General features: G+C 66.5%; 53 protein-coding genes (2 of these 53 only partly in view). 25 read left to right on the top strand and 28 right to left on the bottom strand.

Annotation, left to right across the window (positions count from 1 at the left end; translation table 11 throughout):
- From QO207_RS06060 to arfA, 3 genes are all read right to left on the bottom strand, one after another.
- Window positions 1–691, bottom strand: partial view of a lytic murein transglycosylase gene (locus QO207_RS06060; protein WP_301531605.1) — the 5' portion only. It extends 572 nt beyond the left edge of the window; 691 of the gene's 1,263 nt are visible here — the first part of the coding sequence; the start codon lies at window positions 689–691; its stop codon lies beyond the left edge, outside the window.
- A gap of 252 nt (window positions 692–943) precedes the next feature.
- On the bottom strand, window positions 944–1,243 hold the full coding sequence (locus QO207_RS06065) for a hypothetical protein (protein WP_301531606.1): 300 nt from the start codon (window positions 1,241–1,243) through the stop codon (window positions 944–946).
- Window positions 1,244–1,314: 71 nt separating this feature from the next.
- Complete coding sequence (arfA, locus tag QO207_RS06070) at window positions 1,315–1,467, bottom strand: alternative ribosome rescue factor ArfA (RefSeq protein ID WP_301531607.1); 153 nt, start codon at window positions 1,465–1,467, stop codon at window positions 1,315–1,317.
- A gap of 182 nt (window positions 1,468–1,649) precedes the next feature.
- Here arfA and QO207_RS06075 point away from each other — a divergent pair, with 182 nt between their 5' ends.
- Window positions 1,650–2,000 carry a YciI family protein gene (locus QO207_RS06075; protein WP_301531608.1) on the top strand — a complete coding sequence of 117 codons (351 nt, stop codon included), beginning with the start codon at window positions 1,650–1,652 and terminating at the stop codon, window positions 1,998–2,000.
- A gap of 294 nt (window positions 2,001–2,294) precedes the next feature.
- Window positions 2,295–3,527, top strand: a complete 1,233-nt coding sequence (locus QO207_RS06080) for an MFS transporter (protein ID WP_301531609.1) — start codon at window positions 2,295–2,297, stop codon at window positions 3,525–3,527.
- Between the two features lie 162 nt (window positions 3,528–3,689).
- On the opposite strand, the gene holA is transcribed toward QO207_RS06080, so the two are convergent.
- The 3 genes from holA to leuS form a co-directional block, all read right to left on the bottom strand.
- On the bottom strand, window positions 3,690–4,727 hold the full coding sequence (holA, locus tag QO207_RS06085) for a DNA polymerase III subunit delta (protein ID WP_301531610.1): 1,038 nt from the start codon (window positions 4,725–4,727) through the stop codon (window positions 3,690–3,692).
- A gap of 36 nt (window positions 4,728–4,763) precedes the next feature.
- Complete coding sequence (lptE, locus tag QO207_RS06090; RefSeq protein ID WP_301531611.1) at window positions 4,764–5,378, bottom strand: LPS assembly lipoprotein LptE; 615 nt, start codon at window positions 5,376–5,378, stop codon at window positions 4,764–4,766.
- Window positions 5,379–5,458: 80 nt separating this feature from the next.
- Window positions 5,459–8,080, bottom strand: a complete 2,622-nt coding sequence (gene leuS / locus QO207_RS06095; protein WP_301531612.1) for a leucine--tRNA ligase — start codon at window positions 8,078–8,080, stop codon at window positions 5,459–5,461.
- 235 nt (window positions 8,081–8,315) lie between these two features.
- Here leuS and QO207_RS06100 point away from each other — a divergent pair, with 235 nt between their 5' ends.
- Together QO207_RS06100 and QO207_RS06105 are read left to right on the top strand one after the other, a co-directional pair.
- The gene (locus QO207_RS06100; protein ID WP_301531613.1) at window positions 8,316–8,747 is read left to right on the top strand and encodes a hypothetical protein; all 432 of its coding nucleotides are present in this window, start codon (window positions 8,316–8,318) and stop codon (window positions 8,745–8,747) included.
- A 45-nt stretch (window positions 8,748–8,792) separates the two neighbouring features.
- Complete coding sequence (locus tag QO207_RS06105) at window positions 8,793–9,554, top strand: YdcF family protein (protein WP_301531614.1); 762 nt, start codon at window positions 8,793–8,795, stop codon at window positions 9,552–9,554.
- Window positions 9,555–9,692: 138 nt separating this feature from the next.
- Here the strand turns inward: QO207_RS06105 and lnt are convergent, their stop codons facing one another.
- The 5 genes from lnt to miaB form a co-directional block, all read right to left on the bottom strand.
- Window positions 9,693–11,225 (bottom strand): apolipoprotein N-acyltransferase, encoded by a 1,533-nt coding sequence (gene lnt / locus QO207_RS06110; RefSeq protein WP_301531615.1) that lies wholly within the window; start codon window positions 11,223–11,225, stop codon window positions 9,693–9,695.
- Between the two features lie 421 nt (window positions 11,226–11,646).
- Window positions 11,647–12,486 carry an HlyC/CorC family transporter gene (locus QO207_RS06115; RefSeq protein WP_301531616.1) on the bottom strand — a complete coding sequence of 280 codons (840 nt, stop codon included), beginning with the start codon at window positions 12,484–12,486 and terminating at the stop codon, window positions 11,647–11,649.
- Between the two features lie 20 nt (window positions 12,487–12,506).
- On the bottom strand, window positions 12,507–12,968 hold the full coding sequence (gene ybeY, locus QO207_RS06120) for an rRNA maturation RNase YbeY (RefSeq protein ID WP_301531617.1): 462 nt from the start codon (window positions 12,966–12,968) through the stop codon (window positions 12,507–12,509).
- Entirely contained in the window at window positions 12,961–13,965 is a 1,005-nt protein-coding gene (locus tag QO207_RS06125) for a PhoH family protein (RefSeq protein ID WP_301531618.1), read from the bottom strand. Before QO207_RS06125 ends, ybeY begins: the two co-directional genes overlap by 8 nt.
- A 125-nt stretch (window positions 13,966–14,090) precedes the next feature.
- Window positions 14,091–15,428, bottom strand: a complete 1,338-nt coding sequence (gene miaB, locus QO207_RS06130) for a tRNA (N6-isopentenyl adenosine(37)-C2)-methylthiotransferase MiaB (protein ID WP_301531619.1) — start codon at window positions 15,426–15,428, stop codon at window positions 14,091–14,093.
- Window positions 15,429–15,564: 136 nt separating this feature from the next.
- On the opposite strand from miaB, the gene QO207_RS06135 reads away from it, so the two are divergent.
- Entirely contained in the window at window positions 15,565–15,897 is a 333-nt protein-coding gene (locus tag QO207_RS06135; RefSeq protein WP_301531620.1) for a DUF1820 family protein, read from the top strand.
- An 88-nt stretch (window positions 15,898–15,985) separates the two neighbouring features.
- Here QO207_RS06135 and QO207_RS06140 read toward each other — a convergent pair whose 3' ends face one another.
- The 4 genes from QO207_RS06140 to QO207_RS06155 form a co-directional block, all read right to left on the bottom strand.
- Window positions 15,986–16,528, bottom strand: a complete 543-nt coding sequence (locus QO207_RS06140; RefSeq protein WP_301531621.1) for a tetratricopeptide repeat protein — start codon at window positions 16,526–16,528, stop codon at window positions 15,986–15,988.
- Window positions 16,529–16,768: 240 nt separating this feature from the next.
- On the bottom strand, window positions 16,769–18,055 hold the full coding sequence (hemL, locus tag QO207_RS06145; protein WP_301531622.1) for a glutamate-1-semialdehyde 2,1-aminomutase: 1,287 nt from the start codon (window positions 18,053–18,055) through the stop codon (window positions 16,769–16,771).
- Between the two features lie 41 nt (window positions 18,056–18,096).
- Window positions 18,097–18,726 (bottom strand): thiamine phosphate synthase, encoded by a 630-nt coding sequence (gene thiE, locus QO207_RS06150; protein WP_301531623.1) that lies wholly within the window; start codon window positions 18,724–18,726, stop codon window positions 18,097–18,099.
- A 45-nt stretch (window positions 18,727–18,771) separates the two neighbouring features.
- Window positions 18,772–19,569 (bottom strand): hydroxymethylpyrimidine/phosphomethylpyrimidine kinase, encoded by a 798-nt coding sequence (locus QO207_RS06155; protein ID WP_301531624.1) that lies wholly within the window; start codon window positions 19,567–19,569, stop codon window positions 18,772–18,774.
- A gap of 208 nt (window positions 19,570–19,777) precedes the next feature.
- On the opposite strand from QO207_RS06155, the gene QO207_RS06160 reads away from it, so the two are divergent.
- Window positions 19,778–22,168: a hybrid sensor histidine kinase/response regulator gene (locus tag QO207_RS06160; protein ID WP_301531625.1), complete on the top strand. Its 2,391-nt coding sequence runs from the start codon at window positions 19,778–19,780 to the stop codon at window positions 22,166–22,168.
- Window positions 22,169–22,408: 240 nt separating this feature from the next.
- Here the strand turns inward: QO207_RS06160 and QO207_RS06165 are convergent, their stop codons facing one another.
- Both QO207_RS06165 and QO207_RS06170 read right to left on the bottom strand, forming a co-directional pair.
- On the bottom strand, window positions 22,409–23,428 hold the full coding sequence (locus tag QO207_RS06165) for a branched-chain amino acid aminotransferase (protein ID WP_301531626.1): 1,020 nt from the start codon (window positions 23,426–23,428) through the stop codon (window positions 22,409–22,411).
- A 389-nt stretch (window positions 23,429–23,817) separates the two neighbouring features.
- A complete protein-coding gene (locus QO207_RS06170; protein WP_301531627.1) occupies window positions 23,818–24,633 on the bottom strand; it encodes an IclR family transcriptional regulator in 816 nt (271 codons plus the stop codon).
- A 141-nt stretch (window positions 24,634–24,774) separates the two neighbouring features.
- Here QO207_RS06170 and QO207_RS06175 point away from each other — a divergent pair, with 141 nt between their 5' ends.
- The 14 genes from QO207_RS06175 (at window position 24,775) to QO207_RS06240 (ending at window position 40,423) form a co-directional block, all read left to right on the top strand.
- The gene (locus tag QO207_RS06175; protein ID WP_301531628.1) at window positions 24,775–25,161 is read left to right on the top strand and encodes a Zn-ribbon domain-containing OB-fold protein; all 387 of its coding nucleotides are present in this window, start codon (window positions 24,775–24,777) and stop codon (window positions 25,159–25,161) included.
- The gene (locus tag QO207_RS06180) at window positions 25,158–26,309 is read left to right on the top strand and encodes a thiolase (RefSeq protein ID WP_301531629.1); all 1,152 of its coding nucleotides are present in this window, start codon (window positions 25,158–25,160) and stop codon (window positions 26,307–26,309) included. Before QO207_RS06175 ends, QO207_RS06180 begins: the two co-directional genes overlap by 4 nt.
- 112 nt (window positions 26,310–26,421) lie before the next feature.
- Window positions 26,422–28,557, top strand: a complete 2,136-nt coding sequence (locus QO207_RS06185; protein WP_301531630.1) for an acetate--CoA ligase family protein — start codon at window positions 26,422–26,424, stop codon at window positions 28,555–28,557.
- Entirely contained in the window at window positions 28,541–29,422 is an 882-nt protein-coding gene (locus tag QO207_RS06190; protein WP_301531631.1) for a MaoC/PaaZ C-terminal domain-containing protein, read from the top strand. Before QO207_RS06185 ends, QO207_RS06190 begins: the two co-directional genes overlap by 17 nt.
- Before the next feature lie 39 nt (window positions 29,423–29,461).
- On the top strand, window positions 29,462–30,820 hold the full coding sequence (locus QO207_RS06195) for an MFS transporter (protein ID WP_301531632.1): 1,359 nt from the start codon (window positions 29,462–29,464) through the stop codon (window positions 30,818–30,820).
- 50 nt (window positions 30,821–30,870) lie between these two features.
- Window positions 30,871–31,275, top strand: a complete 405-nt coding sequence (locus tag QO207_RS06200) for a PaaI family thioesterase (protein WP_301531814.1) — start codon at window positions 30,871–30,873, stop codon at window positions 31,273–31,275.
- A 4-nt stretch (window positions 31,276–31,279) separates the two neighbouring features.
- A complete protein-coding gene (locus QO207_RS06205) occupies window positions 31,280–32,338 on the top strand; it encodes an acyl-CoA dehydrogenase family protein (RefSeq protein ID WP_301531633.1) in 1,059 nt (352 codons plus the stop codon).
- 8 nt (window positions 32,339–32,346) lie between these two features.
- Entirely contained in the window at window positions 32,347–33,102 is a 756-nt protein-coding gene (locus QO207_RS06210) for an enoyl-CoA hydratase/isomerase family protein (RefSeq protein WP_301531815.1), read from the top strand.
- 16 nt (window positions 33,103–33,118) lie between these two features.
- Window positions 33,119–34,264: an acyl-CoA dehydrogenase family protein gene (locus QO207_RS06215; protein WP_301531634.1), complete on the top strand. Its 1,146-nt coding sequence runs from the start codon at window positions 33,119–33,121 to the stop codon at window positions 34,262–34,264.
- Window positions 34,265–34,313: 49 nt separating this feature from the next.
- Complete coding sequence (locus QO207_RS06220) at window positions 34,314–35,231, top strand: SDR family NAD(P)-dependent oxidoreductase (RefSeq protein ID WP_015475457.1); 918 nt, start codon at window positions 34,314–34,316, stop codon at window positions 35,229–35,231.
- Between the two features lie 19 nt (window positions 35,232–35,250).
- Complete coding sequence (locus tag QO207_RS06225) at window positions 35,251–36,228, top strand: NADH:ubiquinone reductase (protein WP_192290446.1); 978 nt, start codon at window positions 35,251–35,253, stop codon at window positions 36,226–36,228.
- Window positions 36,229–36,473: 245 nt separating this feature from the next.
- Window positions 36,474–37,724 (top strand): OprD family porin, encoded by a 1,251-nt coding sequence (locus QO207_RS06230; protein ID WP_301531635.1) that lies wholly within the window; start codon window positions 36,474–36,476, stop codon window positions 37,722–37,724.
- A 384-nt stretch (window positions 37,725–38,108) separates the two neighbouring features.
- Entirely contained in the window at window positions 38,109–38,777 is a 669-nt protein-coding gene (locus QO207_RS06235) for a TetR/AcrR family transcriptional regulator (RefSeq protein WP_301531636.1), read from the top strand.
- Window positions 38,774–40,423 (top strand): acyl-CoA dehydrogenase family protein, encoded by a 1,650-nt coding sequence (locus QO207_RS06240; RefSeq protein ID WP_301531637.1) that lies wholly within the window; start codon window positions 38,774–38,776, stop codon window positions 40,421–40,423. Before QO207_RS06235 ends, QO207_RS06240 begins: the two co-directional genes overlap by 4 nt.
- A gap of 26 nt (window positions 40,424–40,449) precedes the next feature.
- On the opposite strand, the gene QO207_RS06245 is transcribed toward QO207_RS06240, so the two are convergent.
- The 3 genes from QO207_RS06245 to QO207_RS06255 form a co-directional block, all read right to left on the bottom strand.
- Entirely contained in the window at window positions 40,450–40,749 is a 300-nt protein-coding gene (locus tag QO207_RS06245) for a HigA family addiction module antitoxin (RefSeq protein WP_301531638.1), read from the bottom strand.
- 12 nt (window positions 40,750–40,761) lie between these two features.
- Window positions 40,762–41,040: a type II toxin-antitoxin system RelE/ParE family toxin gene (locus QO207_RS06250; RefSeq protein ID WP_301531639.1), complete on the bottom strand. Its 279-nt coding sequence runs from the start codon at window positions 41,038–41,040 to the stop codon at window positions 40,762–40,764.
- A gap of 193 nt (window positions 41,041–41,233) precedes the next feature.
- Entirely contained in the window at window positions 41,234–41,743 is a 510-nt protein-coding gene (locus QO207_RS06255; protein ID WP_301531640.1) for a Bro-N domain-containing protein, read from the bottom strand.
- A 525-nt stretch (window positions 41,744–42,268) separates the two neighbouring features.
- Here QO207_RS06255 and amn point away from each other — a divergent pair.
- Together amn and deoC are read left to right on the top strand one after the other, a co-directional pair.
- Entirely contained in the window at window positions 42,269–43,744 is a 1,476-nt protein-coding gene (gene amn, locus QO207_RS06260; protein WP_301531641.1) for an AMP nucleosidase, read from the top strand.
- Between the two features lie 82 nt (window positions 43,745–43,826).
- On the top strand, window positions 43,827–44,573 hold the full coding sequence (deoC, locus tag QO207_RS06265; RefSeq protein WP_301531642.1) for a deoxyribose-phosphate aldolase: 747 nt from the start codon (window positions 43,827–43,829) through the stop codon (window positions 44,571–44,573).
- Between the two features lie 117 nt (window positions 44,574–44,690).
- Here deoC and QO207_RS06270 read toward each other — a convergent pair whose 3' ends face one another.
- Window positions 44,691–45,743 (bottom strand): MBL fold metallo-hydrolase, encoded by a 1,053-nt coding sequence (locus QO207_RS06270; RefSeq protein ID WP_301531643.1) that lies wholly within the window; start codon window positions 45,741–45,743, stop codon window positions 44,691–44,693.
- 149 nt (window positions 45,744–45,892) lie between these two features.
- Here QO207_RS06270 and QO207_RS06275 point away from each other — a divergent pair, with 149 nt between their 5' ends.
- Window positions 45,893–46,459: a pseudouridine synthase gene (locus QO207_RS06275; RefSeq protein ID WP_301531816.1), complete on the top strand. Its 567-nt coding sequence runs from the start codon at window positions 45,893–45,895 to the stop codon at window positions 46,457–46,459.
- Between the two features lie 23 nt (window positions 46,460–46,482).
- Here QO207_RS06275 and QO207_RS06280 read toward each other — a convergent pair whose 3' ends face one another.
- The gene (locus QO207_RS06280) at window positions 46,483–46,686 is read right to left on the bottom strand and encodes a DUF2788 domain-containing protein (protein WP_015475469.1); all 204 of its coding nucleotides are present in this window, start codon (window positions 46,684–46,686) and stop codon (window positions 46,483–46,485) included.
- 864 nt (window positions 46,687–47,550) lie between these two features.
- Window positions 47,551–48,030 (bottom strand): Lrp/AsnC family transcriptional regulator, encoded by a 480-nt coding sequence (locus QO207_RS06285; RefSeq protein ID WP_017521771.1) that lies wholly within the window; start codon window positions 48,028–48,030, stop codon window positions 47,551–47,553.
- 440 nt (window positions 48,031–48,470) lie between these two features.
- Between QO207_RS06285 and QO207_RS06290 the strand changes: the two genes are divergently transcribed.
- Window positions 48,471–49,616, top strand: coding sequence for a DUF6515 family protein (locus QO207_RS06290; protein WP_301531644.1), 1,146 nt, complete (start codon window positions 48,471–48,473; stop codon window positions 49,614–49,616).
- Window positions 49,617–49,622: 6 nt separating this feature from the next.
- Here the strand turns inward: QO207_RS06290 and QO207_RS06295 are convergent, their stop codons facing one another.
- From QO207_RS06295 to QO207_RS06315, 5 genes are all read right to left on the bottom strand, one after another.
- Window positions 49,623–50,519, bottom strand: coding sequence for a cation diffusion facilitator family transporter (locus QO207_RS06295; protein WP_301531645.1), 897 nt, complete (start codon window positions 50,517–50,519; stop codon window positions 49,623–49,625).
- Window positions 50,519–51,031, bottom strand: a complete 513-nt coding sequence (locus tag QO207_RS06300) for a DinB family protein (RefSeq protein ID WP_301531646.1) — start codon at window positions 51,029–51,031, stop codon at window positions 50,519–50,521. Before QO207_RS06300 ends, QO207_RS06295 begins: the two co-directional genes overlap by 1 nt.
- Window position 51,032: 1 nt before the next feature.
- On the bottom strand, window positions 51,033–51,449 hold the full coding sequence (locus QO207_RS06305) for a polyribonucleotide nucleotidyltransferase (RefSeq protein ID WP_301531647.1): 417 nt from the start codon (window positions 51,447–51,449) through the stop codon (window positions 51,033–51,035).
- 196 nt (window positions 51,450–51,645) lie between these two features.
- Window positions 51,646–53,088 carry a TIGR01777 family oxidoreductase gene (locus tag QO207_RS06310; RefSeq protein ID WP_301531648.1) on the bottom strand — a complete coding sequence of 481 codons (1,443 nt, stop codon included), beginning with the start codon at window positions 53,086–53,088 and terminating at the stop codon, window positions 51,646–51,648.
- Window positions 53,085–53,552 carry a cell division protein gene (locus tag QO207_RS06315; RefSeq protein ID WP_301531649.1) on the bottom strand — a complete coding sequence of 156 codons (468 nt, stop codon included), beginning with the start codon at window positions 53,550–53,552 and terminating at the stop codon, window positions 53,085–53,087. The genes QO207_RS06310 and QO207_RS06315 overlap by 4 nt, the downstream gene beginning before the upstream one ends.
- A gap of 189 nt (window positions 53,553–53,741) precedes the next feature.
- On the opposite strand from QO207_RS06315, the gene hrpB reads away from it, so the two are divergent.
- On the top strand, window positions 53,742–55,386 hold the 5' portion of the coding sequence (hrpB, locus tag QO207_RS06320) for an ATP-dependent helicase HrpB (protein WP_301531650.1). It continues 887 nt past the right edge of the window; 1,645 of the gene's 2,532 nt are visible here — the first part of the coding sequence; the start codon lies at window positions 53,742–53,744; its stop codon lies off the right edge, out of view.

Raw genomic sequence — 55,386 nt, forward strand, 5'->3', positions numbered from 1 at the left:
AGCCCCAGATATCGCGCCGGCCGTCGCCGTCGAAGTCCACGGCGTAGCGGTTGTAGGTGGTCGGGATGAACTGGGTCTGGCCCATGGCGCCGGCCCAGGAGCCGATCATGTTGGCCGGCGGTACATCGCCGTGCTGGATGATCTGCAGCGCGGCGATCAACTGGTCGCGGCCGAAGTCAGGGCGACGGCCCTCGTAGGCCAGGGTTGCCAGGGAGCGGATGACGTTCTTGCTGCCCATCTGCTGGCCGAAGTTGCTTTCCATGCCCCAGATCGCCACCACGGCCTCGCGCTCGACGCCATAGGTGCTGTCGATGCGTTGCAGGACCTCGGCGTTCTGCAGCAAACGATCCTGGCCGTTGCGTACTCGCGCGGGGGAGACGGCGCTTTCCAGGTACTGCCAGACCGGGCGGGTGAACTCGGGCTGGCTGCGGTCGGCGGTGACGACCGAATCGTCAGGTTCGATGCCGGAGAAGGCAGCGTCAAAGACTTCGGCACGGATACCGGCGGCCAGTGCCTGGGCGCGGAAGCCATCGCGCCATTGGGCGAAGCTTTGCGTCGGCTGCACGTGCTCTGCCGCGGCGCCCTTGGGCGGCGGCTCGGTGCAGGAAGTCAGCAGGCCGAACGAGATCAGGGACAGGGTGACGGCGAGCAGGCAGCGTTGGCCGACAACAGATGAAACAGGCTTGCGCATTGCTCTCCTCGGGAACTGGCAGGGGAGGGGCCACCATACCATGGCCACTGTGACGCGTCTGCGTTGAGGGCGGACGAAGGGTTTGCAGATTCGATGGCGCTGGCTGGGGAAAATTCCCGGTGTAGAGAGGCGCCCGTCGAGTGGTTCACTGATGGGAGCGGATTTATCCGCGATCCGTCGGACACCCGAGGCACGCCTGGGCCATCGCGGACGAAGTCCGCTCCTACGCAGAGGGTGGCGTCGCGCGCCGGTTCACTGCTTCGGCTTCGCGCCGGTTTCCTGGTCGACCTTGGGCGCGCTCTGGTTCAGTTCCTTGAGCATGTCGTCATAGGCGGCGCAGTCGTCGGGGCGCTGTTCGCTGGAGCGGGACTTGTTCATCTCGGCGAGCTTCTGGTTGAGCTTCTGTGCGCGCTGGGGATCGCTGCGGGTGACTTCGGTGACCTTGGCGGCGACCTGCTTGCCCTTGGCTTCGGCTTCCTGGTCGGAGCAGAACGCATGGGCGGAAAGGCTGAAGGGTAGGGCGAGGATGGCGACTAGCAGGGGCGCTTTCATGGTGGACCTCCAGGGCTTGGCTGTCCGGTTGAAAACGAAAGGGCGGGGGTGGTTCAGGTTTTCTGAGGTTTTCAGGCCGCCAGAAGCGAAGAAGCCTCCCAATTTCGGGAGGCTTCGCGGCGGTAGCTGCCTTTGCCTTTGAGCGGCTGTTCCTGGCGGGTGCGGAACAGTGGTTGCGCGACCAGGGACTTGGCCTTGTTCGGCCGTTTGGATTTCTTCGCCATCTGTCTTTACCTCGTCTGGCTTGCCTCGTGGCTACCGGCCCAGTGCCGGCGCGCGCATCTTCCGCCTATCTGGCACGCTTGTCCATGCCACTGGTCTACCGGCGGGCGGGCCAGGGCCGGCGTGCCGCTTTCGGGGCTACGCTGGGTCGACGGAGCTTTCTGACGGAGCGAGGACAAGGGTGATGAAGTTTCTTTGCATGATCTACTTCGACGAGCGCAAGGCGGCGGAACTGCCGGAGGCCGAGCTGCGCGGCATAGTCGATGAGTGCATGACCTACAGCGAGCAGTTGCGCCGCAGCGGCAACTACATTGCCGCCAATGCGCTGCTGCCGACGGCTACCGGGCGGACGCTGCGCGGGCAGGGCGACAAGTTGGCGGCGACCGACGGGCCGTTTGCCGAAACCCGCGAGCAACTGGGCGGCTTCTACCTGATCGAGGCGCAGAGCCTGGAGGAGGCCGAGCGCATCGCCGCGAAGATTCCGCCGGGGCGGCTGGGGTGTGTGGAGGTACGCCAGGTGCGCGATTGGGAGTGAACCGGCTGCGGCGGTGCCGTGCGATTCGTTTGCAAGCTCGCTCCTACAGATACCGGGAACACTGGCTCTTCGTAGGAGCGAGCTTGCTCGCGAAGCGGGCCATGGGGTTGGCCGGCGTATACCCATTCCGGGTCATACGCCCTACGGGCCGCCTGCGACGCTTTGTCGCAAATTTTGTAACAGACCTTTTCAGTTCCACGGCTGTGGCGCGTACTGGAGCTCGGCTAGCTTAATAGCTGGCTAACTATCGCTCCGGCGTGCAGGGACCGCGGCGCCGCTGGCTGGAGATACGTCATGCAGCAATGGTCCCCGACTCAGCGCAACGTGGTGATCGCTTCGGTGCTCGCCTGGACGCTGGATGCTTTCGACTTCTTCCTCCTGGTCTTCGTCCTTACCGATATCGCCCAGACTTTTCACGTCGATCTGCCACAGGTGTCGTTGGCGATTCTGCTGACCCTGGCGGTGCGGCCCATCGGTGCGCTGCTGTTCGGCCGCGCGGCCGAACGCTATGGGCGGCGGCCGGTGCTGATGATCAATATCCTGATCTATTCGCTGCTGGAGCTGGCTTCGGCGTTTTCGCCGAACCTGACGACCTTCCTGATCCTGCGGGTGGTCTACGGCGTGGCCATGGGCGGCATCTGGGGCGTGGCTTCGTCGCTGGCGATGGAGACCATCCCGGAGCGCTCGCGCGGCATGGTCTCCGGGCTGTTCCAGGCCGGCTACCCGGCGGGCTACCTGATCGCTTCGATCATCTACGGGCTGTTCTTCGAGGTGCTGGGCTGGCGCGGGATGTTCATTGTCGGTTGCCTGCCGGTGGTGCTGGTGGCGTTCATCTGGTTCAAGGTGCCGGAGTCGCCGATCTGGCTGGCGGCACGCGAGCGCAAGGACTCGACGCCGCTGTGGCCGGTGATCCGCAGCCAGTGGCAGCTGTGCCTGTATGCGGTGCTGCTGATGGCCTGCTTCAACTTCTTCAGCCATGGCACGCAGGACCTCTACCCGACCTTCCTGAAGGTGCAGCATGGCTTCGATCCGCACACGGTGAGCCTGATCGCGGTGGCCTACAACATTGCGGCGATCCTCGGCGGCATCCTGTTCGGCAGTCTGTCCGAGCGCATCGGGCGTAAGAAGGCGATCATCGCCGGCTCTCTGCTGGCGCTGCCGGTGCTGCCGCTGTGGGCTTTCAGCCATGGGGCGGTGGCGCTGGGCGTCGGCGCATTTCTCATGCAGTTCATGGTGCAGGGCGCGTGGGGCGTGATTCCGGCTTACCTCAACGAACTGGCGCCGGTGGGCACCCGCGCGGTGTTGCCGGGGTTCGTCTATCAGTTGGGCAACCTGATCGCTTCGGTGAACGCGCCGCTGCAGGCGGAGATTGCCAAGAGCTACAGCTATGGCACGGCGATGGCGATTGTCGCCGGCACCGTGGCGGTGCTCATTTGCGTGCTGATCAGTACGGGGCGGGATACTCGCGGGGTGGCGCTGGATCGGGCCGAAGGGCAGACGCGTCGGGCGGCGCCGATGCGCTCGTGAGGGGGAGTGACGCGGGTTCGCGAGCAAGCTCGCTCCTACAGGGAGCTCCGCCCATGTGCCCGCTGATTCGTAGGGCGTATAACGCGCCAGCGTTATACGCCGGGAGAGTTGTCGGCGGATAACCTGTTCCAGGTTATCCGCCCTACGGGGGCAGCGTAGGCGTCAGGCAGCGGGCAGGTTGATGCGCTGGCCGGCGACCAGCAGGGCGAGGCGGGCGAGGCTGGCCCAGACGTTGCCGGCGGCCTGGCCCTTGATCTGTGCGTCGATCAGTTGGGCGTCCTGGAGCATCTGGTTCCAGCGCGGCGCGGTGTGGCGTTGCAGGGCCTTGCTCATCAGCGGGCGGCGCTTGTCCCAGATCGGTGGGCGGGCCTGGCTGAAGGCCTTGTCCAGTGGCACACCCTGGCTGAACTGCTGGGCGAGGCTGGCGAGCACGCGGATTTCCCGGGCCAGGGCCCAGAGGATCACCGGTGGTTCGACGCCTTCGCCGCGCAGGCCTTCAAGCATGCGCAGGCAGTGGGCGGCTTCGCCATTCAAGGCGGCATCGATCAGGCCGAACACGTCAAAGCGCGCGCTGTCGGCAACGGCTGCCTGCACGGTGTCGACGTCAATCTGCTGGCCTTCGGCGAGCAGCTTGAGCTTTTCGATTTCCTGGGCGGCGGCCAGCAGGTTGCCTTCGACGCGCGCGGCGATCAGGTCAACCGCTTCCTGGCTGGCGGCGAGGCCGGCCTGGGACAGGCGCTGGCGAATCCACTGCGGCAACTGGTGGGCGTCGATGGGCCAGATCTGGATGAACTGGGCGACGTCGCCGTCGATCAGGGCCTTGGCCCACTTGGTCTTCTGCGTGCTGCCGTCGAGCTTGGGCAGGCTGACCAGCAGGACGGTGTCTTCCGGCGGGCGCTTGAGGTATTCCTGAAGAATGGCGCCACCCTTGTCGCCGGGCTTGCCCGAGGGCAGGCGTAGCTCGATCAGGCGCTTTTCAGCGAACAGCGAGAGGCTGGCGCCGGCTTCGAGCAGCTGGCCCCAGTCGAAGTTGGCTTCGGCGTTGAACACCTGGCGTTCGCCGAAATCGCGCTGGCGACAGGCCGCGCGAATGGCGTCGCAGGCTTCCTGGCAGAGCAGCGGCTCGTCGCCGCTGACTACGTAGACGGAAGCCAGGTTGCCTTGCAGGTGCTTGGCGAGTTGTCCGGGATTGAGCTTCATGATGAAGAAGGGGCCGGTTTTGCCGGCCCCTGTCTCTTATTGCGCTTTCGGGAATTCGATCGGCGACTGCTGCGGCTCGGCCTTGCGGGCCTCGTCGGCGGCCTTCGCCGCGTCGGCCTCAGCCTTGGCCTTGGCTTCTGCCTTGGCTTGCAGGTCATCCAGCTGGGCCGGAGTGATGATCTGCAGGCGCATGGCCATCTGCTGGACCAGGTCGCGGCGCATCTCGTTGCGGATCTGCTCGGCTTCCTGGTCGGAACCGATCAGGTTGTTCTCGTCCTGGACGTAGACCTTGCGCACCTGCACCTGGCCATTCATCAGCAGCAGGTTGTCGCTGCCGCGGATTTCGTAATCCAGGGTGTTGGTCAGCTGGTTTTCCGCACTACGCGCCGAACTGGTGTAGCTGACGGTCCGCTGGGTCACGTTCTCGCTGGCGAGAATGACGTGGTACGGCGCACGGGAAACGACCTTCACGCCGCTGCCTTCGAGCACCTGCTGGAGCTGCTTGACGGTGTCGCCATAGGCGTTGCGCGCCGTCAGGTCGATTTCCTTGAGCGCAAAGTTCGTATCGCCCATGCCGCGCAGGTGGAAGCCGCAGGCGGTCAGCACGCTGGCCAGGCCGATCAGCGCGAGGCTGGTCAGGATACGTTTCATCAAGCTTCCCTCACTCCTGTTGATCCAATATGCCCGTGGCGAAGGTGCCACGGGCGAATAGGTCTTTTCCAGCGTTGTTTTCAGTTGGCGACGATGTTGACCAGCTTGCCCGGTACCACGATCACCTTGCGGATGGTCAGGCCGTCGGTGAAGCGCAGCACGTTCTCGTTGGCGCGGGCGGCGGCTTCAACCTCTTCGCGGCTGGCGCTGGCGGGCATGTCGATGTGGCCGCGCAGCTTGCCGTTGACCTGTACCACCAGTTGCAGGCTGTCCTGCACCAGGGCAGCTTCGTCGACTTGTGGCCAGCTGGCGTCGATGACGGCGCCGTCCTTGCCCAGCTCCTGCCAGACCACGTGGCAGATGTGCGGGGTGATCGGGGCGAGCAGCAGGGTGACGGTCTCCAGGCCTTCCTGCAGCAGGGCGCGGTCGGCGGCGGAGTCGGTCGGGGCCTTTTCCAGCACGTTCATCAGGGTCATCACGGCAGCGATGGCGGTGTTGAACTTGTGGTGCTGGCCGACGTCCTGGCTGGCCTGGCGGATGGCCAGGTGGATGGCGCGGTGAATGGCCTTCTGCGCGTCGTCCAGGGCGGACTTGTCCACGGCACCGGCCGGGCCTGCGTTGACGTGGGCCTGGGCCAGGCGCCAGACGCGGCGCAGGAAGCGGTTGGCGCCTTCGATGCCGGAGTCGGACCATTCGCAGCTCATGTCCGGCGGCGAGGCGAACATCATGAACAGGCGGCAGGTGTCGGCGCCGTAGGCGTCGATCATGGCCTGCGGGTCCACGCCGTTGTTCTTGGACTTGGACATCTTCTCGGTGCCGCCGATTTCCACCGGCAGGCCGTCGGTCTTCAGGCGCGCGCCGATGACCTTGGCCTTGGCATCACGCTCGACTTCGACGTCGGCGGGGTTGAACCACTCTTTGCCGCCGTTCGCGGCGACGCGGTAGTAGGTCTCGGCGACCACCATGCCCTGGGTCAGCAGGTTCTTGAACGGCTCGTCGGAGTCGATCAGGCCTTCGTCGCGCATCAGCTTGTGGAAGAAGCGCGCGTAGAGCAGGTGGAGGATGGCGTGCTCGATGCCGCCGATGTACTGGTCGACCGGCAGCCAGTAGTTGGCAGCCTTCTTGTCCAGCATGCCTTCCTCGAACTGCGGGCAGGCGTAGCGGGCGAAGTACCAGGACGACTCGACGAAGGTGTCCATGGTGTCGGTTTCGCGCTTGGCCGGCTGGCCGCATTTCGGGCAGCTGCATTCGTAGAACGACGGCAGCTTGGCCAGGGGCGAGCCGGCGCCGTCCGGCACCACGTCTTCGGGCAGGACTACCGGCAGCTGGTCGGCCGGGACCGGCACGTCGCCGCAGGTATCGCAATGGATGATCGGGATCGGGCAGCCCCAGTAGCGCTGGCGGCTGATGCCCCAGTCGCGCAGGCGGAACTGCGTGCGCTGCTGGCCGAGGCTCTTGGCGGCGAGGTCGGCGCCGATGGCGTCGAATGCAGCCTGGTAGCCGAGGCCGTCGTACTTGCCGGAGTTGACGGTGATGACGCTCTCGTCCTTCAGGCCGTACCACTCTTTCCAGGTGCCGGCTTCGAAGTCGTTGTCGCCTTCTGCCTTGGCGATGACCTGGACGATCGGCAGGCCGTACTTGTTGGAGAACTCGAAATCGCGCTCGTCGTGACCCGGCACGGCCATCACGGCGCCTTCGCCGTAGGTCATCAGGACGTAGTTGGCGATCCACACCGGCAGCTTGTCGCCGGTCAGCGGGTGCTCGACGAACAGGGAAGTGGCGACGCCTTTCTTCTCCTGGGTGGCGATGTCGGCTTCGGCAACGCCGCCGCGCTTGCACTCGTCGATGAACGCCTGCAGCGACGGATCGCGCTCGGCGGCCAGGGTGGCCAGCGGATGCTCGGCGGCCACGGCGACGTAGGTAGCGCCCATCAGGGTGTCCGGGCGGGTGGTGAAGACCTTCAGCTGGCCGGCTTCACCAATGGAAGCCTGGTCATAGGGGAAGGCGATCTCCATGCCTCGGGACTTGCCGATCCAGTTGCGCTGCATGGTCTTGACCTGTTCCGGCCAGCCCGGCAGGTCGTCGAGGCTGGACAGCAGCTCTTCGGCGTAGGCGGTGATCTTGAAGTAGTACATCGGGATTTCGCGCTTTTCGATCAGCGCGCCCGAACGCCAGCCACGGCCGTCGATGACCTGCTCGTTGGCCAGTACGGTCTGGTCGGCCGGGTCCCAGTTCACGGTACCGTTCTTGCGGTAGATCACGCCTTTTTCGAACAGGCGGGTGAACAGCCACTGTTCCCAGCGGTAGTAGTCCGGCTTGCAGGTGGTGACTTCGCGGGACCAGTCGATCGCCAGGCCCAGGCTGTTGAGCTGGGACTTCATGTAGGCGATGTTGTCGTAGGTCCAGGCCGCCGGGGCGACGTTGTTCTTCATGGCGGCGTTTTCCGCCGGCATGCCGAAGGCGTCCCAGCCCATCGGCTGCAGGACGTTCTTGCCCTGCATGCGGTGGTAGCGGCTGATCACGTCACCGATGGTGTAGTTGCGCACGTGCCCCATGTGTAGCTTGCCGCTCGGATACGGGAACATCGACAGGCAGTAGAACTTCTCCTTGCCGGCGACTTCGTCGACGCGGAAGGAGTTGTGTTCGTTCCAGAAGTTCTGGGCCTGGGATTCGATCTCGAGAGGCTGGTATTGCTCGTGCATGGCGCGATTTGAACCTGTACGGAAGATAATTGTGCGGCCGGGGAGGTCGAGTGGCCCTCCGCTTCGCCGACCCCTGAGAAAGCACGGGCCGGGCGGCTACAGAAAGCCTCGTAGCATACATGACCCCACCCCCAGCCGGTAGCCCGCGCCGTTTGTCGCACGCTCGGCCCGCGCTGGAGCGGACCGCTAAGCTTTGCCTGAAGGCGGGAGGTTTCCGCCTGTCTTGAGGTGACTGATGGCTGAGCTGCATCGCGCAAGTGCTTCGGGTTCCGGTCTGTATGAACGGTTGCTGCAACGGCTCGCGCTGGCCCTGGATGAGGCCGATACCGCCGAGCGATTACGTGACGAATGCCCCGTGGAACTGGAGTTGCGCGGTTTGAGCAGTGCGGAGATGGAGCTGATCCGGGCTTATCTCGACCAGGATGTGAACTGGCTGCGCGGCTGGCATGCCGCCGCGGAGGAGCTTGCCCTGCTGGAGCGTGCGCCCAACCGCGCGCCGCGCCCGGCCCGTCATCCGGTGCCGCCCAGCCGCCCGCGCCTGGTGCCGCGACCGCAGCAGCTGCAATGCGCGCTCTGCGGAGCGCCGGTGGCCTGGAGTCGCACCCAGGGCGTGCTGCCCTGCAATTCCTGTGGATCCCAGCTGTTCCGCAACGCGAAGGCGCGCTGACATCCCCTCCATCCGTTAGGCTTGGCGCTCGACAAGGAGTCGCCAATGCCCATCCGCTTCATTCTCAAACAGATTTTCATGCCGCCGGGACTGCTGCTTCTGCTGTTGCTGCTGGGCTTCGTGCTGCGCCGGCGTTATCCGCGTTTTTCCATCGCCTGCTTCTTTTCCGGTTTCCTCGGCCTGCTGCTGATGAGCCTGCCGGTGACCGTGGAGTGGGGCGCACGCCAGCTGGAGCCGCAGGAGGCGTTGAAGCAGGCCGAGTGGGCGACCCTGGCGCAGCGTGCCGATGCCATCGTGGTGCTGGGCGCCGGGCGGGTGCGCGGTGATCGCGCCTGGGACGAGGACCAGCCTGGCCTGATGGCCCGCGAGCGCATCCGCTATGCCGCGCGGCTGGCCAAGGCCAGCGGCCTGCCGGTGCTGATGTCCGGCGGCCTGCATTACGGCACGCCGCCTTCGGAGGCGCGGATCATGGCCCGCAGCCTGCTGGACGATTACGGCGTGCCGGCGCGCTGGGAAGAAGGCCGCAGCCGCACGACCTGGGAGAATGCGCAGTTCAGCGCGCAGGTGCTGCATGAGGCCGGAATCAGGCGGGTGGTAGTGGTCACCAGCGCCATTCACATGCCGCGCTCGGTCTGGAGTTTCGAGAAGGCCGGCTTCGAGGTCGTACCGGCGCCGGCGGGCTATATCGGCACGGACGATGCCGTGCCCCTGGGCGGCTGGCTGCCGGACGGGCGCTCGATCTGGCAGAGCGGGCAGCTGCTCAACGAGGCGATCGGGCTGGTCGGGTATCGGTTGTTCTACCGTTAGTGGGCTTTTGTAGGAGCGGACTCCGTCCGCGATGATATCCGGCGCGATGCGGGCCTATCGCGGACGGAGTCCGCTCCTACGGGAGTTTCTCGGCACGCGAACGAAAAAGGGCCTCACGATGAGGCCCTTTTTCATGGGTCAGCCGAACAGCCGGCGCTCTTCCGGATGCGTCCGGCGGCGTACCAGCGCCCAGACCATCAGCACCGCACTGAGGATCGCCAGCGGCCAGACGCGCCACTTCAGGTAGGGCGTCAGGCCCTGCATCGGGACGACTTCGCCGTGCAGAACGCCCTGCTGGAACTGCGGAATCTGCACCGCCAGCTTGCCGAACGGGTCGATCAGCGCAGTGACGCCGTTGTTGGTGCCGCGCACCATCCAACGGCCGGCTTCGAGGGCGCGCATCTGCGCCATCTGCAGGTGCTGCAGCGGGCCGATGGACTTGCCGAACCAGGTGTCGTTGCTGATGGTCAGCAACAGTTGGCTCTGCGCCGCCAGTTCAGCGGCGAACTCCGGGTAGACCACTTCGTAGCAGATGAACGGCGCCACGCTGTAGCCCTTGGCCTTGAGCAGCGGCTGGTCGGCCGGGCCGCGGGCAAAGTCGGACATCGGCAGGTCGAAGAAGGCGATCAGCCCGCGCAGCACATCCTGCAGCGGGACGTACTCGCCGAAGGGCACCAGCTTCTGCTTGAGGTAGTTGCCGCTGCCTTCGCCGACCACGGTGATGCCGTTGTAGTAGCGCACGCCGTCGGTAGTCTTCTCGCGCACCGGCACGCCGGTGATCAACGCGGCCTTCTTGGCAGTGGCGACGCCGTTGATCATTTCCAGGTAGCCGGTGGCCTGGTCCTTGAGCACGGGCACGGCGGTTTCCGGCCAGACGATCAGGTCGAAGCCGTTCTGCTCGGCGGTCAGGTCGCGGTACAGCTCCAGCTGGTGGGTGATGGCCTTGGGGTCCCACTTCATTTCCTGGGCGATGTTGCCCTGGATGGCAGCGACCTTGAGCGGCGTGCCGGCCGGGGTGGTCCAGGCGTGGCCCTTGTAGAACAGGCCGACGGCCCAGGGCGCGATCAGCAGGAGCAGGCCGGCGACCAGGCGGCCGGGGCGGCGGCTCAGCGCCGGGAGGTTGATGATCAGCGCGGCGGAGAGGGCGATGCCGAACGACACTAGCCACACGCCGCCCAGCGGGGCGAGGCCGGCGAGCGGGCCGTCCAGTTGGCTGTAGCCGGCGTAGAGCCAGGGGAAGCCGGTGAGGAACCAGCTGCGGAACAGCTCCAGCACCACCCACAGGGCGGCGAACGCCAGGGCGTCACTGACCGGAGCGTTGTTGCGGCGGAAGAACTTCGCCCAGACCCAGGCCGGCAGGCCGAAGAAGAACGCCACGCCAGCGCTGAAGCCGATCACCAGGAAGGCGGCGAGCGGCCCGGAGGCGCCGCCGAAGTCGTGGATGCTGAAGTAGATCCAGCTGGTGCCGGCGATGAAGGCGCCAAAGCCGTACCACCAACCACGCCACAGCGCCGAGCGCGGGGTCGTGCCGCGCAGGCCGAGGTAGAACAGGGCCAGCGACAGCACCGCCAGCGGCCAGTAGCCGTACGGGGCCAGGGTCAGCGGCGTGAGCGCGCCGGCGGCCAGGGCGAGCAAATGGCCTGGCAGGCCGGGGCGGGTGATCCAGCGCATCGGGAATCCTTGTGGCGGTTAAGCGATGCGCAAGAGTAATGGAGAGATGAACGGTAGGCTATGGGGATGCAAGCCAAAAGCCATGAGCTGACTGCGGCGGGATGTTGCAGGGCAGGGAGGGTTTGGGTGTGGGAATTATCCGGAGGGATACACGCAAGCCTGTAGGAGCAACTGACTTCTTCTGAAAGTCTCTGCCGGGGTTTTCCCTCTCCCTAACCCTCTCCCTGAAGGGAGAGGGGACTGAACGGCATCAAGCGGAACTCCGTGCCTCCCGGCCATGCCTGGCGGCTCCCTCTCCCTTCGGAGCGGGGCGCGCAGCCAGGGCGGGGGAGAGGGCAGATCCCAACGCAGGACTATCTGGTAGGAGCGGACTGGGTCCGCGATCGCGGGCATGGCCCGCTCCTACAGGGTGCGCGGTGGCTCAGTCCTGCAGCGGGGTCAGGCGCAGCAGGTGCAGCCGGCGGCTGTCCGCGTTGAGCACGCGGAAGCGGAAGCCGCCCAGTTCGGTGGTCTCGTTGCGCTTGGGCAGGTGGCCGAAGGCGCTCATCACCACGCCGCCGACGGTATCGAATTCCTCGTCGGAGAAGTCCGCGCCGAAGAAGTCGTTGAAGGCCTCCACCGGGGTCAGCGCCTTGACGATGAAGTCACCGCTGGGCAGCGGCTTGATGTAGCTGTCTTCCTCGACGTCGTGTTCGTCCTCGATGTCGCCGACGATCTGCTCCAGCACGTCCTCGATGGTCACCAGCCCGGCGACGCCGCCGTACTCGTCGATGACGATGGCCATGTGGTTACGGTTGGCGCGGAACTCGCGCAGCAGCACGTTCAGGCGCTTGGACTCGGGCACGAAGGTGGCCGGGCGCAGCAGGTCCTTGATGTTGAAGGCGTGATTCTGGTCGTGAAGGACCAGCGGCAGCAGGTCCTTGGCCAGCAGCACGCCCATGATGTCGTCCAGGCTCTCGCCGATCACCGGATAGCGCGAGTGCGCCGCTTCGATGATGGCGGGGAGGAAGTCGACGGGCTTCTGCGTCGACTTGATGGAGATCATCTGCGAACGCGGGATCATGATGTCGCGAACCTGGAGGTCCGCTACCTGGATCGCGCCTTCGACTATGGCCAGCGCTTCGCTGTCCAGCAGCTTGTTGTCATGGGCTTCGCGCAGGAGTTCAAGCAGCTCCTGGCGGTTTCTCGGCTCATGGGCAAAAGCCTGGGTGATCTTGTCCAACCACGACTTGTGCCCATTGCTCGATCGGTCTTCGCTCATCTTTCCTTGCTCGTTGGCTTTTATTCTTCGTCGGCCGCGTACGGGTCGGGGTGACCCAATTCAGCCAGCAATTCGCGTTCCAAGCCTTCCATTTCCTCGGCTTCGGCATCTTCGATGTGATCGTAGCCGAGCAGATGGAGACAGCCATGGATGACCAGGTGGGCCCAGTGGGCCTCGGCGGACTTGCCCTGTTCGGCGGCTTCGCGGGTGACTACGGGGGCGCAGATCACCAGGTCGCCGAGCAGCGGGATGTCCAGCAGTTCATCGGGAACGTCGGCGGGGAAGGACAGTACGTTGGTGGCGTAGTCCTTGTGTCGCCAGGTCTTGTTCAGTTCGCGCCCTTCAGGTTCGTCCACCAGGCGGATGGTCAGTTCCGAATCATTCTGGCGCTGACGCAGGGCCAGTTCGCACCATTTTCGAAACTGCGCTTCGCTGGGCAGGCCAGGCGCTTCGGAGGCCAGCTGCAGGTCCAGTTCAAGCATGCTTGTTGCCCTGGCCTTCGGCGTTGCCGTGCAGACGGTTCTCGTAGTTGTCGTAGGCGTCGACGATGCGCTGCACCAGCGGGTGGCGCACGACGTCCTTGGACTTGAAGTGGGTGAAGCTGATGCCGGGCACGTCGCGCAGCACTTCCATCACGTGCTTGAGGCCCGAGCGCGTGCCCTTGGGCAGGTCGACCTGGGTGACGTCGCCGGTGATCACCGCGGTGGAGCCGAAGCCGATCCGGGTGAGGAACATCTTCATCTGTTCCATCGTGGTGTTCTGGCTTTCGTCGAGGATGATGAAGCTGTTGCTCAGCGTGCGGCCGCGCATGTAGGCCAGCGGCGCGACTTCGATCACCTGGCGTTCGATCAGCTTGGCCACGGTCTCGAAGCCGAGCATCTCGTACAGCGCGTCGTACAGTGGGCGCAGGTAGGGGTCGATCTTCTGCGACAGGTCGCCGGGCAGGAAGCCGAGTTTCTCGCCGGCCTCGACTGCCGGGCGCACCAGCAGGATGCGGCGAATCTGCTCGCGCTCCAGGGCGTCCACGGCGCAGGCCACGGCAAGGTAGGTCTTGCCGGTGCCGGCCGGGCCGATGCCGAAGTTGATGTCGTGGTCGAGGATCGCCTTGACGTAGCGCTGCTGGTTGGCGCCGCGCGGGCGGATGTGCGCCTGGCGGGTCTTGAGCGTTACCAGCGGGCCGACGGGCTCGACGGCGAGGTCTTCCAGGCCGGACTCCTGCAGGAACAGGTGGACCATGTCGGGGGTCAGCTCGGTGCCGTTCTGCACTTCGCGGTAGAGGCGCTTGAGCAGGTTTTCGGCCGCTTGGGTGCGCTCGGCGTCACCGACCAGTTCGAACTGGTTGCCGCGGTTGCGGATCTCGATGCCGAGGCGCTTCTCGATCTGGTGCAGGTGTTCGTCGAACTGACCGCACAGGTTGGCGAAGCTGCGGGCCTCGAAGGGCTCGAGCATGAAACGATGGATATCCAGGGGGGCGTTCAAGGTGTTGTCTAAGTCGCCGTGCTGCAAAGGGAGTTGGTCGAAGAATAACCCCAGGCGACTGAGTACGAAAGTTCAGTCGCCATCGGGATCGTCAACGGTCGGTTGTCAGTGACGTGTTTCCACAGTCAGTGAAGCGCTTCCACCAGGGTGGCACGCAGGGAGTTGGGCAGTGCTTCGTAGATTTCCACGTCGACGAACTGGCCGATCAGGCGCGGGTTGTCGCAGCGGAAGTTGACCACGCGGTTGTTCTCGGTGCGGCCCTGCAGCTGGCCAGGGTCGCGCTTGGCGTAGTCAGTGACGAGGATGCGCTGAATGGTGCCGACCATCCGTCGGCTGATCTCGAAGCCCTGGTGATTGAGGCGGCTGTTGAGCGTCAGCAGGCGCTGCTTCTTCACTTCGTCCGGGGTGTCGTCCACCAGGTCGGCAGCCGGTGTGCCCGGGCGCGAGCTGTAGATGAAGGAGAAGGAGTAGTCGAAGCCGACATTCTCCACCAGCTTCAGGGTCTGCTCGAAGTCCTTCTCGGTCTCGCCGGGGAAGCCGATGATGAAGTCCGAACTGATGCAGATGTCCGGCACCGCGGCCTTCAGCTTGCGGATGCGCGACTTGAACTCCAGCGCCGTGTGGTTGCGCTTCATCGCCGCCAGGATGCGGTCGGAGCCGGCCTGCACCGGCAGGTGGACGAACTTCACCAGCTGCGGCACTTCGGCGTGGGCGGCGATCAGCGAGTCGGAGAATTCCAGCGGGTGCGAGGTGGTGTAGCGGATGCGCTCGATGCCATCGACCTCGGCCACCACGCGGATCAGCTCGGCAAAGTCGGCGATGCGTCCGTCATGGGTCGGGCCGCGGTAGCCGTTGACGTTCTGGCCGAGCAGGGTGACTTCCTTCACGCCGTTCTCGGCCAGGTGGATCACCTCGGCGAGCACATCATCGAACGGCCGGCTGACTTCCTCGCCGCGGGTGTAGGGCACCACGCAGAAGGTGCAGTACTTGCTGCAACCTTCCATCACCGAGACGAAGGCGGTGGGGCCGTCGACGCGGGGCTCGGGCAGGCGGTCGAACTTCTCGATCTCCGGGAAGGACACGTCCACCTGCGGTTTGCGCGTGGTGCGGGCGGCGTCAATCATCTCCGGCAGGCGGTGCAGGGTTTGCGGGCCGAACACCACGTCGACGTAGGGTGCGCGCTCGCGAATCGCCGCGCCTTCCTGGCTGGCCACGCAGCCACCGACGCCGATCACCAGGTTCGGGTTCTGCTGCTTCAGCGTGCGCCAGGCGCCCAGCTCGGAGAACACCTTCTCCTGGGCCTTCTCGCGGATCGAACAGGTGTTGAGCAGGATGACGTCGGCGTCTTCGGCCTTCTCGGTGATTTCCATGGCCTGGTGCTCACCCAGCAGGTCGGCCATGCGCGAGCTGTCGTACTCGTTCATCTGGCAGCCGTGGGTCTGGATGAAAAGCTTCTTGGCCATGGAACCTGTCTTGTTCTGGTTAAAAAATGACCGCGCATTATAAGCCCCGAGGCAGGTGTCTACCAGCGGCGGGCTTGAAGCGCGGCTCTCTGTGCTATGCTGCGTGCCCTTTTTGCAAAGCTGTCATCCTTCGTTCATGAGCAAGCGCGAGAACCCGATCTACAAGGTGGTCTTCCTCAACCAGGGCCAGGTGTACGAGATGTACGCCAAGCAGATCTACCAGAGCGATCTGTGGGGCTTCCTGGAGATCGAGGAGTTCGTCTTCGGCGAGCGCACCCAGGTGGTGGTGGACCCCAGCGAGGAGAAGCTCAAGGCGCAGTTCGACGGCGTCATCCGCAGCTTCGTGCCCCTGCATTCGATCATCCGCATCGACGAAGTGGAGCGCCTGGGCACCGCGAAGATCAGCGACGCCAAGCCCAGCGGCAACGTGATGCCGTTCCCCATGCCGATGCCGGATAAGAACAGCTGAAGGCTTCAGGCGGCAGGCTGCAGGCGAAAAGAAAGAGCTGGAGCCTTGCGTGGCGCCCAAGCTCTTGGCCTGTAGCCTGTAGCCGCTCTCAGGGCAGCGGCGAGAACGGCGAGTTGCCGGCGGTCTGCAGTTCGATCAGGTAGTTGCGGAAGATCTGCCCGAGCACCTTGGTGGCGATGTCCAGCTCGTCCTTGTTCATCTGCTCGGCGACCAGGTCGGCGCTGTCCATGGCGTCTTCGGCGCCGTTGACCGCGGCCATCTTCAGCACGATGTAGGCCTGTACGTTGTTGGCCTTCACGCCTTCGCCACGGAAGAACATGGTGCCCAGGCGCAGCTGTGCGTCAGCGTGGCCTTGCAGCGAAGCCTTTTCGTACCAGTGCAGGGCGGCCTGGAAGTCGCGCGGCGCGCGTTCACCGGTGTAGAAGAACTCCCCCAGTTCGAACTGGGCCTGCGCATCGCCGCTGTTGGCGGCCTGCTGGCAACTGGCGAGGGCCTGCTGCAACTGTTCGGGCACGGTGTTCAGGGTGCAGCGTCCGGTGGCTGGAATCAGCAGCGAGTTGCCGCCCGCCTGAGTGAACAGGGGCAGCGCAAGCAGCAGGCAGCCCAGCAGGGCGCGACCGGAACGGTACATGGGGGACAACGGCCTCCAGAATCGAGGGCGGGCATGGCCCGGCCAGCGAAATGCGCCGGCCTTCACATTATGAAATAAGCAGGCGCTTCCTTACAAAGTCTTTACCTTCTTTTCTGTTCTTTCGTCAGAAGGCAGCGACAGCGGATGCTCGGCGTAAAGTACGAATAAAGCGCTGAAAGTACCAGCGCAGAGCGGAAGGCGCCCGGATGGGCGCCTTCGCGAGGGTGCCGCCTGGCGCAGTTACTTCAGCGCGGCGAAGGCGCGCTCGGCGGCGTCCAGAGTCAGCTTCAGCTCGGTTTCGCCGTGGGCGATGGAGGTGAAGCCGGCCTCGAAGGCGCTCGGCGCGAGGTAGACTCCAGCGTCCAGCATCAGGTGGAAGAAGCGCTTGAAGCGTTCCGCATCGCTGGTCATCACGTCATCGAAGGTGACGATGGCATCGGCGCCGGTGAAGTACAGGCCGAACATCGCGGCGCCCGCCTGGGTGGTCACGAACGGAATACCGGCAGCGTCGGCGCGCTCCTGCAGGCCCTGCAGCATGCGGGTGGTGTAGGTGGTCAGCTCGTCGTGGAAGCCGGCGCGGCTGATCAGGCGCAGGGTGGTCAGGCCGGCGGCCATGGCCAGCGGGTTACCTGACAGGGTACCGGCCTGGTAGACCGGGCCGAGCGGGGAGATCTGCTCCATGATCTCGCGCTTGCCACCGAAGGCGCCCACCGGCATGCCGCCGCCGATGATCTTGCCGAAGGTCGACAGGTCCGGGATGATGCCGTAGTGCGCCTGGGCGCCGCCCAGGGCCACGCGGAAGCCGGTCATCACTTCGTCGAAGATCAGCACCACGCCGTGCTTGTCGCACAGGCTGCGCAGGCCTTCGAGGAAGCCCGGCGCCGGCGGCACGCAGTTCATGTTGCCGGCGACCGGCTCGACGATGATGCAGGCCACGTCCTTGCCGACTTCGGCCAGGGTCTTCTCGACGGCGGCGATGTCGTTGTAGGGCAGGGTCAGGGTGTGTTTGGCGAAGGCTGCCGGCACGCCCGGGGAGTTCGGTACGCCGAAGGTCAGGGCGCCGGAGCCGGCTTTTACCAGCAGGCTGTCCGAGTGACCGTGGTAGCAGCCCTCGAACTTGATGATGCTGTCGCGGCCGGTGTAGCCACGGGCCAGGCGGATGGCGCTCATGGTGGCTTCGGTGCCGGAGCTGACCATGCGCACCATGTCCATGGACGGCACCAGGGAGCAGACCAGGTCGGCCATTTCCACTTCCAGCGCGGTCGGCGCGCCGTAGGACAGGCCGTGGTCGAGCTGCTTGCGCACCGCGTCGAGCACATCCGGGTGGCTGTGGCCGAGGATCATCGGGCCCCAGGAGCCGACGTAGTCGACGTAGCGCTTGTCATCCTCGTCCACCACGTAGGCGCCTTCCGCGTGCTTGAAGAACAGCGGGGTGCCTCCGACGCTCTTGAACGCGCGCACCGGCGAGTTCACGCCACCGGGGATGTGTTTCTGGGCATTGGCGAAAAGCGTTTCGGAACGGGACATGGTGTACCTCGCGAAGCTGTGAAGGGCCGGGCGCGTGGCGCTCAGCGGGTTTCGAAGAGTTGGCTGAAGGCGCGCGCACGCTGTTCGACTTCGGCCGGAGAGTCGGCGGCGAACAGGGCGTGGATCACGGCGATCATGTCGGCGCCGCGGGCGATCAGCTCGGGCGCGTTATCCAGGGTCACACCGCCGATGGCTACCAGCGGCACGTTGAAGCGGGCCTTGGCCTGTTCCAGCAGTTCGACGCTGGCGGCGGAGGCGCCGGGTTTGGTCTGGGAGGCGAAGAAGCGGCCGAAGGCGACGTAGCTGGCGCCCTCGGCGATGGCTTTTTCGGCCATATCGAGGCTGGCGTGGCAGGTGCCGCCGATGACCGCGTTGCGGCCGAGCAGGGCGCGGGCGGCGGCCAGCGAGCCGTCGGTCTGCCCCAGGTGCACGCTGACGCCCAGGCGCGCGGCCAGTTCGGCGTCGTCGTTGATCAGCAGCGTGGCGCCATGGCGTGCGCAAAGCTCGCGCAGCGCCTCGGCTTCGCGCAGGCGGCGCGAGGCGTCGTCGGACTTGTCGCGGTACTGCAGCAGTTTCGCTCCGCCCTTGAGGGCGGCTTCGACGTAGGGCAGCAGACGGCCGCCGTCGAGCAGCTGGCTGTCGGTGATGGCGTAGAGTCCGCGCAGTTTCATCACTACCTCGATTTCACGCGCCCGCTGCGGCGGGCGCCTTGCGTATTAAGAGCAGAAGTCCAGCGGCAGGCGGCGCGGCACGTACTGGCCGTGGCCGGGCGCTTCCGCGTCGCGCAGGGTGCGCCAGGTGTAGTCCAGGGCGCTGCGTACCGCGCTTACCAGTTCCTCGCCCAGGGCCAGGCGGCCGGCGAGGGTGCTCGCCAGGGTGCAGCCCGAACCGTGGTAGCTGCCGGGCAGGCGCTGGCAGGTGAAGGTGTGGCGCTGGCCGTCACGGGTGTACAGGCGATTGTGCACTTCGGATTCGTCGCCGTGGCCGCCGGTGATCAGCAGGGTCTGTATATAAGGCAGCAGCTTGTCGGCGCATTCGTCCGCCGTGCCTTCGGGCAGTTCGGCGAGGATGCGCGCCTCGGGCAGGTTAGGCGTGGCCACCGCGGCAATCGGCAGCAGGCGTTCGCGCATGGCGTAGCCGACATCGTCCTTGCCCAGCGAACCGCCGCCGCCGGCGCGCAGTACCGGGTCGCAGACCAGCGGGATGCCCGGCAGGGATTGCATGATCTCGACCACCGTGTCGACCATCTGCACCGAGCCGAGCATGCCCAGCTTGACCGCGGCCACCGACAGGTCGGCGATCACCGCGTTGGCCTGGGCCAGCACCCATTCGCGGTCGAGCACGCGGAAGTCGGAAACGTTGACGGTATCCTGAACGGTCAGCGCGGTGACGGCGGGCGCCGCGTGGCAGCCTTGGGCGATCAGGGCTTCGATATCGGCCTGCAGGCCGGCACCGCCACTGGGGTCGTGGCCGGACAGGCAGAGCACTACGGGTCGGGAGGCAGGTGTTTTCATGGCGCGGGAGCTTATCACCAAAATGCGCCGCTGAGCTGACCGAACGGTCCGATTGGCGCCGCCCGGCCAGGGCCTGCCCGGATGGTCGAATGCCACGGGGCACAAGGCCTGTGCTAGAGTTCGCCGATTCCAACACAACGCCACCACAGGGCGCCAAAGCGGGAGATGGGGATCTCCGGCGCGGCTGTCGGCGGCACTGCGGGGCACCATGCGGCACTGGCTGATCTTCCTGATCCTTCTCATTCTCTCGCCAGTGGCGAGCGCCATCAGCTTCGACGAGCACGTCGGGCAATTGCCCCTGGGGCGGGCGATGGATGTCTTCGAGGACGTGCGCGGCACCGCCGACATCGCCGAGATCAGCTCGCCCGCGCTGGCTGCCAGCTTCCGCCGTCATGAGCGCGACGTACTGAATGCCGGCTATTCGCGCTCGGTGTTCTGGCTGCGCCTGGACCTCGACTATCAACCGAAGCCTTCGCGCGACCCGGCCAACTGGCTGCTGGAGCTGGCCTACCCGCCGCTGGACAAGCTCGACCTCTACCTGCCCGACGGCCAGGGCGGCTTCAAGCTCGCCCAGCGCACCGGCGACACGCTGCCGTTCGACAGCCGGCCGATCCGCCAGAACAACTACCTGTTCGACCTCAAGCTGGAGCCGGGCAAGCCGTTGCGCGTCTACCTGCGCCTGGAAAGCCAGGGCTCGATCCAGGCGCCGCTGACGCTCTGGTCGTCCAAGGCCTACCTGGAAGAGCAGCCGGGGCGCATCTACGTGCTGGGCATCATCTACGGCGTGCTGCTGGTGATGCTGATCTACAACCTGTTCATCTTCCTCAGCGTCCGCGATACCAGCTACCTCTACTACATCCTCTATATCGCCTCGTTCGGCCTCTACCAGATCTCGGTGAACGGCGCCGGCATCGAGTACTTCTGGCCGAACAATCCCTGGTGGGCAAATGCTTCCACGCCGTTCCTGATCGGCTCGGCGGGGCTGTTCGGCTGTCAGTTCGCCCGCAGTTTCCTGCACACCCGCGAACACAGCCTGTGGATCGACCGCATCCTGCGCGTGCTGATGGGCGTGGGCGCGCTGGTGATGGTGCTGGCGCTGACCGTCAGCTATGCCATCGCCCTGCGTCTGGCTACCTACCTGGCGCTGGCCTTCACCGTGGTGATCTTCACTGCCGGCATCCTCGCCTGGCTGCGCGGCATGCGCGTGGCGCGCTACTTCATCTTCGCCTGGAGCGCCTTCCTGCTCGGCGGCATCATCAACACGCTGATGGTGCTGGGCCTGCTGCCGAACGTCTTCCTGACCATGTACGCCAGCCAGATCGGCTCGGCGCTGGAGGTCGGCCTGCTGTCGCTGGCGCTGGCCGACCGCATCAACGCCATGAAGGAAGAGCGTACGCGCATCCTCCAGGAAACCAGCCGCAAGCTGGAGCAACTGAACCTGGAGCTGGCCAGCAGCAACCGCCTGAAGGACGAATTCCTTGCCACCGTCACCCACGAACTGCGCACACCGATGAGCGGGGTGATCGGTTCGCTGGAGCTGATGCAGACGGTGCCCATGGACGTCGAACTGGCCCAGTACCACAAGACCGCCAGCGGCTCGGCGCGCGACATGATGCGCATGGTCAACGACATCCTCGCGCTGATCGAGCTGCAGGCCGGCAAGCTCTACCCGCGCCGCGAGCCGTTCAGCCTGCGCGGCCTGTGCGACGGGCTGCGCGCGCAGTACGCGCCGCGCGCCGAGGAGCGCGGGTTGCGCTTCGTCCTGCAGCTGGACGAAAGCCTGCCCGATACCCTCGAAGGCGACGCCGGCAAGCTGGCTCAGGCGCTGAACTACCTGATCGACAACGCCATCAAGTTCACCCACCAGGGTGGCGTCAACCTGCGCGTCAACGGCACGCCGAATGCCGAAGGGCTGGCGCTGCGCATCGAAGTGCAGGACAGCGGCATCGGTTTCTCCACGCCGGCGGACGGGGCGCTGTACCAGCGCTTCTTCCAGCTCGACGGTTCGCTGACCCGCGAATACGGCGGTCTCGGCATCGGCCTGGCGCTGTGTCGCAAGCTGGTGGCGTTGCTGGGCGGCGAGCTGGTTCACGAATCGGTGCCGGGGCAGGGCAGCCGCTTCACGCTGACCCTGCAGGTCGGCCAGCCAGCCCAGGGCATCGCGCCGCCGCCTCGGCGTGCCGGTGGCCAGGCAATGCGCAGCCCGGACCAGTGCACCGTGCTGGTGGTGGAGGACAACGCCATCAACCAGTTGGTGATCCGCGGCATGCTGCTCAAGCTCGGCTACCGCGTGCGCACCGCCGACAACGGCGCCGAGGCCATCGAGCTGCTGCGCCGGGAGACCGTCGACACCGTGCTGCTGGACTGCCAGATGCCGGTGATGGATGGCTTCGCCACCTGCCGGGCGATCCGCACTTTGCCGCGTTGCGCGGACCTGCCGGTACTGGCCATCACCGCTCACAGTCACAGTGGCGACCGCGAGCGCTGCCTGGCCGCCGGGATGAGCGACTACATGGCCAAGCCGGTGAAGTTCGAGGAACTGCAGACCCTGCTGCATGACTGGTTGCTGTGCCAGCCGGCGCTGCCCAGTTCGGCCTGATCGCCACGTCCCGCTGGGGGCGTAGTGCGTGCCGGCGGAGTTCGTCCGTGATGCTTCTGCGCGGTTCGGTTCGGTTCGCGAGCAAGCTCGCTCCTACGAAGAGCGTGTCGCGGCTGACCTGTAGGAGCGAGCTTGCTCGCGAACCGTTCTGGCGCCGGGCTCACCTCTATCGAACCCCAAAGAAAAACGCCGCGATCCCTTGCGGCATCGCGGCGTTCGTTCTTTAGCGGGCTGTCAGGCTCAGACCTTGACGACCCAGCCCTCCGGGCCTTCCACGTCACCCTTCTGGATGCCGGTCAGCTCTTCGTAGAGGCGGCGGGTCACCGGGCCGACGTCGTCGCGGCTGAAGAACACGTGCAGGTTGTCCTTGTACTGGATGCCGCCGATCGGGGTGATCACCGCGGCGGTACCGCAGGCGCCGGCTTCCTTGAAGCGCGCCAGGTCGTCGATGTGCACGTCGCCTTCGACCACTTTCAGGCCCAGGCGCTGTTCGGCCAGCTGCATCAGCGACAGGCGGGTGATGCCCGGCAGCACGGAGCTGGAGCGCGGGGTGACGAACTCGTTGTCCTGGGTGATGGCGAAGAAGTTCGCCGAGCCCACTTCCTCGATGCGGCTGTGGGTGGCCGGGTCGAGGTAGATGCAGTCGGCGAAGCCGTCTTTCTTGGCCTGGGCGCCGGGCATCAGGCTGGCGGCGTAGTTGCCGCCGACCTTGGCGGCGCCGGTGCCGTTGGGGGCGGCGCGGTCGTAGGTGGAGATCACGAAGTCATGGGGCTTCATGCCGCCCTTGAAGTAGGCGCCGACGGGGATGCAGAACACCGAGAAGATGAATTCCGGAGCCGGGCGCACGCCGATGTTGTCGCCCACGCCGATCACGAACGGGCGCAGGTACAGCGCGCCGCCGGAGCCGTACGGCGGAATGAAGCGCTCGTTGGCGCGCACGACCTGCTTGCAGGCCTCGATGAACTGCGCCTCGGAAACTTGCGGCATCAGTACGCGGGCGCAGCTGCGGGCCATGCGCGCGGCGTTCTGGTCCGGGCGGAACAGGTTGATCGAGCCGTCCTTGCAGCGGTAGGCCTTCAGACCTTCGAAGCACTGCTGGCCGTAGTGCAGGGCCGAGGAGCCTTCACTGATGTGCAGGGTGTTGTCTTCGGTCAGCTTGCCGTCGTCCCACAGACCATCGCGCCAGTGGGAGATGTAGCGGAAGTCGGTCTTGATGTAATCGAATCCGAGCGTGCCCCAATCGATGTCTTTCTGTTCCATGGTTGCCTCATTCAAAGGGATTACCTGCGGCTGCCGCGAGCCATGCGAGGCCGGCGAACATCCGGGCAGAGGGTTTGGCGGGCTCTGGCAGCGGGCGCGGGCTGAATCGACCAGGGATTCGGCTGCGGGGCGGGAACGATCGTTCGCCGCGGGATGGTCACCGCCAGGACTCCATCAAGACCTGCCATGATACCGGCGATATTCGCGGCTGTGGGCACCGGCCCGCGAATATCGCTGCCATCAGTCGCTTCGGGAACCGAGCGACAGGGCGACGGCTGACAGCCTGTTCCTTCCGCTGCTGCGCGCGTCGCCTTCCTATATAGGGAGGTGCCACCCAGGAATTGGCATTAATTTGTGAATGCCTTTTCCTATGCTGAATGTTGTTCGTCTTATTCCGGCGATTCGACCGGCTTCTGCGGGAACAGCGAGCGACTGATGAATCGCGCGGTTTCATGCAGGCTGGCGCCGATCTGCTCCAGCTTCTCGCGCTCGTGCTGGGCGCTGATGCCGATGCCGGAAATGATGAAGCGCGGCTGCCGTTCGTGGTCGGTGATGGCGCTGGCGACCATGCTGACGCCGCGATAGAGATGGTCCTGGTCGATGGCCCAGCCGTGCTCCAGGGCGCCGGCGGCGTCGCGGTGGTATTCCTCGAAGCTCGGCGGACTTTCCCAGCGTACGCGGGTCAGGCGGCGGCGCAGTTCGTCGTCCGGAAGATTGCGCAGGCCGGCGATGCAGCGGCCGGCGGCGCCTACCAGCTCCGGCAGGCGCGAGCCGATGGCGACGTTGACGTGGGCCACGGTGGGCGCGGACACGGCGATCACGCGGATGTGTGCGTCATCGGTCACCTGCCACAGGGTGATCAGTATCTGGTGGCTGGTGCTCAGTCGCTCCAGTTCCGGCTGGATCAGGTCGGCGTAGCTGCGGCCGATGAAGCTCACCGCCAGCTCCGACAGGCCCAGGCCCAGGCGGTAGGTCTTGGTCTCGTTGTCGAACGAGGTCAGCTGCTCGTTGCTCAGCGTGCGCAGGATATTGAAGGTGGTGCTCGGGCTGATACCGGTAGCGCGGGCGATGGCGGTCGCGCCCTCGGGGCCTTCGGCGTTGGCCAGGTGGCGGAGGATCTGGATGGCGTTCACCACGGCGCCGACATCCTTGGCGCTGCCGGTGCGTTTGCTGCTGGCTTCTTCGACGGTCTTTTCAGTGGTCATATTCTGTATTCTGATTGACATTCAGTATTGTGAATGTATTCTGACCCTGCGACGCCTGCAACGGCTTCTTTCAAGCTGGCTTGGCATGGGCGGTAACGCACTTTGCAACAAAGGCAGAACAAGAACAAAGGAGAAACCTCGATGGTGGATTTCCCCGACCGCAACATGCCAGGGCCAGAGGCGCAGTACCTTGCCTTCCTCGCCCAGGGTCGCTTCATGTTGCAGCGCAGCGCCTCCACCGGCCAGCACGTGTTCTACCCGCGCACCCAGGTGCCGGGCAGCGGCGAGACGGACCTGGAATGGGTCCCCGCCAGTGGCCTGGGCACCCTTTATGCCCTGACCGTCAACCGCGCCCGCAGCGGTGACTACAACATCGCCCTGATCGACCTCGACGAAGGTGTGCGCATGATGTCGCGCATCGAAGGTCATCTCAGCCTGCCCATCGGCACCCGCGTCAAGGCGCGCATCGCCCAGCAGGACAGCGGCCCCGCCGTGGTCTTCGAGCCGCTGGCGGAGGTGCAGGCATGAGCCAGGTTCTACGCGGCAAGACCGCCATCGTCGGCATCGGCAGCGCCGGTATCGGCGAAGCCCACGGCTACAGCGCCATGGAACTGCTCGGCCAGGCCTCGCTGAAGGCCATCGCCGATGCCGGGCTGAAACTCTCGGACATCGACGCGGTGTTCTCGGCCACCAGCTCCCACGCCTTCCCGACCCTCTCGGTCTGCGAGTACCTGGGCATCAAGCCGAAGTTCGTCGATGGCACCAACGTCGGCGGCTCCAGCTTCGAACTGCATCTGTTGCAGGCGACCCTGGCCCTGGAGGCCGGCCTGTGCGACGCGGCACTGATCTGCTACGGCTCCAACCAGCGCACCGCCGGCGGCAAGCTGGTATCGATGAGCGAGCCGCAGTGGCACGAGACGCCCTACCAGCCGCGCCATCCGATCACCGCCTACGGCCTCGCTGCCAGCCGCCACATGCACCAGTACGGCACCACCCGTGAGCACCTGGCCGAAGTGGCCGTTGCCGCTCGGGGCTGGGCCAACCTCAACCCGGAAGCCTTCGCCCGTGGCCCGCTGAGCATCGACGAAGTGCTCGCCGCGCGGATGATCAGCGACCCGCTGAGCAAGGCCGACTGCTGCCTGGTCACCGATGGCGGCGGCGCCTGCGTGATGGTCCGCGCCGACCGTGCGCGCGACCTGCCCAGGGCGCCGATCTACTTCCTCGGCGCCGCCGGTGCGCAGTGGCATCGCTCCATCGTGTCGATGCCCGACCTCACCGTCACCGCTGCCTCCGAGAGTGGCCCGCGGGCCATGCAGATGGCCGGGGTGAAGCACTCGGACATCGACCTGGTGATGGTCTACGACGCCTTCACCATCAATACGATCCTGTTCCTCGAAGACCTCGGCTTCTGCCCGAAGGGCGAGGGCGGTCGCTTCGTCCAGGGCGGGCGTATCGCCCCCGGCGGCAAGCTGGCGGTGAACACCAACGGCGGCGGGCTGTCCTGTGTGCATCCGGGCATGTACGGCATGTTCCTGATCATCGAGGCGGTCACCCAGTTGCGCCGCCAGGCCGGTGAGCGCCAGTTGAAGAAGGCCGACGTGGCACTGCTGCACGGCAACGGCGGGACCTTGTCCAGCCAGGTCACCGCGCTGCTCGGCACCCAAGCGGTGCTTTGACATTCGGGCACAACGCTCCCGGTGGCTGCTTCGCGCAGCACGCCGTGGACGCGCTCGCCCTCGCGCCGGCAGACAAGCTCCCGGCACCCGCAATCTGTTCAGGTGGAACGTCATGTCAGTGAGTCACTTGCAACACACCGGTTTCTCCAGCCTCACCCCCCTGGTGCAGCCGCGCTCGGTGGCCGTGGTCGGTGCCTCCAGCGACCCGCACCGCATCGGCGGCCGCCCCATTGCCTACATGCTGCGCAACGGCTTTTCCGGACGCATCCTGCCGGTGAACCCCAACCGTACCGAAATCCAGGGCCTGCCGGCCTACGCCAGCGTCGACGCGCTGCCCGAGGCGCCGGACGTGGCGATCATCGCGGTGCCGGCGCCGCAGGTGCTGGAGACCGTCCAGGCGCTGGGTCGCAAGGGCGCGCGCAGCGCCATCGTGTTCTCCTCCGGTTTCAGTGAAGTCGGCGAGGAGGGCGTGGCCATGCAGGACGCCATCGTCGAAGCCGCCCGTGTGGCCAACATGCGCCTGCTGGGGCCGAACGCACTGGGCGTGTTTAACGCCAACCTGGGCTACTACGCCTTCTTCTCCACCAGCCTGGAACGCGGCATTCCGCTGGCCGGGCGGGTCGGCATCGCCACCCAGTCCGGCGCCTACGGCGCACACCTGCTCGGCCTGTCGCGGCAGCGCGGGCTGGGCACGCCGATCTGCGTCGCCACCGGCAACGAGGCCGACGTCACCCTGGGCGACGCCATCGGCTGGCTGGTGGAGTCGCCGGAGATCGACGTGGTGATGGCCTACGCCGAATCCATCCGCAACGTCGACAGCTTCCTCGCCGCCCTCGAAGCGGCCCACCGCGCGGGCAAGCCGGTGATCCTGCACAAGGTCGGACGCAGCGAACTGGGCGGCCGCGCCGCCATGTCGCACACCGCCTCCCTGGCCGGTGACGACAAGGTGCTCGACGCAGTGCTGGCCGACTATGCGGTGGTGCGTGCGCGCACCACCGAGGAACTGGTGGACATCGCCTACCTCGCCACCCAGCGCATCTACCCGGTGAACAACAGCCTGGGGATGATCACCGTCAGCGGCGGTGCCGGCATCATCGTCAGCGACGCTGCCGAGGACGTCGGCCTGGCCATGCCGCCGATGCCCGAAGCGGCCCAGGCGCGCCTGAAGCAGCGCCTGCACTACGCCTCGCCGTTGAATCCGGTGGATTGCACCGCCCAGGCGCTGAACGACCTGAGCCTGGTGCACGACTTCACCGAATCCATGGTGGTGGACGGCGGCTACCGCTCGCTGATCGCCTTCTTCACCCAGGCCGGCACCGCTGCCTCCATCGGCCCGCGCCTGGCCGAGCAGTTCGCGCGGATCAAGGCCGATCACCCGGACCGCCTGTTCGTGGTCTCGGTGATGGGTGAGGGGGAGGAGCTGGCGCCGTACCAGAAGGCCGGCTTCGCCCTGTTCGAGGACCCGACCCGCGCGGTTCGCGCGATCCAGGCCATGGGGCAGCTGGGCGAAGCCTTCGCCCGACCGTTGCGCAAGATTCCCGTACCCGGCGGCGTCGAGCTGCCGACCAGCACGCCCGGTGAGGCCGAAGCCAAGCAACTGCTGGCGCGCGCCGGCATCGAATCCGCGCCCGAGCGCGTGCTGAAAAACGCTGTGGAAGCCGCCGCGTTCGCCGAGCAGATCGGCTTCCCGGTGGTGCTGAAAATCGCCTCGGCAGACATCCTGCACAAGTCGGAAATCGGCGGCGTGCTGCTCAACGTCAGCAGCGCTCAGGCAGTACGCGAGGGCTACGACCTGCTGCTCCAGCGAGCAGCTGAACATGCGCCGAATGCCCGTCTCGACGGCGTGCTGGTGGCCCGTCAACTGCAGGGCGGCGTCGAGTGCTTCATGGGCATCCAGCGCGACCCGCAGTTCGGCCCGGTGGCGGTGTTCGGTCTCGGCGGCATCTTCGTCGAAGTGCTCAAGGACGTGGTGTTCCGCCGCTGCCCGTTCGGCGTCGACGAGGCCGAGCAGATGATCCGCAGCATCAAGGGCGCACCGCTGCTGCTGGGCGCCCGTGGCCGTCCGGTGACGGACATCAAGGCGCTGTCGCGGGTGCTCGCGCAGCTCTCGCAGTTCGCTGCCGAGGCCGGCCCGCGCCTGCGTTCGGTGGACCTCAACCCGGTCTTCGCCATGCCCGAGGGGCAGGGCGCCTGGGCCGCCGACGCGGTGCTGGAAGTGGAGGAGGTGACCCATGGCGCTGAATCCTGAGCACCTGCTGAACTACCCGATTCCGGAAGTGCGGCAGCGTTTCAGCCGCCATGACAGCGCCTTCTACGCGCTGTCGGTGGGTCTCGGTGCGGACCCGATGGACGAGCACCAGCTGACCTTCGTCGATGCCAATCGCGAGCTCCAGGCGCTGCCCTGCATGGCCGTGGTACTCGGCCATCCCGGCTTCTGGCTGGGTAACCCGGACACCGGCGTCGATGCCCTGCGTCTGGTCCACGGCGAGCAGAGCATCGAGTGGCTGAAACCGCTGCCGGTGGAAGGCGAAGTGATCGGCCGCACCCGCGTCACCGGCCTGGTCGACAAGGGCGCCGGCAAGGGCGCGCTGCTCTACAGCGAGAAGGTCGTCAGCGACGCGCAGAGCGGCGAAGTGCTGGCGATTGCCCGCGGCACCACCTTCCTGCGTGGTGATGGCGGCTTCGGCGGCGACAGCCAGTCGCTGAGCCAGCCGCACCGCCTGCCTGAGCAGGTGCCGGACCTGGTCATCGACCTGCCGACGCGCCCGGAACAGGCACTGCACTACCGCTTGAACGGCGACGACAACCCGATCCATGCCAGCCCGGCGGCGGCTGCTCGCGGTGGTTTCCCGCGGCCGATCCTGCATGGCCTGTGCACCCTTGGCGTGGCCTTCCACGCGCTGCTGCGCGGCTTCGCCGACTACCGCGCGGAGCGCTTCGCTCACCTGCAGGTGCGCTTTTCCGCACCGGTGTTCCCCGGCGAAACCCTGCGTACGGAAATCTGGAATGACGGCTCCTTCCGCACCCGCGTCGTCGAGCGCGACGTGGTGGTGCTGGACAACGGCCGCGTGAGCCTGACCCCGGACATTGGAGAACCAGCCGGGCGGGCCTAGCGCGACGAAGACCTCAACCAACCTGCGAGAACAACAACAATGAACGCACCCGACAGCTTGGCCCAGGGCACCGCGATACCGCGGCGGACCCTGGTGATCGCCTTCCTCTTCTGCTTCCTGGGTCTGCTCGCCGACGGCGCCGACCTGATGTTCCTCGCCTACAGCCTCAACAGCCTCAAGGCCGAGTTCGGCCTGAGCAACTTCGAGGCCGGCTCGCTGGGCAGCATCACCCTGGCCGGCATGGCCATCGGCGGCATCTACGGTGGCTGGGCGTGCGACCGCTTCGGCCGGGTGCGCGTGGTCACCTGGACCATCCTGGTGTTCTCCGTGGGCACCGCGCTGCTGGGGATGGCGCACAACTTCTGGGCCTTCGCGCTGATCCGCTTCGTCTCCTCGCTGGGCCTGGGTTCGCTGTTCGTGGCCTGCAACATCCTGATGTCCGAGTTCGTCACCGCCAAGTACCGCACCACCATCCTGGCGACCATGCAGGCCGGCTGGACCGTGGGCTACCTGGTGGCGACCATCCTCGCCGGGCAGATCATCCCGGACTACGGCTGGCGCGCGCTGTTCTTCACCGCCATCGGTGCGGCGCTGATCTGCCTGGCGCTGCGGCCCTGGGTGCCGGAGTCGCCGTCCTGGCTCGCAGCCCGCGCGCAACGGGTACAGCAGGCCGGCAGTCGTCAGCAGAGCGCGCCCAGCGGCGGCATGCGCCAGCTGCTGGTCGATCCGTCGACGCGGCGCATGTTCCTGCTCTGGAGCATCACTTCGTGCTTCCTGCTGTTCGGCTACTACGGCACCAACAACTGGATGCCCTCGTACCTGGAAAGCGAGCTGGGCATGAACTTCAAGTCCATGACCGGCTACATGGTCGGCACCTACACCGCGATGATCCTCGGCAAGGTGCTCGCCGGCATCGCCTCGGACCGCTTCGGCCGTCGCGCCACCTTCGCCGCCGGCGCCATCGGCACTGCGATCTTCATGCCGGTGATCGTGTTCTGGCACACGCCGGACAACATCGTCTGGATCCTCGCGCTGTTCGGCTTCATCTACGGCGTGCCGGTGGGCGTGCTGGCCACCTACATGACCGAGAGCTTCTCCACCCAGGTGCGCGGCGCTGCCGTGGGCACCTCCTACAACCTCGGCCGCATCGGCGCGGCAGTGGCCCCGGCGGCCATCGGCCTGCTGGCCTCGCACGTGTCCATCGGCGCGGGCTTCCTGGTGATGGGCATCACCTACGTCATCACCGGCCTGATCCCCGCACTGATGATCCCCAACCGCCTGTATGACCCGAACCGCGAGGCGCGCAGCCCGCAACCCGCCGCGGCTCCGACGCGCACGGCGGTGCAGGGCGCTGCTCGCCCGCTGGGCCAACCCGTCACGGAGGAAAGCGTTCGATGACCGATCTGACTGCCACCCCGGCTGCTACCCAGCCGGCCAGTGGACTGGAGATGTTCCCCAGCGACCGCTTCACCTTCCAGGAATTCCTCGGCCTGGAGCGCTGGGTCGACGGCGACGTGGTGCGGGTGCGACTGGGCCATCGCCCGGAGCTGATGAACTACATCGGCAGCTTCCACGGCGGCGTGCTGATGAGTGTGCTCGACGCCGCCATGGCCGGGGCGATCCGCGCGCAGATGCCGGGCTGCTCGATGGTCACCATCGACATGGCCACCCATTTCATGGGCAGCACCAGCGGCGAGATCAACGCCGTCGGCCGGGTACTGCGGCGCACCCGCACGCTGTGTTTCTGCGCGGCGGAAATCTTCGACGAAGCCGGCGAGCTGGTTGCCAGCGCCACCGGCAGTTTCAAGTACCGGCCCGCTGCGGCCGGCACTGTTCAACCGACACGGGAATGACGAAATGACCGACAACACCGCGATGGCCGAGGAGCGCGAGGAGCGCCTGCGGATGATCCGTGACAGCGCCGCCTCCCTGGTGCCGCGTGGCGGCGATATGGGCCGGGTGCGCCGCCTGCGCTTCCAGCAACAGGGTCTCGACCGCGACGCCTGGGCCGAAGTCTGCGCCATGGGCTGGCCGGGCCTGCGCCTGGCCGAGGAACTGGGCGGCAGTGGCCTGGGCATGAGCGAGTACACCGCGCTGCTGGAAGAACTCGGCCGCGGCCTGCTGCCCGAACCACTGATCGAGGCGAGCCTGGTCGCGCCCCTGCTGCCCGCCGCTGAGCGCGATGCATTGCTGGCTGGCGAGCGGCTGATCCTGCCTGCGGGCATCGGCTATGAAGCTGGCGCCGCCTTGCCGGTGCTGCATGACGGCCAACTGCGCGGCGAGATCGCCCATGTGGCTCAGGGGGCTGCCGCTGATGCGTGGCTGGTGGCTTGCAACGCCGGCCTCGCGCTGGTGCAGCGCAATGCCGAAGGGCTGAGCGTGCATCAGGAGCCGACCCAGGACGGCGGCCACCTGGCGCGCCTGCGCTTCGACGGCACGCCCGCGCAAGTGGTCGAAGCCTCTCCCGCTGCCCTCGACGAATCGGCACTGGCTTGCGCGGCCTACCTGGTCGGGCTGATGGACGCAGCCTTCGAACAGACCCGCGACTACCTCGGTGTGCGCCGCCAGTTCGGCCGCGAGATCGGCAGCTTCCAGTCGCTGCAGCACCGCATGGTCGACCTGAAACTGCAGATCGAACTGGCCCGCGCCATCGTCGGCGAAGCGGCCGCAGCGCTGGACGAAGGCGCGCCGGCCGCACAGGTGCAGCGCCTGGTGTCCACCGCCAAGGTGCGCGCCGCCGAAGCGGCCATGCTGGTGACCCGCCAGGCGATCCAGCTGCACGGCGGCATCGGCTACACCGACGAGGCCGACATCGGCCTGTTCCTGCGCCGCGCCATGGTGCTGCTCAACAGCCAGGGTTCGCTGGCCTTCCACCGGGCGCGCTACATCGGCCTGCTGCATGCGGAGGTGGCGTGATGAGCGAGATGCTGATTCAGGAGACCCTCGGCTCGGTGCGCCTGCTGCGCTTCAACAATCCGGCGCGGCGCAATGCGCTGTCTCCCGCCCTGCGCGCCGAGCTGCTCGAAGCGCTGCGCGAAGCGGACGCCGATCCCGTCGTGCGCAGCGTGGTCCTTACCGGTTCCGCGGAAGTCTTCAGCGCCGGCGGCGACCTCAGCGACATGCACGTCACCGACCTCAACGCCGGCCGCGTACGCATGCAGAAGAACGCCGACCTGATCCGCCAGATGCTGCGCATGGGCAAGCCGATCATCGCCGCCATCGAAGGCTGGGCGGTGGGTGCCGGGCTGTCGGTGGCGCTGGCCTGCGACAGCCTGGTGTGCGGCGGCACGGCGCGCTTCGCTGCCGGCTTCGGCAAGGTCGGACTGATCGCCGATCTCGGCCAGCTGCACACCCTGCCGGCGCGCATCGGCATCGGCCGTGCGCGGCAGGTGCTGATGTTCGGCCAGGTCATCGAAGCCGAGGAAGCGCAGCGCATCGGCCTGGTGGACCAGCTCACCGCACCGGGTGCCGCGCTGGACGCCGCCCTCGCGCTGGCCGCCAAGGTCGAGCAACAGGCACCGCTGCCACTGGCCCTGACCAAGGCCCTGCTGGCCGACGGCCTGGAGCTGCTGCTCGAACGCGAAGGCGATTTCCAGAGCCAGCTGTTCCTCAGCGCCGACCATGCCGAAGGCAAGGCGGCCTTCCTCGACAAACGTTCCCCGAATTTTCGGGGCCAGTAATCCAGAGAGCCGTGACATGACCGATTACAACGCCCTGAGCGATGACGAATTCCGCCATCAGGTGCGCGACTGGGTCGCCGCCAACTACCCGCAGCGCATCCGCAACCCGGCCCACCGCCTGGGCCGCGACGACACCTGGGAGTGGTACCAGGCGCTGTCGAAAAAAGGCTGGCTGTGCCCCGGCTGGCCGGTGCAGTTCGGCGGCATGGGCCTCGCCGCCGGCAAGCAGCTGATCATGATCGAGGAGATGGAGAACTACGGCTGCGCGCGCCTGCCCGACAGCGGCATCACCATGCTCGGCCCGCTGCTGATCCGCTACGGCAGCGACGCCCAGCGCGAGCGCTTCCTGCCGCGCATCCTCAGCGGCGAAGACATCTGGTGCCAGGGCTACAGCGAACCCAATGCCGGCTCCGACCTCGCCAGCCTGCGGACCGAGGCGGTGCTGCGTGACGGCGAGTGGGTGATCAACGGCCAGAAGACCTGGACCACCATGGGCACCGAGGCCAACTGGATCTTCGTGCTGGCGCGCACCGAGCGCAGCGCCAAGGCGCAGCAGGGCATCAGCTTCCTGCTGGTGCCGATGGACAGCCCCGGCGTCGAGGTGCGGCCGATCCTCAACCTGGAACTGCAGGGCGAGTTCTGCGAGGTGTTCTTCAACGACGTGCGTGTGCCGGAAGAGAACCTCGTCGGCGCGGTCAACCACGGCTGGGGCATGGCCAAGGCGCTGCTCGGCTTCGAGCGCATCTTCCTCGGCTCGCCAAAACAGGCCACCTTCGCCCTCGAACGCCTGGTACGCCTGGCCCGTCACCAGGGCCTGTGGGACGACCCGGTGTTCGCCCAGCGCTTCGCCGCGCTGAGCATGGACCTGGACTGCCACAAGGCGCTCTACGAGCGCTTCGCCGAACGCCTGCGGCGCGGCGAGGAACTGGGCCCGGACGTTTCCCTGCTGAAGATCCACCAGTCCGAGCTGTACCAGCGCATCAGCGAGCTGGGACTGGAGATCGCCGGGGCGGACTCGGCGCTGCTCAACCCCTTCGCCGACGATGCCGAGCTGCATCCGGCGGGCATCTTCATCCAGTCGCGGCCGACCACCATCTACGGCGGCACCAACGAAATCCAGCGCAACATCCTGGCCAAGGCCGTGCTCGGCCTGCCGAGCTGATCGTGCGCGCATCCAACTCCCTGATTGAACGAACAGTAAGGAATCAGCAATGACCCAACGACTCAACGAAGGCAAGGTAGCGATCGTCACCGGCGCCGGTGGTGGCATCGGCCGCGAGATCGCCCTGGCCCTGGCCGACAGCGGCGCGCGGGTACTGATCAACGATATCGGCGTGTCCCTGCAGGGCGAGGGCGGCTCGGCGTCCCCGGCCGAGGAAACCCTCGGGCTGATCCGCCAGCGCGGCGGCGATGGCGCCATCAACACCGACAGCGTGTCGGACTGGGACAGCGCCCGGCGCATCGTCTCCAGCGCCATCGACGCCTTCGGCCGCGTCGACATCGTGGTGAACAACGCCGGCATCCTGCGCGACACCATCTTCCACAAGATGAGCGCCGAGGACTGGCTGTCGGTGATCAACGTGCACCTCAACGGCAGCTTCTTCGTCAGCCGCGCCGCCGCCGAGCACTTCCGCGCGCAGAACAGCGGCGCCTTCGTGCACATGACCAGCACCTCGGGGCTGATCGGCAACTTCGGCCAGGCCAACTACTCGGCGGCCAAGCTCGGCATCGTCGCGCTGAGCAAGTCCATCGCCCTCGACATGCAGCGCTACAACGTGCGCTCCAACTGCATCGCGCCGTTCGCCTGGAGCCGCATGACCGACTCCATTCCGGCCGAGACACCGGAGCAGAAGGCGCGGGTGGAAAACCTGCAGCGCATGACCCCGGACAAGAACGCGCCGCTGGCCGTCTACCTCGCTTCCGACGCCGCCAGTGCGGTCAACGGCCAGGTGTTCGCCGCGCGCAACCACGAGATCTTCCTGATGAGCCAGAGCCGCCCGTTGCGCAGCGTGCACAGCGACAACGGCTGGACGCCGCAGAGCATCGCCGAGCACGGCATGCCCGCGCTGCGTGGCAGCTTCATGGACCTGGCGCGCAGCCCGGACGTGTTCTCCTGGGACCCGATCTGACCCGGCGGAGGGCAGGCGCATGTTCAAGACCCGATTCACCGAAACCTTCGGCGTCGAACACCCGATCATGCAGGGCGGCATGCAGTGGGTGGGGCGCGCCGAGATGGCCGCGGCGGTGGCCAACGCCGGCGGGCTGGCAACGCTCTCGGCGCTGACCCAGCCGACCCCGCAGGCGCTGGCCGACGAGATCGCGCGCTGCCGCGAACTCACCGACAAGCCCTTCGGTGTCAACCTCACGCTGCTGCCGACGCAGAAGCCGATCCCCTATGCCGAGTACCGCGCGGCAATCATCGAGGGCGGTATCGGCGTGGTCGAAACCGCTGGCAACAATCCCGGCGAGCACATCGCCGAGTTCCGCCAGCACGGCATCAAGGTGATCCACAAATGCACTGCCGTGCGCCATGCGCTCAAGGCCGAGCAGCTGGGTGTGGATGCGGTGTCAATCGACGGCTTCGAGTGCGCCGGCCATCCGGGCGAGGACGACATTCCCGGCCTGGTTCTGCTGCCCGCCGCAGCCAACCGGCTGCGCGTGCCGATCATCGCCTCCGGTGGCTTCGCCGACGGCCGCGGGCTGGTGGCGGCGCTGGCGCTGGGGGCCGATGCGATCAACATGGGCACACGCTTCCTCAGCACCCGCGAGTGCCCGATCCACCCGCAGGTCAAGGCAGCCATCCGCGCGGCGGACGAGCGCTCCACGGACGTGATCATGCGTTCGCTGCGCAACAGCGCGCGGGTCGCGCGCAACGCCATCAGCCAGGAAGTGCTGGCCATCGAGGCGCGCGGCAACGCCACCTACGCCGACATCGCCACACTGGTCAGCGGCCTGCGCGGGCGCACCGTCTACGAGCAGGGCGACACCGATCTCGGCATCTGGTCGGCGGGCATGGTCCAGGGCCTGATCGATGACGAACCCAGCTGCGAGGAACTGCTGCGCGACATTGTTGAACAGGCGCGGCAACTGATCCGCCAGCGACTGGAGGGGTTGCTCACCCAGTGATTTTCAATGTGGCGGCGTGGGAGCAACCGCGAACGTCTGGGGGACTGTAGCGGGGTTCTCCCTCTCCCTAACCCTCTCCCTGAAGGGAGAGGGGACCGTCCGGTGCAGGATGACACCACTGCATCAGCCGGCACGGTCAGCTCCCTCTCCCTTCAGGGAGAGGGCGGGGGAGAGGGCAGGCCCAGGCACAGATTCTCAGGCAGAGCGGCGCCGCCTTCACCTCACCTGAAGAAGAGACAACAACAATGAAAAATCTTCCCGTACGGGCGCTCGTTTCGAGCTTCGCCTGCCTGCCCCTGTTCGCCCACGCGGACTCCATCGCGGACAGCAAGGCGAGCCTGGAACTGCGCAATTTCTACTTCAACCGCGACTACCGCCAGAGCGGTGCCGCGCAGTCGAAATCCGAGGAATGGGCGCAGGGTTTCCTGCTGCGCTTCGAGTCGGGTTACACCGAAGGCACGGTGGGCGTGGGCGTCGACGCGCTCGGCCTGCTGGGGCTCAAGCTGGACTCCAGCCCCGACCGCACCGGCTCCGGCCTGCTGCCGTACTCGGCCAGCGACAAGCGCGCCGCCGACGATTACAGCTCCCTGGGCGTGACCGCCAAGCTGCGCGCCTCGAAAAGCACGCTGAAGGTCGGCACCCTGCTGCCCAAGCTGCCGGTGGTGCAGTACAACGACACCCGCCTGGCGCCGCAGACCTTCACTGGCGGCCTCGCCGAGGTGAACGAGATCGACGGCCTCACCGCGCAACTCGGCCAGCTGCGCCAGGTCAAGCAGCGCGACTCGACCAACGACGAAGACCTGTCGATGACCCGCGGCAACAAGCGCAACATCGTGCTCGGCAGCCACACCAGCAGCGACCGCTTCAACCTCGCCGGCGGCACCTACCGCTGGACCGACAACCTCAGCACCAGCTACCACTACGGCGGCCTGGAAAACTTCTACCGCCAGCACTACCTGAGCGTGGTGCACACCCTGTCGATCGCCGAGGGCCAGTCGCTCAAGTCGGATATCCGCTGGGCGCGCTCCACCGATGACGGCGGCAGCAACGTCGACAACCGCGCGTTCAACGCGCTGTTCACCTACCGCATCGGCGGCAGCGGTTTCGGCGTCGGCTACCAGCGCATGTCCGGCGACACCGGCTTCGCCTACCTCAGCGGCACCGACCCGTACCTGACCAACTTCGTGCAGATCGGCGACTTCGCCAACAAGGACGAACGCTCCTGGCAGGCGCGCTACGACTACGACTTCGCCGGCCTCGGGCTGCCCGGCCTGACCTTCATGACCCGCTACCTGCAGGGCGACCACATCGACCTGCTGAACGGGCAGGGGCGCGGCAAGGAATGGGAGCGCGACACCGACATCGGCTACGTGGTGCAGACCGGGCCGCTGAAGAACCTCGGCTTCAAGGTGCGCAACGGCGCCTTCCGCAGCGACTTCGGCAACGACATCGACGAGACGCGGGTGATCGTCAGCTATCAGATGCCGCTCTGGTAGACCTCGCCCTGGGCGTAATGCTGTTCATTGAAAGAACACCGCAGTTCTAACTGGATCTGCGGTGTTTCTATCGGTCTTTCTGAGAGGTCCGTACCTGCGCATCCCCTCACCCCATCCCTCTCCCAAGGGGAGAGGGGGCTGTCCGTGCCGGCTGACGTGGTGGTTTCATCCTGCACCCAACGCTCCCCTCTCCCGTTTGGGGAGCGGGGCGCGCAGCCAGGGTTAGGGTGAGGGGCTCTTGCAGTTCGAGGAGTTCAGTGACCAGCATTACGCTATTGGCGGCGGTTTGGCCAGAATCGCTCCGCCCGTGGCGGGAATGTCCCTTTCAGCAAAGGTCTGAACCGTGATTCACTGAATTTCATGCAGTGAATCCGGATTCAGATCATGGCCTACCGACACTCCCCAGCGCGGCTGCAAAAGGACGGCGAGCTGCGCGAACGCATCCTCAAGCTGGCGCTGGCGCGGGTCGCCGACGGCGGATTCGCCGCCCTGACCATGCAGAGCCTGGCGGACGACGCCGGCATCGCCACCGGCAGCCTCTACCGGTACTTCAGCGGCAAGGGCGAACTGGCCGCCGAGGTCTTCGCTCGCGCCAGCCAGCGAGAGGTCGATTCCCTCGGTGCGCAGCTGAAAGCCACTGGCAGCCCGTCCGAACGCCTGAGTCGCGGCCTGCATCAGTTCGCCGCCCGCGCCTGGGGCAGCCGCCGCCTGGCCTTTGCGCTGATCGCCGAACCGGTCGACCCGGAAGTGGACGAGCAGCGCCTGATCTACCGCGAAGCCTACGCCGCACTGTTCGTCACCCTGCTGGAGCAGGGCATCGCCGCCGGCGAATTCCAGCCCCAGCCGGTGCAGCTCACCGCCGCCTGCCTGGTTGGCGCCATCGCCGAAGCCCTGATCGGCCCGCTTTCGCCGCCCGCCCGCGCCGCGCGGGATGCCGGCCAATCCAGCGTTTCCCTGGAGGACGTCAGCGACGCCCTCGCCAGCTTCTGCCTGCGCGCCGTCGGCGCATCCACATCTGCCTCGCCCACGCCTGTTATGGAGGACCAGCCATGATCCCGCACCAGTACGCCGAAACCCACGAAGTGACCAACCAGGTGCCGCCGCTGGACGGCGCCAACCTCTATCGCGTCGACGTGCCGCTGCAGGAATGGGTGCGCCGTTACGGCGGCGGCTGGGCCGAACAGAAACTCGACGCCTATGGCGCGCTGGCCGGCGGGCCGCTGATGGCGGCGGGCTTCCTCGCCAACGAGAACAAGCCGGTATTCAAGTCCCACGACCGCTTCGGTCACCGCGTCGACCTGGTGGAGTTCCACCCGGCCTACCACGAGCTGATGCGCGCGGCCGTCGAAGCCGGCCTGCCCTCCATGCCCTGGACCGACCCGCGCGCCGGCGCCCACGTCGCCCGCGCCGGCATGAGCTACCTGCACAGCCAGGCCGAAGCCGGCACCGGCTGCCCGCTGACCATGACCTTCGCCAGCGTGCCCGCCCTGCGCCTGCAGCCGGACCTCGCCGAGAAGTGGCTGCCGAAGATCCTCTCCACCGAATACGACCCGCGCAACCTGCCCATCGAGCAGAAGACCGGCGCTACCATCGGCATGGCCATGACCGAGAAGCAGGGCGGCACCGACGTGCGCGCCAACACCACGCGCGCCTACCCGGTGGGCATCCCCGGCCCGGGCCAGGCCTACGAACTGGTCGGGCACAAATGGTTCTGCTCGGCGCCCATGTGCGACGCCTTCCTCACCCTGGCCTACACCGACAAGGGCCTGACCTGCTTCCTGCTGCCGCGCCACCGCCCGGACGGCAGCCGCAACGAGTTCTACATCCAGCGCCTGAAGAACAAGCTGGGCAACTGGTCGAACGCCTCCAGCGAAGTGGAATACCGCGGCGCGCTGGCCTGGATGGTCGGCGAGGAAGGTCGTGGCGTGCCCACCATCATCGAGATGGTCGCCATGACCCGCTTCGACTGCATGGTCGGCTCCAGCTCGCTGATGCGCCAGGCGCTGACCCAGGCCGCGCACCACTGCGCCTACCGCCAGGTCGGCGGCCGTGTGCTGGCCGAGCAGCCACTGATGCAGAACGTGCTGGCTGACCTCGCCCTGGAAAGCGAAGCCGCGCTGGCCCTGACCATGCGCATGGGCCGCGCGCTGGACAATCTGCACGACGAGCAGGAAGACAAGTTCGCCCGCCTGGTCACCGCCGTGGGCAAGTACTGGATCTGCAAACGCGCCCCCGCGATGATCAACGAGGCCGCCGAATGCCTGGGCGGCGCCGGCTACGTCGAGGACACCATCCTCCCGCGCCTGTACCGCGAAGCGCCGGTCAACTCCACCTGGGAAGGCTCCGGCAACGTGCAGTGCCTGGACGTGCTGCGCGCGCTGTCGAAGGAGCCGGGCGTGCTCGATGCACTATTCACCGAGCTCGGCGACGGCCACGGCGACGCGCGCCTGGCTTCGTTCATCGGCAACCTCAAGGCCTCCTTCGCCGACACCCAGGACATCCAGTACCGCGCCCGCCAGCTCACCGAAAACGTCGCCATCGCCCTGCAGGCCAAGCTGTTGCTGGAGGCGGGCAACTCGGTGGTTTCCGACGCCTTCATCGCCAGCCGCCTCGACGACGGCGGCCGCGTCTACGGGACCCTGCCGCGCGGGGTGGAGGTGGAAGCCCTGGTGGCGCGGGCGACGCCGCATCTGGCGTGAAGTTGAACCATGGGCTCAGGGCGGTGCTATGCCGCCCTTGGCTTGATCTCGTCGATGATCTGCTGTCCCGATTCCATCTCCGCGACGCGTAGATCGAAGGCTGTCTGCAGGTTGACCCACGATTGAGCGTCACCTCCGAAGTAGCGTGCCAGGCGCAGCGCAGTGTCTGCCGTGATGCTGCGACGTTCGTTGACGATCTCGTGGATTCGGGTAGCGGGAACTCGCAGGGCTGTGGCCAAGGCGTTGGCCGACATTTCCAGCGGTGCCAGATATTCCTCCCGGAGGATTTCGCCCGGGTGAACCGGGCGCATGCGATTTTGCGTCATGTCTGTTTACCTTCAGTGGTAGTCCACTATCTCAACGTCGTGCACGTTGCCATCGACCCAGCGAAAGCAGATTCTCCATTGCCCGTTGATGCGGATGCTGTACTGGCCGGCCCTGCTACCCTGCAGCCCTTCCAGGCGATTGCCCGGTGGCGACCTGAGAAAGTCCAGCGTCGCAGCGGCATCCAGCATCTGCAGCTTCCGTTCCGCCTGAGCCTGAAAGGCTCTGAAAGCTTTCGGACAGGCCCCTTCGAACAGCGCTTGCGTGTGTTTGCAGGCGAACGACGTGATCATGGAGATACGGTATCATGGTGTGCGTATAACGCAATGCGTAATACGTATCGCGTTATATCGTCGATGAGATCGCGTAGTGACATGACTTCGGGCTCCTCAGGGGCGACGTGTACTCGGTTTAGTAGGGCGGATAACGCGTCAGCGTTATCCGCCGGGGAGGTTCCGGCGGATAACCTGTTCCAGGTTATGCGCCCTACGGGAACGTCAGGCGCCAGCGCAAGGCGCGCCACCAGCCGGCACGTGGGGATGCGCCGGGCTTGGGTTGCAGGAGCTGCGGCACGTCGCTGTAGCGGACCCAGAGCTGGTCGTTCCATTCCAGCAGGGCGATGTCGCGGCTTTCCCAGCGCAGCAGGGAGCAGCGTGGCTGCTGGGCGGGGAGGGTGGGGCCGCGGAGGGCGGGGATGACCTCGTTGGTGATCCACTGCCGCAGGCTGCGGTTTTCTGCGTGCCGGTAGCGAGTGAGCAACGTGAAGAAGCCGGCCTCGCTGACCAGCCAGGTGTCTTCTTCACCGCTTTGGGTTTGCAGGCGCACCTGGCGGCGCAGGTCGGCATCAAGGCGGTGCTGGGTGAAATGCTCTGCTGGACAGCTCATCAGCGTGCCCAGATCGCGGGCGGCGAACCATGGCTGGTTTTCGAGCATCAGGGCGCGGAGGGAGCGCTGATGGCGTATGAATACTAAAGGGGTGTAGCCGTCTTCGTTCATATAGGTACCCATTCGATTTGAAGTGAAGGTACCTGCCGCCCGTCGCCGTCAATCGAAGGGTGGCAGATCGCGCGGGGTTGACGGACCGGCAGACGGACAAACCGGCAGACCCATTCGAGGAATGGATCTCCCTGCGCGACCGGCCATTGAGCGGGGCTGCATGAAATGCAGATGCACAATGGCGTGCAAAGGTGCTCGGCACCTTTACGCGCATCGCAAGACGCAAATGCGTCCGTGCTATCTCAGGCCGTCAAACCCGGCTGCGGGATTGACCGCAGCGCGGCCAATCTAGCGGCGGCACCTCGATAAACAAGACGCTTCCAGCAGCTTGGGACGACCTGACAAGCGATATAAGAAAATGGAATGCAGTCGATTCCTTTCGGCTGTCATCCGCACTCGCGGTCGCGGATTCTGTCATAGGCTTTCTTCAACCCTTCCGCTCATCCTGCCAGCGCGGAATCTGTCATCCCTTTCTGTGACGGAAGCAGGCAAGATGGAGCTGATCGTTCAGACAGGATGCCCACCATGACGCAATCGACCGGTGACGAGTTCTTCGTCGCCCAGACCGCCGAAGAGGCCGTCGATCAACTGGCCGTGCTGCACGAGCGCGCCACCGGCGCTCTAAGGCAGGCGCTCAAGCAGTACCTGAAGGACCGCGAAGTTCCCGACGCGCATCAGCGCGAACAATTCCGCTACCCGCTGCTGCGGGTGACCTACCTGTGCCAGGGCGAAGTGCCCTCGACCACCCGCGCCTACGCCAAGGTCCAGGTGCCCGGCACCTACGCCGTGACCATCACCCAGCCCAAGGCCTTCCGCAAATACCTGCTGGAGCAGCTGCGCCCGCTGATGGAGGACTTCACCGTGCGGGTGGAAGTCGGCGTCAGCGCGCAGAACATTCCGTACCCCTACGTGGTGGAAGGCGGCGACGAGCTGGGTGGCTCGGGGGTGACCGCCGCCGAGCTGGCGCGGGTGTTCCCCAGCACCGATCTGTCGGCTACCTCCGACGGTGTTGCCGACGGCCTGTACGAATGGGAGAACGCCGACCCGATGCCGCTGGCGCTGTTCGATGCCGCGCGCACCGACTTCTCGCTGCGCCGCATGGTGCATTACACCGGCAGCGACTGGCGCCACGTGCAGCCGTGGATCCTGCTGACCAACTACCACCGCTACGTCGACCAGTTCATCCACCTGGGCCTGGAGCGCCTGCGCGATGACCCGCGCTTCGTGCGCATGGTCCTGCCGGGTAACGTGATCATCGAGCGCGGCACCGACGAGGGTGAGGCCAACGCCATCGTCGCCAGCGTCGAGTGGCACCGCTTCCAGATGCCCGCCTACCACCTGCAAGCCGAAGATGGCGACGGTGTGACCCTGGTGAACATCGGCGTCGGGCCGTCCAACGCGAAGAACATCACCGACCACCTCGCCGTGCTGCGTCCGCACTGCTGGCTGATGGTCGGCCACTGCGGCGGCCTGCGTCAGTCGCAGACCATCGGCGACTACGTGCTGGCCCACGCCTACATGCGCCGCGACGGCATTCTCGACCGCGTGTTGCCGCCGCACATCCCGATCCCGGCGCTGGCCGAGGTGCAGCTGGCGCTGCAGGAAGCCGCCGCGCTGGTGACCGGCGAGCGCGGCGACCAGCTCAAGCGGCGCCTGCGTACTGGCACCGTGCTGACCTACGACGACCGCAACTGGGAGCTGCACTGGGCCCAGGAGCGCCCGCTGATCAACCTGGCGCGGGCGATTGCGGTGGACATGGAGAGCGGCACCATCGCTGCCCAGGGTTACCGCCTGCGGGTGCCTTACGGCACGCTGCTGTGCGTGTCGGACAAACCGCTGCACAGCGAGATCAAGCTGCCCGGCGCCGCCACGGCCTTCTACCAGCGCGCGGTGAGCCAGCACCTGTCCATCGGCGTTGCCGCCGTCGACCTGCTGCGCACCCAGCTCAACTCGCTGCACTCGCGCAAGCTGCGCAGCTTCGACGAGCCGCCGTTCCGCTGATCTGCGACAGGGCGCGGAGCGCCTGCCGGGGCGATGGTGATCGCCCTGGCTGCCTGACGAAAGCCGATGGAGAGTGTTGCCGATGACCGATCCTCGCAAGACCCCGGCGGGCCGCGTGCTCGCCCTGCTGGACCTGACTTCGCTGAATGCCGGCGATGACCTGCAAAGCACCGTGGACCTCTGCCGTCGCGCGCTGACACCCTATGGCGAAGTCGCGGCGGTGTGCGTGTGGCCGAAGCTGACCCACGTTGCCCGGCGCACGTTGAACACCCTGGGCGGGCGCGGCGTGAAGGTTGCCAGCGTATGCAACTTCCCCGGCGGCGACGCGCTGCTGGCCGATGTGGTGGAAGAGGTACGCAAGACCCTCGCCGAGGGCGCCGACGAGATCGATCTGGTCTATCCCTGGCGCAAGCTCAAGGCCGGCCAGGACACCGGTGCGGTGGAGCTGATCCGTGCCTGCAAGACGCTCTGCGGGCCGTACCACCGGCTCAAGGTGATCCTGGAAACCGGCGAGCTGGCCGACCCGGAATTGATCCGCACGGCCTGCCGCGAAGCCATCGCCGGCGGCGCCGACTTCCTCAAGACCAGTACCGGCAAGGCGGCGGTGAATGCCACCCCCGAAGCGGTGCAGGTGATGCTCGAAACCATCCAGGAGGAGGGCGGCAAGGTCGGCCTGAAAGTTTCCGGTGGGCTGCGCACGCTGGCCGATGCGCTGGCCTATCGGGCGTTGGTGGAGGAGCGTTTCGGCGCAGCCTGGGTGACCCCGGAGCACCTGCGCTTTGGTGCTTCGGCGCTGCTGGACGATTTGCTGCGCGAGCTCTCGGCCTGACTTTGCCGGTAGCGCGATCTTCCGAAGTGACGGCGCTGGCGCCGACCAATCGCGGACGAAGTCCGCTCCTACCCAGTGCCGACCGTAGGAGCGGACTTTGTCCGCGATGGCTTGTTTCTACAGGGAAGCGTCCGGCATCGGTGGAACCAGCCACTGCTCGCCCGGCTTGGGCGCGCGGAAACGCTCCGCCGCCACGCCCCGTTGCTGCAGCGCCGCTGCCAGGTCGCTGACCGGGGTGAACTGCCCTTCGTCGCTCAGGCGGAAGGTGCCGAAGTGGATCGCCATGCTGCACTGCGAATCGAGGTGCTGGTGCGCCTGCACCGCGTCGTCCGGGTTCATGTGGTGGTGGCGCATGAACCAGCGCGGTTCGTAGGCGCCGATGGGCAGGGCGGCGAAACGCATCGGGCCGAAGCGCTGGTGCATCAGGCCGAACTCCTCGCCCAGGCCGGTATCGCCGGGGAACAGCAGCGGGCCGTCCGGCGACTCCAGCACGAAGCCCATCCACAGCGTGCGGTTGGTATCGCGCCGCGAGCGTGCCGACCAGTGCTGCGCCGGCACGCCGGTCAGCAGCATGCCTTCGGGCATCGGCAGGCTCTGCCACCAGTCCAGCTCAGCCACATCATCGAAGCCGCAGGCGCGGATCAGCTCGCCGTTGCCCAGGCCGGTCACTACCTTGGCCGCCGGGAAACGCCGCGCCAGTTCGCGCAGGCTGTGGATATCCAGGTGGTCGTAGTGGTTGTGGCTGACCAGGATCAGGTTGATCGGCGGCAGCTCGTCCAGCGCCAGGCCCGGCGGATGCACGCGCTTGGGGCCGACGAAGCTGAACGGGCTGGGGCGCTCGCACCAGAGCGGGTCGGTGAGGATGTTCAGGCCGCGGTGCTGGATCAGCAGGGTGGCGTGGTTGATGTAGGTGACGCGCAGTTCGTCGCCTTCGACGCGTGCCGGTGTCTCTGCACGGGCGTCGCGGCCGGGCTGGGCCAGCCACTCCTGCTGGCGGCCGCGTTCGCGCTGCCACTTGAGGAAGGCGCGCAGGCCGTTGTGTGGCTGACGGTCGAGGTTGTGGAAGCGGGCGCCGTCGAAGTGTGCGCTCTGCGGGCCGCGATAACGCGCGCCGATGCGGCCGCTGAGGTTCTGCAAGGTGATCAGCCAGGTGGGGTGGCTCATGGGCATGCTTGCCTGCTATTGCAGTGGGGACTCGGCACAACCTAGCATGCCGGGCATTCGCTTCACCCCCATCCTCGGTTACCAGTCTTTTCGCCATGCCTCGTCCTCCGCGCCCAGCCAATCGCCGTCCCACCGCCCGCCCCGCGCCGCGCCGCGTGGCCAAGGCGCCGCCGGCGCAACCGAAACTGATTGTGCTGAACAAGCCGTTCGACGTGCTGACGCAGTTCAACGACACCGACGGCCGCGCGACGCTGAAGGACTTCGTCGATGTGCCGGGCGTCTACCCGGCCGGTCGCCTGGACCGCGACAGCGAGGGCCTGCTGCTGCTGACCAACGACGGCCGCCTGCAGGCGCGCATTGCCGATCCGAAGCACAAGCTGCCGAAGACCTATTGGGTGCAGGTAGAGGGCGAGCCGAGCGACGAACAACTCGACCAGCTGCGCAAGGGCGTGCAACTCAATGACGGCCCGACGCTGCCGGCCGAGGCGCGGCGACTGGATGAGCCGCAGCTATGGGAGCGCGACCCGCCGGTGCGCTTCCGCAAGTCGGTGCCCACGGCCTGGCTGGAACTGGTGATCCGCGAAGGGCGCAACCGCCAGGTGCGGCGGATGACGGCGGCCGTCGGCCTGCCCACGCTGCGCCTGGTGCGCGTGCGCATCGGGCCGTGGCAGCTGGATGGGCTGCAGCCGGGACAGTGGCGGGAAGTCAGCCCCGAGCTTTGAATCTCGGGGGGGGGGCGTTGGCGTCAGAAGCCGCCTTCGAGCCCGGCGACGACCACGGACTTGATCAGGAAGCCGAGTACGCCCAGGCCCAGTGCGAAGAACAGCACCATGGTGCCCATGCGGCCGGCCTTGGACTTCTTGGCGAGGTCCCAGACGATGAAGGCCATGAACAGGATCAGGCCGGTCACCAGGCCATACATCATCCAGTCTTCGAAACTTTCGTTCATTACAGCTCCTGCCCGGTGCGGAGGTTGTCCGAGGGACGCCGGGGCGCGGTGGTGGTGAAGAAGGCGCGCATTATACGCATGCGGCGCTTGGTCGTTCAGAGCCGTTCATAAAATGATCAGTTCCTGCTGAGGGATGGGCGGATTGCCCCGGAAATTGCCGCGGCGCGCCGGCTGGCGGGGGAAATCTGCGGTATCGATTTCGTTTGACGGGAGGCGGGGTGCGGTGCTGTGTCGCAGGAGGTGTTTTCGTCAAAGCGGGGCTGCGTTCTGTCTGGGTGTACTGCGTCGCTTTGGAGTACGCGCGGACTTCTGGTTTCGCCCCCTCGGGCGACCTACTTTGGCAAACGCCCCAAAGTAGGCAAAGGTCTTGCCCCGGACATCCGGTTTTTCGCCTAGGCGAAAAATTCCCTCGTTGAAGCGCAGTTTCAGGGGCACGCCGCGAAGGGCCATCCCTGGCCCATCGCGGCTCTCGCGACATCCATGTCGCTCAACCCCTGAAACTGCGCTTCAACGAGGCCTCCTGAACGGGGCAGTCGGAGTGTGCGGATGTTTCTCTGGAAGACTTTCGAGCCAAAGCCAAAGCCAAAGCCAAAGCCAAAGCCAAAGCCAAAGCCAAAGCCAAAGCCAAAGCCAAAGCCAAAGCCAAAGCCAAAGCCAAAGCTGGATCGACGTAGGTGGGCTCTTCGTAGGAGCGAGCTTGCTCGCGAACCGCATGGCACAGGTATTCCTCTGTAGGAGCGGACCTTGTCCGCGAAATCCATCGCGGATGAGTCCGCACCTACAGAGAGCACATTGGGCACGGCGCGTGCGTAGGAGCGGACTCCGTCCGCGATTGGCTCGGCATCGCGCGGATCGTGAGCAGGCTCAGACCCGCAAGTGATCCAGCGGCAACTCGGTACTCGCCATCACATTGCGCAGCACGAAGCTCGACCGCACGCTGGTCACACCTTCGATACGGGTCAGCGTACCGAGCAGGAAGTGCTGGTAATGTTCCATGTCCGGCACCATCACCTTGAGCTGGTAGTCCGCGTCCATCCCGGTGACCAGGCTGCATTCCAGCACCTCGGGGCACTTGCCGATGATCTGCTGGAAGTGCTCGAAACGCTCCGGCGTGTGCCGGTCCATGCCGATCAGCACGAAAGCGGTGAGGCTCAGGCCCAGCTTCTTGCTGTCCAGCAGGGCGACCTGGCGGACGATGTAGCCGTCGTCTTCCAGTTGCTTGACCCGCCGCGAGCAGGGCGAGGGCGACAGGCCGATGCGTTCGGCCAGTTCCTGGTTGGAGATGCGCGCGTCGCGTTGCAGTTCGGCAAGAATTCGCAGGTCGTAGCGGTCCAGCTTGTCCATGAAAGCCTCGTATTTCAATTTAATTGCGCTTGTGGCGTAATTTTTAGGTATTTGTTGCTCAGGTGGTGCCTGTATGAGCAATCTTAGCAATCATTTCCCCGCGTTGTCGCCGTACTATTTCTTCCAGATTCACAGCCCGGACATCACGTCCCCTGCGATCCGCCCAATCAGGCGCTTCGCGGCCCGCCGACCCCACAGGATCGCGCCGGCCACCGGGCTACGCACTGCCCAGAAGGCGGAGCGAGGTGAGCCGGCGCCAACAGCGACGAGCAGGACGAGATTCCGAAAGGGAGGCTGACGAGCCTCCCTTTTTTCTTGCCCGCGATTTGCCCTCCCATCTTTACCCTGACTTTACCCAGCGCCTTGCAATGCGGGCGTTTCGCCGTGGTCTATGGCATTGTCACATCACTGTTTTCGGCCTGCGCCGAAGTGAGGAATCCATGAAGTCGGGCATCTGGCAGTTCGCCTCGTTTGCAGTGCTTTCGCTGGCGCTGGCCGTGCAGACGGCCACGGCCGCCGGTTTTGGCGGGGCGGAGGTGCAGGGCGGGCAGGGGCAACAGCAGCCCGGCCAGGGCGGCGGCCAGGGGCGGCCGTCCGGTGGCTCGAACAATTCCGGGCACGGTAACTCGGGCAACCAGGGCAATTCCGGCGGGGGCAAGTTCGGCTCCCACGAGGTGCCGGGCAATTCCGGTGGCGGCTGGCAGGGGCGTCCGCCCGGTGGCGGGAATAACGGCGGCCAATGGCAGGGTCGTCCGCCCAGCGGTGGCAACAACAATGGCCAATGGCAGGGCCATCCCCCAGGCAACAACGGCAACAACAACGGCCAGTGGCAAGGTCGCCCTCCGGGCGGCAACGACAATGGTCATGGCCGGCCGCCGGGCCAGAATGGCGGCAACCAGTGGCAGGGTGGCCAGGGGCGTCCGCCGGGGTATGGCGACAGCCAGTGGCAGAACCGCCCGCCGGCCAACAACGGCCATAACGATGGCGGCAAGTTCGGCTCCCACGAGGTGCGCCCACCGTCCGGCAACTGGCAGGGTCGACCGCCGCCCCAGGGCAACTGGGGGCCGCATCCGTCCTACTGGCGTCCCGGCTATGTGGTGAACAGCATGCCGCCGGGGCATTACCGCGTGCCCTATCGCGGCAGCGACTATTTCTTCAACGACGGCTACTGGTATCGCCCCTATGGCGGGCGCTACGTGGTGGTGACGCCGCCCTACGGCGTGCGTGTGCGCTACCTGCCGTCCTACGCGGAGCAGGTGTGGATCGGCAGCATCGGCTACTTCCTCGCCGCCGGCACCTACTACCTGTGGCAGGCCGGCTCGCAGGACTATGAAGTGGTGGCACCGCCGCAGCAGCCGCAACCGGTTGCCGTGGCGCAGACGGGCTACGACGTGATCGCCTACCCCATGTACAACCAGGGGCCGGACCAGCAGGCCCGCGATCGTTACGAATGCCATGGCTGGGCGGTGCAGCAGAGTGGTTTCGACCCGGCCTCGGCAAGCTATGCGCCGCCGGCCTACGTCGCCGACAACTACCGCCGCGCGCTGGCCGCGTGCCTGAGCGGGCGCGGCTACAGCGTCAACTGACGCTCACTAGCTGATGGTTTCCTTGCCCACCACTTCCTGCGGGTCGGCGTGCACCAGCACCTCGGCCCGCGGGAATTCCTTGTGGATTGCCAGCACCGCTTCGTCGCACAGGTGATGCGCCTTCGACAGTGACAGCTCGCCGGGCAGCTCCAGGTGCAGCTGGACGAACCAGTGGGTGCCGGAAATCCGCGTGCGCAGGTCGTGGGCGCCGAGCACGCCGGGTACCTCGCGCACCAGTTCGAGCATGCGCGTGCTGACGTCCGGCGGCAGTTCCTCGTCCATCAGCACGGCAACCGATTCGCGGGCGATCTGGAACGAACTCCAGAGGATGTAGAGGGCGATGCCCAGGCCGAAGAAGGCGTCCATCTGGTGCCAGCCGAACTGCGCCAGCAACAGGGCGACCAGGATGCTGCTGTTGAGCAGCAGGTCGGAGCGGTAGTGCAGCGAGTCGGCGCGGATGGCGTTGGAGCCGGTGATCTTCACCACGTAGCCCTGCACCGCCAGCAGGCCGGCGGTGAGCACCAACGACAGGATCATCACCGCGATGCCCCAGCCGACGGCTTCCACCGGCTCGGGGTGCTGCAGGCGGTCGATGGCCTGGGCGCCGATCAGCACGGCGCTGACCGCGATGAACAGCGCCTGGGCCAGCCCCGACAGCGATTCCGCCTTGCCGTGGCCGTAGCGGTGGTCGTCGTCCGCCGGGCGGATGGCGTAGTGCACCGCCAGCAGGTTGAGGAAGGAGGCGGCGCCGTCGAGCAGCGAATCGGTGAGGCCGGCCAGCAGGCTGACCGAGCCGCTGAGCCACCAGGCGATGGCCTTGGCTACCACCAGGGTAATGGCGACGCCGAGCGACGCAAAAGTCGCCAGCCGCATCAGATGGGCGTGGCTGGCGTGCTTGAGCATCAGGTTTCCAGGCGGTTGGGCAGGAAGTAGATGTAGTCCAGCAGCGGCGCCTTCTGGCCCAGTGCGGTGAGCGCGGCGCTCATCTGCCCTCGGTGGTGGGTGCCGTGATTGACCAGGTGCTGGACGATATTGGCCAGGGTCTGGCGATGTTGCTGTCCGGCCATGTTGCGGTAGTCCAGCTGGGTGCCGAGGGTGGCGTCGCTCTGCTTGCTCAGCCACAGGCGCCAGGCGCCGACCCCGTCGTTGATGAAGTCGCCGAGGCCGGCGCGATCCGGCGCGGCCTCGGCGTCGAGCCGTTCGAACTGCCAGGGCTCTCGCTGCACACGGGCGAACCAGATGCGATCGACCACCGCGAGGTGGTTGAGGGTGCCGTGCAGGCTGTCGAAGAACAGCCCGCGCGGTGCGCGGTAGGCCTCTTCATCCAGTGGCGCGACGGCCTCCAGGATGCGTTCGTAGGCCCACTGGTGGTACGCCAGGAGTTGTTGCAGGTGTGAAACGAGAGCGCCGTGCATATCAGGCCTCCGGGCGCAGGCCCAGGCTGGCGAGTTGTTGGAGGTCGCCGCTGCGCTGGATCAGACGCGGATCATCCAAGGGCAGCTTGCGGCCGGTTTCCCGTTCAAGGATGGCCTTGAGTTTAGCCTTGTCCACGGTGCCGTCTTCACTCACCGCATCCTTGAGTTTTTCCGGCGCGACCGAGTACTTCGCATCGGGCAGGTAGATCGCGCCGGTGGCGAAGTCTACGCCGAAGGCGATCAGGCCCGGGATGATGTAGAACAACAGACCGATGGCGTCGAAGGCGACGACCGCCGGGTCGATGCGGCCGTCGATCTGGCCGCGACGATCGGGGTAGAACAGGGTGCCGCAAGCGGTCAGCTGGCTGAACAGGGCGGCGCTCAGAACGGCACAGGACACTCGGGTGGCAAGACGCATGGAAAACCTCCGGGAGGATGATGCGGACAACTATATCAACGAGTCCTGAAGCGCTGCTGGCAGATTCGCACTAGTCAGCGTTCTCGTTGCTTCTATGACTGCCGAGTTGGCATCGCGGTTCGCCTGCCATGGTCGTCGCAGCCCGCGTAGTCCGCATTACCGTCCTGTGACCTTTGTCTTCCGCTGCTGCACGCCTTCAGGCCAGGTCGTGCAGGGCGGTATCCAGCGTGGCGAAGCGGAAGACAAAGCCGGCTTCGGCCAGGCGCCGCGGAACGACCCGTTGGCCGTCGAGGAACAATTCGGCCATTTCTCCCGCCAGTCTGCGCATCGGTCTCTCAGGTATGTGCAGCCAGACCGGCCGCCTGAGCTGCCGGCCGGCCTGCTCGGCGAATTCGCTCTGGGTGACTGCTTCGGGGGCCACGAGGTTGTAGGTCCCTTGCAGTTGTTCATCCTCGAAGCAGCGGGCGAATACTCGCAGTACGTCGTCGATGTGTATCCAGCTGAGGACCTGATGGCCATTGCCTATCCGCCCGCCAAGCCCAAGTCGGAAGGGCAGCAGCAAGGCCACCAGTGGGCCACCTGGACCCAGCACCACGCCCAGGCGCAATACCACCTGGCGTATCCCCTGGGCGCGGACCGGCTGAGCCGATGCTTCCCAGCGCGAGCAGAGTTCGGTCATGAATCCCTGCCCCTGGAGCGCGTCTTCATCCAGTTGCTCCTCCGGGGGGCGCACGCCGTAGAAGCCGATGGCCGATGCCTGGATCCATAGCGCCGGCTTGTGCGGCGTGCTGTTCAACCAGTGCAGCAGCGCCTGGGTTACACCGACGCGGCTGGCCAGCAGTTGTTCCTGCCGCCGAGCCGTCCATCGAGGACCTGCGACCGGCGCACCCGCCAGGTTGATCACCCCATCGAAGAGGTCGAACTGGCCCAGTTGCTCCAGGGAGCCGACACAGCGCGCACGCCCGGCAAACTGATAGGCCGCCTTGACCGGGTCGCGAGCCAGCAGGGTGATCTGGTGGCCGCTGTCGAGCAGCTGGTTGACCAGGAGCTCGCCGATGAACCCGGTGCCGCCGGTGACCAGCACGCGCCGAGGCGTGCTGCCGAGGAACGGATTGTCCGGACTGGCCCGCCGCTTCAGCTTCAGGGCGGCCAGCGCGTCGCGGATTCCGGAAGCGATGACACCGAGCGCGGCGAGGGTCAGCAGCCAGCCGCGCCATCCCGAATCGATGGATACCAGCGCCGTCGGTTGCTCCGCCCACTGCAGCAACTGCAGGCCGTAGACGGCAAGGAAGGCGCCGCCGTTGATCGCCAGCACGGTATGCATCACACGTTCGAGCGGCGGCAGTTTGCGGGTCCGGTCCTCCACCGTGAAATCCCACAGGGTCAGGACGATCTCCAGCGCGAACAGCAGCGCCACGACCAGCGACCAGTTGCCGTGGAAGCCCAGGTGAGCGATACCCAGGAACAGCACGCCATAGATGCAGGCGCGCWCAGCATGGATCGACAGCTCCAGCCTGGCGGCGCGCCGGTAGGGCAGCGCTACCGTCAGCTCGTGGTGGTAAACCACATCCAGGGCGCCGAGAAGCGCCTGGATGATCAGCAGGGTCAACGCCCAGTCCAGCAGGGACAGTTCGGTCATGGTGCAGGCTCTTGCAGATTGGAAGCTCGGTCATGCCAGTACAGCCAGAGCAGCGGCGGTAGCAGCACCAGCAACGCGACCAGATCGGCGCCCAGATGCGACCAGATTTCGTGGCGTGCGGAAATCAGCATGTCCTGCGGCGCCCAGAGGAGGACGCCGGCGCCGATCCCGGCCCAGGCCATCGGCGCGCGCAGACGGTTGCCCAGGTGGACCAGTGCCAGCATGAAGATCGAATAGCTCTGCAGGGTGGCGCCGAACAGCGCGATCCACCAGATCTGTTGCTCGCGGGCCGGCGGCGGGGCGGCACCGGGCCAGAAGGCGCTTTCCAGTGTGCTCAGGTAGTGGTCGAGGAGGCCCGAATGGCCCGCCCAGGTCAGCGTCAGGCTGACCAGCAGGTGAACCAGGGCGATCAGATAGAGCCAGCCAACCAGCCAGCTGCGGAGCTTTCGTGGGGTGCCTTGCATGCCTGTTCCATGGCCGACTCTGATTGGCAGACTCTAGCTGCTTCTCCCTCCAGCTGTTGTGCACTGCCACCACAATAATGGCAAGTGGCCTTGTCGCGGCGATCAGGTCGCGGCAGTCAGACCGTGGGGCCGGGCTATGGGGGCCGAGCGGCGAGGCGGTTATACTCCGCGGCCATTCCGGGGGGCGCCATGAAATCACTGCCGATCGACGATGTTCTGCCGCTCCTGCGCCAGGCCCTGGCCGAGCGCCACGAGGTGGTGCTCGAAGCGCCGCCCGGCGCCGGCAAGACCACCCGCGTGCCACTGGCGCTGCTGGACGAGGCGTGGCTGGCCGGGCAGTCGATCCTGATGCTGGAGCCGCGCCGGCTGGCCGCCCGCGCTGCCGCCGAAAGGCTGGCCGCGGAGCTGGGCGAGAAGGTCGGCGAGACCGTTGGCTACCGCATTCGCCTGGACAGCAGGGTTGGCCCGAAGACCCGCATCGAAGTGGTCACCGAGGGCATCCTCGCCCGCCGCCTGCAGGACGACCCGGCGCTGGAAGGCGTGGGGCTGGTGATCTTCGACGAATTCCACGAGCGCTCCCTGGATGCTGATCTCGCGCTGGCGCTGACCCTCAACGGCCGCGCGCTGCTGCGTGACGAGCCGGCGCTGAAGGTGCTGGTGATGTCGGCGACGCTGGAGGGCGAGCGGCTCTCCGCCTTGCTCGACGATGCGCCGGTGGTGCGCAGCGAGGGCCGCATGTTCCCGGTGGATATCCGCTGGGGCCGGCCGTGGCAGGCCGGCGAGTTCATCGAGCCGCGCGTGGTGCAGACGGTGCAGCAGGCGCTGGCCGACGAGCCCGGCAGCCTGCTGGTGTTCCTGCCCGGCCAGGCGGAGATTCGCCGCGTTGCCGAGCAACTGGGCGAGGCGCTGGCAGGCCGCCCCGAAATACTCATCTGCCCGCTGCACGGCGAACTCGACCTCGACGCCCAGCGCGCCGCCATCGAGCCTGCGCCGGTCGGCAAGCGCAAGGTGGTGCTGGCGACCAACCTCGCCGAGACCAGCCTGACCATCGACGGCGTGCGCGTCGTGGTGGACGCCGGGCTGGCGCGGGTGCCGCGCTTCGATCCGGGCAGCGGCATGACCCGCCTGGACACCCAGCGCATCTCCCGTGCTTCGGCCACCCAGCGCGCCGGCCGTGCCGGGCGCCTGGAGCCGGGCGCCTGCTACCGCCTGTGGTCCGAGGCGCAGCACGATCAGCTGCCGGCCTATGGCGCGGCGGAAATCCTCCAGGCCGACCTCGCCGGCCTCTCCCTGCAACTGGCGCGCTGGGGCGTCGCGCCGCAGGAGCTGGCCTGGCTCGACCTGCCCCCGGCCGCCGCTTATGCACAGGCCCAGGACCTGCTGGAGCGCCTTGGCGCGCTGGCTTCCCGCACTGGTGGCGGCAGCCTCACCCCCCATGGCCAGGCGATGGCTGAAGTGCCGGCGCACCCGCGCATCGCCCATCTGCTGCTGCGCGGCCATGCGCTGGGGTTGGGGCAGTTGGCTTGCGATCTCGCCGCGCTGTTGGGCGAGCGCGACATCCTGCGCGGTAACGACGCCGACCTGCACCACCGCATCGCCCTGCTGGCCGGCGAGCAGAACGGCCCGCGCGCCAGCCGCGGCGCGGTGCAGCGGGTTCGCCAGCTGGCGCGACAGTTCAAGGGCTACCTGCGTGGCCCGGCCCGCGAGCCGGTTGCCGACCCGGATCATCCGCGCTGGCTGGGCGGCCTGCTGGCTTTCGCCTATCCGGATCGCATCGCCCGTCAGCGTCGTGCCGGTGGCGGGGAATATCGTCTCGCCAATGGCCGTGCCGCGC

The sequence above is a fragment of the Pseudomonas sp. CAN1 genome (assembly GCF_030462585.1).
Classification (GTDB): domain Bacteria; phylum Pseudomonadota; class Gammaproteobacteria; order Pseudomonadales; family Pseudomonadaceae; genus Pseudomonas.

What these genes read in the sequence shown, in the direction of transcription:
- QO207_RS06065 (WP_301531606.1), bottom strand. Translation starts at nt 1,243, where the DNA reads ATGAAAGCGCCCCTGCTAGTCGCCATCCTCGCCCTACCCTTCAGCCTT.
- arfA (WP_301531607.1), bottom strand. Translation starts at nt 1,467, where the DNA reads ATGGCGAAGAAATCCAAACGGCCGAACAAGGCCAAGTCCCTGGTCGCG.
- QO207_RS06075 (WP_301531608.1), top strand. Translation starts at nt 1,650, where the DNA reads ATGAAGTTTCTTTGCATGATCTACTTCGACGAGCGCAAGGCGGCGGAA.
- QO207_RS06080 (WP_301531609.1), top strand. Translation starts at nt 2,295, where the DNA reads ATGCAGCAATGGTCCCCGACTCAGCGCAACGTGGTGATCGCTTCGGTG.
- holA (WP_301531610.1), bottom strand. Translation starts at nt 4,727, where the DNA reads ATGAAGCTCAATCCCGGACAACTCGCCAAGCACCTGCAAGGCAACCTG.
- lptE (WP_301531611.1), bottom strand. Translation starts at nt 5,378, where the DNA reads ATGAAACGTATCCTGACCAGCCTCGCGCTGATCGGCCTGGCCAGCGTG.
- leuS (WP_301531612.1), bottom strand. Translation starts at nt 8,080, where the DNA reads ATGCACGAGCAATACCAGCCTCTCGAGATCGAATCCCAGGCCCAGAAC.
- QO207_RS06100 (WP_301531613.1), top strand. Translation starts at nt 8,316, where the DNA reads ATGGCTGAGCTGCATCGCGCAAGTGCTTCGGGTTCCGGTCTGTATGAA.
- QO207_RS06105 (WP_301531614.1), top strand. Translation starts at nt 8,793, where the DNA reads ATGCCCATCCGCTTCATTCTCAAACAGATTTTCATGCCGCCGGGACTG.
- lnt (WP_301531615.1), bottom strand. Translation starts at nt 11,225, where the DNA reads ATGCGCTGGATCACCCGCCCCGGCCTGCCAGGCCATTTGCTCGCCCTG.
- QO207_RS06115 (WP_301531616.1), bottom strand. Translation starts at nt 12,486, where the DNA reads ATGAGCGAAGACCGATCGAGCAATGGGCACAAGTCGTGGTTGGACAAG.
- ybeY (WP_301531617.1), bottom strand. Translation starts at nt 12,968, where the DNA reads ATGCTTGAACTGGACCTGCAGCTGGCCTCCGAAGCGCCTGGCCTGCCC.
- miaB (WP_301531619.1), bottom strand. Translation starts at nt 15,428, where the DNA reads ATGGCCAAGAAGCTTTTCATCCAGACCCACGGCTGCCAGATGAACGAG.
- QO207_RS06135 (WP_301531620.1), top strand. Translation starts at nt 15,565, where the DNA reads ATGAGCAAGCGCGAGAACCCGATCTACAAGGTGGTCTTCCTCAACCAG.
- QO207_RS06140 (WP_301531621.1), bottom strand. Translation starts at nt 16,528, where the DNA reads ATGTACCGTTCCGGTCGCGCCCTGCTGGGCTGCCTGCTGCTTGCGCTG.
- hemL (WP_301531622.1), bottom strand. Translation starts at nt 18,055, where the DNA reads ATGTCCCGTTCCGAAACGCTTTTCGCCAATGCCCAGAAACACATCCCC.
- thiE (WP_301531623.1), bottom strand. Translation starts at nt 18,726, where the DNA reads ATGAAACTGCGCGGACTCTACGCCATCACCGACAGCCAGCTGCTCGAC.
- QO207_RS06155 (WP_301531624.1), bottom strand. Translation starts at nt 19,569, where the DNA reads ATGAAAACACCTGCCTCCCGACCCGTAGTGCTCTGCCTGTCCGGCCAC.
- QO207_RS06160 (WP_301531625.1), top strand. Translation starts at nt 19,778, where the DNA reads ATGCGGCACTGGCTGATCTTCCTGATCCTTCTCATTCTCTCGCCAGTG.
- QO207_RS06165 (WP_301531626.1), bottom strand. Translation starts at nt 23,428, where the DNA reads ATGGAACAGAAAGACATCGATTGGGGCACGCTCGGATTCGATTACATC.
- QO207_RS06170 (WP_301531627.1), bottom strand. Translation starts at nt 24,633, where the DNA reads ATGACCACTGAAAAGACCGTCGAAGAAGCCAGCAGCAAACGCACCGGC.
- QO207_RS06175 (WP_301531628.1), top strand. Translation starts at nt 24,775, where the DNA reads ATGGTGGATTTCCCCGACCGCAACATGCCAGGGCCAGAGGCGCAGTAC.
- QO207_RS06180 (WP_301531629.1), top strand. Translation starts at nt 25,158, where the DNA reads ATGAGCCAGGTTCTACGCGGCAAGACCGCCATCGTCGGCATCGGCAGC.
- QO207_RS06185 (WP_301531630.1), top strand. Translation starts at nt 26,422, where the DNA reads ATGTCAGTGAGTCACTTGCAACACACCGGTTTCTCCAGCCTCACCCCC.
- QO207_RS06190 (WP_301531631.1), top strand. Translation starts at nt 28,541, where the DNA reads ATGGCGCTGAATCCTGAGCACCTGCTGAACTACCCGATTCCGGAAGTG.
- QO207_RS06195 (WP_301531632.1), top strand. Translation starts at nt 29,462, where the DNA reads ATGAACGCACCCGACAGCTTGGCCCAGGGCACCGCGATACCGCGGCGG.
- QO207_RS06200 (WP_301531814.1), top strand. Translation starts at nt 30,871, where the DNA reads ATGTTCCCCAGCGACCGCTTCACCTTCCAGGAATTCCTCGGCCTGGAG.
- QO207_RS06205 (WP_301531633.1), top strand. Translation starts at nt 31,280, where the DNA reads ATGACCGACAACACCGCGATGGCCGAGGAGCGCGAGGAGCGCCTGCGG.
- QO207_RS06210 (WP_301531815.1), top strand. Translation starts at nt 32,347, where the DNA reads ATGCTGATTCAGGAGACCCTCGGCTCGGTGCGCCTGCTGCGCTTCAAC.
- QO207_RS06215 (WP_301531634.1), top strand. Translation starts at nt 33,119, where the DNA reads ATGACCGATTACAACGCCCTGAGCGATGACGAATTCCGCCATCAGGTG.
- QO207_RS06220 (WP_015475457.1), top strand. Translation starts at nt 34,314, where the DNA reads ATGACCCAACGACTCAACGAAGGCAAGGTAGCGATCGTCACCGGCGCC.
- QO207_RS06225 (WP_192290446.1), top strand. Translation starts at nt 35,251, where the DNA reads ATGTTCAAGACCCGATTCACCGAAACCTTCGGCGTCGAACACCCGATC.
- QO207_RS06230 (WP_301531635.1), top strand. Translation starts at nt 36,474, where the DNA reads ATGAAAAATCTTCCCGTACGGGCGCTCGTTTCGAGCTTCGCCTGCCTG.
- QO207_RS06235 (WP_301531636.1), top strand. Translation starts at nt 38,109, where the DNA reads ATGGCCTACCGACACTCCCCAGCGCGGCTGCAAAAGGACGGCGAGCTG.
- QO207_RS06240 (WP_301531637.1), top strand. Translation starts at nt 38,774, where the DNA reads ATGATCCCGCACCAGTACGCCGAAACCCACGAAGTGACCAACCAGGTG.
- QO207_RS06245 (WP_301531638.1), bottom strand. Translation starts at nt 40,749, where the DNA reads ATGACGCAAAATCGCATGCGCCCGGTTCACCCGGGCGAAATCCTCCGG.
- QO207_RS06250 (WP_301531639.1), bottom strand. Translation starts at nt 41,040, where the DNA reads ATGATCACGTCGTTCGCCTGCAAACACACGCAAGCGCTGTTCGAAGGG.
- QO207_RS06255 (WP_301531640.1), bottom strand. Translation starts at nt 41,743, where the DNA reads ATGAACGAAGACGGCTACACCCCTTTAGTATTCATACGCCATCAGCGC.
- amn (WP_301531641.1), top strand. Translation starts at nt 42,269, where the DNA reads ATGACGCAATCGACCGGTGACGAGTTCTTCGTCGCCCAGACCGCCGAA.
- deoC (WP_301531642.1), top strand. Translation starts at nt 43,827, where the DNA reads ATGACCGATCCTCGCAAGACCCCGGCGGGCCGCGTGCTCGCCCTGCTG.
- QO207_RS06270 (WP_301531643.1), bottom strand. Translation starts at nt 45,743, where the DNA reads ATGCCCATGAGCCACCCCACCTGGCTGATCACCTTGCAGAACCTCAGC.
- QO207_RS06280 (WP_015475469.1), bottom strand. Translation starts at nt 46,686, where the DNA reads ATGAACGAAAGTTTCGAAGACTGGATGATGTATGGCCTGGTGACCGGC.
- QO207_RS06285 (WP_017521771.1), bottom strand. Translation starts at nt 48,030, where the DNA reads ATGGACAAGCTGGACCGCTACGACCTGCGAATTCTTGCCGAACTGCAA.
- QO207_RS06290 (WP_301531644.1), top strand. Translation starts at nt 48,471, where the DNA reads ATGAAGTCGGGCATCTGGCAGTTCGCCTCGTTTGCAGTGCTTTCGCTG.
- QO207_RS06295 (WP_301531645.1), bottom strand. Translation starts at nt 50,519, where the DNA reads ATGCTCAAGCACGCCAGCCACGCCCATCTGATGCGGCTGGCGACTTTT.
- QO207_RS06300 (WP_301531646.1), bottom strand. Translation starts at nt 51,031, where the DNA reads ATGCACGGCGCTCTCGTTTCACACCTGCAACAACTCCTGGCGTACCAC.
- QO207_RS06305 (WP_301531647.1), bottom strand. Translation starts at nt 51,449, where the DNA reads ATGCGTCTTGCCACCCGAGTGTCCTGTGCCGTTCTGAGCGCCGCCCTG.
- QO207_RS06315 (WP_301531649.1), bottom strand. Translation starts at nt 53,552, where the DNA reads ATGCAAGGCACCCCACGAAAGCTCCGCAGCTGGCTGGTTGGCTGGCTC.